General features: G+C 38.3%; 55 protein-coding genes and 1 other annotated feature (2 of these 56 running past the window's edge). Of the genes, 3 read left to right on the forward strand and 52 right to left on the reverse strand.

The window, feature by feature from the left end:
* The 9 genes from glyS to rpsU all read right to left on the reverse strand — a co-directional run.
* On the reverse strand, positions 1 to 1,345 hold the 5' portion of the coding sequence (glyS, locus tag PI20285_RS04380; protein ID WP_057772118.1) for a glycine--tRNA ligase subunit beta. Its footprint begins 734 nt before the window's first position; 1,345 of the gene's 2,079 nt are visible here — the first part of the coding sequence; it begins with the start codon at positions 1,343 to 1,345; the stop codon falls past the left edge of the window.
* Positions 1,345 to 2,253 carry a glycine--tRNA ligase subunit alpha gene (glyQ, locus tag PI20285_RS04385; RefSeq protein ID WP_057772117.1) on the reverse strand — a complete coding sequence of 303 codons (909 nt, stop codon included), beginning with the start codon at positions 2,251 to 2,253 and terminating at the stop codon, positions 1,345 to 1,347. Before glyQ ends, glyS begins: the two co-directional genes overlap by 1 nt.
* A gap of 293 nt (positions 2,254 to 2,546) precedes the next feature.
* The gene (gene recO, locus PI20285_RS04390; protein ID WP_057772115.1) at positions 2,547 to 3,305 is read right to left on the reverse strand and encodes a DNA repair protein RecO; all 759 of its coding nucleotides are present in this window, start codon (positions 3,303 to 3,305) and stop codon (positions 2,547 to 2,549) included.
* Positions 3,306 to 3,317: 12 nt separating this feature from the next.
* Entirely contained in the window at positions 3,318 to 4,226 is a 909-nt protein-coding gene (era, locus tag PI20285_RS04395) for a GTPase Era (RefSeq protein WP_057772112.1), read from the reverse strand.
* Positions 4,227 to 4,241: 15 nt separating this feature from the next.
* The gene (locus PI20285_RS04400) at positions 4,242 to 4,640 is read right to left on the reverse strand and encodes a diacylglycerol kinase family protein (RefSeq protein ID WP_057772110.1); all 399 of its coding nucleotides are present in this window, start codon (positions 4,638 to 4,640) and stop codon (positions 4,242 to 4,244) included.
* Entirely contained in the window at positions 4,624 to 5,100 is a 477-nt protein-coding gene (ybeY, locus tag PI20285_RS04405) for an rRNA maturation RNase YbeY (protein ID WP_057772108.1), read from the reverse strand. The genes PI20285_RS04400 and ybeY overlap by 17 nt, the downstream gene beginning before the upstream one ends.
* A gap of 13 nt (positions 5,101 to 5,113) precedes the next feature.
* Complete coding sequence (locus tag PI20285_RS04410) at positions 5,114 to 6,082, reverse strand: PhoH family protein (RefSeq protein ID WP_057772107.1); 969 nt, start codon at positions 6,080 to 6,082, stop codon at positions 5,114 to 5,116.
* A gap of 58 nt (positions 6,083 to 6,140) precedes the next feature.
* The gene (locus PI20285_RS04415) at positions 6,141 to 6,584 is read right to left on the reverse strand and encodes a GatB/YqeY domain-containing protein (protein WP_057772104.1); all 444 of its coding nucleotides are present in this window, start codon (positions 6,582 to 6,584) and stop codon (positions 6,141 to 6,143) included.
* 72 nt (positions 6,585 to 6,656) lie between these two features.
* On the reverse strand, positions 6,657 to 6,842 hold the full coding sequence (rpsU, locus tag PI20285_RS04420; protein WP_056985993.1) for a 30S ribosomal protein S21: 186 nt from the start codon (positions 6,840 to 6,842) through the stop codon (positions 6,657 to 6,659).
* Positions 6,843 to 7,046: 204 nt separating this feature from the next.
* Here rpsU and PI20285_RS04425 point away from each other — a divergent pair, with 204 nt between their 5' ends.
* On the forward strand, positions 7,047 to 7,859 hold the full coding sequence (locus PI20285_RS04425) for a pyruvate, water dikinase regulatory protein (RefSeq protein WP_057772102.1): 813 nt from the start codon (positions 7,047 to 7,049) through the stop codon (positions 7,857 to 7,859).
* Between the two features lie 70 nt (positions 7,860 to 7,929).
* Here PI20285_RS04425 and PI20285_RS04430 read toward each other — a convergent pair whose 3' ends face one another.
* The 7 genes from PI20285_RS04430 to hisS form a co-directional block, all read right to left on the reverse strand.
* Complete coding sequence (locus PI20285_RS04430) at positions 7,930 to 8,850, reverse strand: deoxyribonuclease IV (RefSeq protein WP_057772100.1); 921 nt, start codon at positions 8,848 to 8,850, stop codon at positions 7,930 to 7,932.
* A gap of 12 nt (positions 8,851 to 8,862) precedes the next feature.
* The gene (locus PI20285_RS04435; protein WP_057772099.1) at positions 8,863 to 10,059 is read right to left on the reverse strand and encodes a CDP-glycerol glycerophosphotransferase family protein; all 1,197 of its coding nucleotides are present in this window, start codon (positions 10,057 to 10,059) and stop codon (positions 8,863 to 8,865) included.
* Between the two features lies 1 nt (position 10,060).
* Positions 10,061 to 11,131 carry a CDP-glycerol glycerophosphotransferase family protein gene (locus tag PI20285_RS04440; protein WP_158694972.1) on the reverse strand — a complete coding sequence of 357 codons (1,071 nt, stop codon included), beginning with the start codon at positions 11,129 to 11,131 and terminating at the stop codon, positions 10,061 to 10,063.
* A 98-nt stretch (positions 11,132 to 11,229) separates the two neighbouring features.
* On the reverse strand, positions 11,230 to 12,108 hold the full coding sequence (locus PI20285_RS04445; protein WP_057772094.1) for a YitT family protein: 879 nt from the start codon (positions 12,106 to 12,108) through the stop codon (positions 11,230 to 11,232).
* Positions 12,109 to 12,117: 9 nt separating this feature from the next.
* Complete coding sequence (gene msrA, locus PI20285_RS04450; RefSeq protein WP_057772092.1) at positions 12,118 to 12,648, reverse strand: peptide-methionine (S)-S-oxide reductase MsrA; 531 nt, start codon at positions 12,646 to 12,648, stop codon at positions 12,118 to 12,120.
* Between the two features lie 147 nt (positions 12,649 to 12,795).
* Complete coding sequence (aspS, locus tag PI20285_RS04455) at positions 12,796 to 14,586, reverse strand: aspartate--tRNA ligase (protein ID WP_057772091.1); 1,791 nt, start codon at positions 14,584 to 14,586, stop codon at positions 12,796 to 12,798.
* A 12-nt stretch (positions 14,587 to 14,598) separates the two neighbouring features.
* Positions 14,599 to 15,891: a histidine--tRNA ligase gene (gene hisS, locus PI20285_RS04460; RefSeq protein WP_057772089.1), complete on the reverse strand. Its 1,293-nt coding sequence runs from the start codon at positions 15,889 to 15,891 to the stop codon at positions 14,599 to 14,601.
* A gap of 61 nt (positions 15,892 to 15,952) precedes the next feature.
* Positions 15,953 to 16,133: a binding site (T-box leader), on the reverse strand.
* Between the two features lie 124 nt (positions 16,134 to 16,257).
* Between hisS and PI20285_RS04465 the strand changes: the two genes are divergently transcribed.
* Entirely contained in the window at positions 16,258 to 17,124 is an 867-nt protein-coding gene (locus PI20285_RS04465) for an N-acetylmuramoyl-L-alanine amidase family protein (protein WP_057772088.1), read from the forward strand.
* Here PI20285_RS04465 and PI20285_RS04470 read toward each other — a convergent pair.
* The 34 genes from PI20285_RS04470 to PI20285_RS04635 form a co-directional block, all read right to left on the reverse strand.
* Complete coding sequence (locus PI20285_RS04470; RefSeq protein ID WP_057772086.1) at positions 17,111 to 17,740, reverse strand: HAD hydrolase-like protein; 630 nt, start codon at positions 17,738 to 17,740, stop codon at positions 17,111 to 17,113. The genes PI20285_RS04465 and PI20285_RS04470 overlap by 14 nt on opposite strands.
* 12 nt (positions 17,741 to 17,752) lie before the next feature.
* Positions 17,753 to 18,205, reverse strand: coding sequence for a D-aminoacyl-tRNA deacylase (gene dtd, locus PI20285_RS04475; protein ID WP_057772084.1), 453 nt, complete (start codon positions 18,203 to 18,205; stop codon positions 17,753 to 17,755).
* A 104-nt stretch (positions 18,206 to 18,309) separates the two neighbouring features.
* On the reverse strand, positions 18,310 to 20,544 hold the full coding sequence (locus PI20285_RS04480; RefSeq protein WP_057772082.1) for a RelA/SpoT family protein: 2,235 nt from the start codon (positions 20,542 to 20,544) through the stop codon (positions 18,310 to 18,312).
* 98 nt (positions 20,545 to 20,642) lie between these two features.
* The gene (locus PI20285_RS04485; protein WP_057772080.1) at positions 20,643 to 20,969 is read right to left on the reverse strand and encodes a hypothetical protein; all 327 of its coding nucleotides are present in this window, start codon (positions 20,967 to 20,969) and stop codon (positions 20,643 to 20,645) included.
* A 43-nt stretch (positions 20,970 to 21,012) separates the two neighbouring features.
* Positions 21,013 to 21,756: a 16S rRNA (uracil(1498)-N(3))-methyltransferase gene (locus tag PI20285_RS04490; RefSeq protein ID WP_057772072.1), complete on the reverse strand. Its 744-nt coding sequence runs from the start codon at positions 21,754 to 21,756 to the stop codon at positions 21,013 to 21,015.
* Positions 21,757 to 21,816: 60 nt separating this feature from the next.
* Complete coding sequence (prmA, locus tag PI20285_RS04495; RefSeq protein WP_057772070.1) at positions 21,817 to 22,761, reverse strand: 50S ribosomal protein L11 methyltransferase; 945 nt, start codon at positions 22,759 to 22,761, stop codon at positions 21,817 to 21,819.
* Positions 22,762 to 22,773: 12 nt separating this feature from the next.
* Positions 22,774 to 23,442: a DNA-3-methyladenine glycosylase gene (locus PI20285_RS04500; RefSeq protein WP_231908595.1), complete on the reverse strand. Its 669-nt coding sequence runs from the start codon at positions 23,440 to 23,442 to the stop codon at positions 22,774 to 22,776.
* Positions 23,443 to 23,579: 137 nt separating this feature from the next.
* Positions 23,580 to 24,908: a uracil-xanthine permease family protein gene (locus PI20285_RS04505; RefSeq protein ID WP_057772068.1), complete on the reverse strand. Its 1,329-nt coding sequence runs from the start codon at positions 24,906 to 24,908 to the stop codon at positions 23,580 to 23,582.
* Positions 24,909 to 25,161: 253 nt separating this feature from the next.
* Positions 25,162 to 25,467 carry a hypothetical protein gene (locus PI20285_RS04510; RefSeq protein ID WP_057772066.1) on the reverse strand — a complete coding sequence of 102 codons (306 nt, stop codon included), beginning with the start codon at positions 25,465 to 25,467 and terminating at the stop codon, positions 25,162 to 25,164.
* A gap of 195 nt (positions 25,468 to 25,662) precedes the next feature.
* Entirely contained in the window at positions 25,663 to 27,504 is a 1,842-nt protein-coding gene (gene lepA / locus PI20285_RS04515) for a translation elongation factor 4 (protein ID WP_057772208.1), read from the reverse strand.
* A 148-nt stretch (positions 27,505 to 27,652) separates the two neighbouring features.
* Complete coding sequence (gene dnaJ / locus PI20285_RS04520) at positions 27,653 to 28,798, reverse strand: molecular chaperone DnaJ (protein WP_057772064.1); 1,146 nt, start codon at positions 28,796 to 28,798, stop codon at positions 27,653 to 27,655.
* Between the two features lie 107 nt (positions 28,799 to 28,905).
* A complete protein-coding gene (gene dnaK, locus PI20285_RS04525) occupies positions 28,906 to 30,765 on the reverse strand; it encodes a molecular chaperone DnaK (RefSeq protein WP_057772062.1) in 1,860 nt (619 codons plus the stop codon).
* 26 nt (positions 30,766 to 30,791) lie between these two features.
* A complete protein-coding gene (gene grpE, locus PI20285_RS04530; protein WP_057772060.1) occupies positions 30,792 to 31,388 on the reverse strand; it encodes a nucleotide exchange factor GrpE in 597 nt (198 codons plus the stop codon).
* A 14-nt stretch (positions 31,389 to 31,402) separates the two neighbouring features.
* Positions 31,403 to 32,452 carry a heat-inducible transcriptional repressor HrcA gene (gene hrcA, locus PI20285_RS04535; protein ID WP_057772058.1) on the reverse strand — a complete coding sequence of 350 codons (1,050 nt, stop codon included), beginning with the start codon at positions 32,450 to 32,452 and terminating at the stop codon, positions 31,403 to 31,405.
* A gap of 97 nt (positions 32,453 to 32,549) precedes the next feature.
* Entirely contained in the window at positions 32,550 to 33,497 is a 948-nt protein-coding gene (ribF, locus tag PI20285_RS04540) for a riboflavin biosynthesis protein RibF (RefSeq protein ID WP_057772056.1), read from the reverse strand.
* Positions 33,498 to 33,507: 10 nt separating this feature from the next.
* Entirely contained in the window at positions 33,508 to 34,425 is a 918-nt protein-coding gene (truB, locus tag PI20285_RS04545; RefSeq protein ID WP_057772054.1) for a tRNA pseudouridine(55) synthase TruB, read from the reverse strand.
* A 110-nt stretch (positions 34,426 to 34,535) separates the two neighbouring features.
* Positions 34,536 to 34,889 carry a 30S ribosome-binding factor RbfA gene (rbfA, locus tag PI20285_RS04550; RefSeq protein WP_057772053.1) on the reverse strand — a complete coding sequence of 118 codons (354 nt, stop codon included), beginning with the start codon at positions 34,887 to 34,889 and terminating at the stop codon, positions 34,536 to 34,538.
* Between the two features lie 10 nt (positions 34,890 to 34,899).
* Positions 34,900 to 37,524, reverse strand: a complete 2,625-nt coding sequence (infB, locus tag PI20285_RS04555; RefSeq protein ID WP_057772051.1) for a translation initiation factor IF-2 — start codon at positions 37,522 to 37,524, stop codon at positions 34,900 to 34,902.
* A 4-nt stretch (positions 37,525 to 37,528) separates the two neighbouring features.
* Positions 37,529 to 37,843: a L7Ae/L30e/S12e/Gadd45 family ribosomal protein gene (locus tag PI20285_RS04560; RefSeq protein ID WP_057772049.1), complete on the reverse strand. Its 315-nt coding sequence runs from the start codon at positions 37,841 to 37,843 to the stop codon at positions 37,529 to 37,531.
* Positions 37,836 to 38,132: an RNase P modulator RnpM gene (rnpM, locus tag PI20285_RS04565; RefSeq protein WP_057772048.1), complete on the reverse strand. Its 297-nt coding sequence runs from the start codon at positions 38,130 to 38,132 to the stop codon at positions 37,836 to 37,838. The genes PI20285_RS04560 and rnpM overlap by 8 nt, the downstream gene beginning before the upstream one ends.
* Positions 38,133 to 38,159: 27 nt before the next feature.
* Positions 38,160 to 39,254, reverse strand: coding sequence for a transcription termination factor NusA (gene nusA / locus PI20285_RS04570; RefSeq protein ID WP_057772046.1), 1,095 nt, complete (start codon positions 39,252 to 39,254; stop codon positions 38,160 to 38,162).
* Positions 39,255 to 39,269: 15 nt separating this feature from the next.
* Positions 39,270 to 39,743 (reverse strand): ribosome maturation factor RimP, encoded by a 474-nt coding sequence (gene rimP, locus PI20285_RS04575; protein ID WP_057772044.1) that lies wholly within the window; start codon positions 39,741 to 39,743, stop codon positions 39,270 to 39,272.
* A gap of 123 nt (positions 39,744 to 39,866) precedes the next feature.
* Positions 39,867 to 44,195, reverse strand: coding sequence for a PolC-type DNA polymerase III (locus PI20285_RS04580; RefSeq protein ID WP_057772041.1), 4,329 nt, complete (start codon positions 44,193 to 44,195; stop codon positions 39,867 to 39,869).
* 143 nt (positions 44,196 to 44,338) lie between these two features.
* The gene (locus PI20285_RS04585) at positions 44,339 to 46,054 is read right to left on the reverse strand and encodes a proline--tRNA ligase (RefSeq protein ID WP_057772039.1); all 1,716 of its coding nucleotides are present in this window, start codon (positions 46,052 to 46,054) and stop codon (positions 44,339 to 44,341) included.
* A 21-nt stretch (positions 46,055 to 46,075) separates the two neighbouring features.
* Positions 46,076 to 47,344 (reverse strand): RIP metalloprotease RseP, encoded by a 1,269-nt coding sequence (gene rseP, locus PI20285_RS04590; RefSeq protein WP_057772037.1) that lies wholly within the window; start codon positions 47,342 to 47,344, stop codon positions 46,076 to 46,078.
* A gap of 17 nt (positions 47,345 to 47,361) precedes the next feature.
* Positions 47,362 to 48,147, reverse strand: a complete 786-nt coding sequence (locus PI20285_RS04595; RefSeq protein ID WP_057772035.1) for a phosphatidate cytidylyltransferase — start codon at positions 48,145 to 48,147, stop codon at positions 47,362 to 47,364.
* A 13-nt stretch (positions 48,148 to 48,160) separates the two neighbouring features.
* Positions 48,161 to 48,955, reverse strand: coding sequence for an undecaprenyl pyrophosphate synthase (locus PI20285_RS04600; protein ID WP_082623217.1), 795 nt, complete (start codon positions 48,953 to 48,955; stop codon positions 48,161 to 48,163).
* A 166-nt stretch (positions 48,956 to 49,121) separates the two neighbouring features.
* Positions 49,122 to 49,685 carry a ribosome recycling factor gene (gene frr / locus PI20285_RS04605; protein ID WP_057772033.1) on the reverse strand — a complete coding sequence of 188 codons (564 nt, stop codon included), beginning with the start codon at positions 49,683 to 49,685 and terminating at the stop codon, positions 49,122 to 49,124.
* 1 nt (position 49,686) lies between these two features.
* Positions 49,687 to 50,409: a UMP kinase gene (pyrH, locus tag PI20285_RS04610; protein ID WP_057772032.1), complete on the reverse strand. Its 723-nt coding sequence runs from the start codon at positions 50,407 to 50,409 to the stop codon at positions 49,687 to 49,689.
* 326 nt (positions 50,410 to 50,735) lie between these two features.
* The gene (gene tsf / locus PI20285_RS04615) at positions 50,736 to 51,614 is read right to left on the reverse strand and encodes a translation elongation factor Ts (protein WP_057772030.1); all 879 of its coding nucleotides are present in this window, start codon (positions 51,612 to 51,614) and stop codon (positions 50,736 to 50,738) included.
* Positions 51,615 to 51,710: 96 nt separating this feature from the next.
* A complete protein-coding gene (gene rpsB, locus PI20285_RS04620) occupies positions 51,711 to 52,532 on the reverse strand; it encodes a 30S ribosomal protein S2 (RefSeq protein WP_057772028.1) in 822 nt (273 codons plus the stop codon).
* A gap of 246 nt (positions 52,533 to 52,778) precedes the next feature.
* On the reverse strand, positions 52,779 to 53,774 hold the full coding sequence (locus tag PI20285_RS04625; RefSeq protein WP_057772026.1) for a D-2-hydroxyacid dehydrogenase: 996 nt from the start codon (positions 53,772 to 53,774) through the stop codon (positions 52,779 to 52,781).
* 67 nt (positions 53,775 to 53,841) lie between these two features.
* Positions 53,842 to 54,129, reverse strand: coding sequence for a GIY-YIG nuclease family protein (locus PI20285_RS04630; protein ID WP_057772024.1), 288 nt, complete (start codon positions 54,127 to 54,129; stop codon positions 53,842 to 53,844).
* Positions 54,110 to 54,871, reverse strand: a complete 762-nt coding sequence (locus tag PI20285_RS04635) for a tRNA1(Val) (adenine(37)-N6)-methyltransferase (RefSeq protein WP_057772022.1) — start codon at positions 54,869 to 54,871, stop codon at positions 54,110 to 54,112. The genes PI20285_RS04630 and PI20285_RS04635 overlap by 20 nt, the downstream gene beginning before the upstream one ends.
* An 83-nt stretch (positions 54,872 to 54,954) precedes the next feature.
* On the opposite strand from PI20285_RS04635, the gene PI20285_RS04640 reads away from it, so the two are divergent.
* On the forward strand, positions 54,955 to 55,578 hold the full coding sequence (locus tag PI20285_RS04640; protein WP_057772021.1) for a lysophospholipid acyltransferase family protein: 624 nt from the start codon (positions 54,955 to 54,957) through the stop codon (positions 55,576 to 55,578).
* Between the two features lie 35 nt (positions 55,579 to 55,613).
* Here PI20285_RS04640 and PI20285_RS04645 read toward each other — a convergent pair whose 3' ends face one another.
* On the reverse strand, positions 55,614 to 57,410 hold the full coding sequence (locus PI20285_RS04645) for an ABC transporter ATP-binding protein (protein ID WP_057772019.1): 1,797 nt from the start codon (positions 57,408 to 57,410) through the stop codon (positions 55,614 to 55,616).
* Positions 57,400 to 57,671, reverse strand: the final stretch of a protein-coding gene (locus PI20285_RS04650; RefSeq protein WP_057772017.1) for an ABC transporter ATP-binding protein. It continues 1,492 nt past the right edge of the window; the window shows 272 of its 1,764 coding nt (coding positions 1,493-1,764); its start codon lies off the right edge, out of view — the gene reads right to left on this strand; it ends in the stop codon at positions 57,400 to 57,402. Before PI20285_RS04650 ends, PI20285_RS04645 begins: the two co-directional genes overlap by 11 nt.

Raw genomic sequence — 57,671 nt, forward strand, 5'->3', positions numbered from 1 at the left:
CACCTACTTTTGTTTTTGGAAGAGCACCATCTGCACTAATCGGCATATAATGTTCACGAATTGCAGTTGCGACTGCTGGACTTTCTTTGGCTAATAAAGCATATTTTTCGCCCATTACACCCTGTAACTCAGGAAACTCGCCAACCATTCCCGTAACAAGATCAAATTTATAAATCTGGCTAGCTCGTTTGAGATCAATTAAGGCTTGTGAATCTAAGCCGACAAACTTACCTAATTCTTGTGCAATCACTTGAACTCGTTCCATTTTTTCATACATTGACCCGATTTTATCGTGGAAACTAACATTTTTCAGCTTTTCGACGTAATAGTCAATGTCGTGCTTCTGATCTTCATGGTAGAAAAAGGCTGCATCTTCCAAACGTGCTGTTAAAACCTTTTCATTACCTTTTACCACATTGTCTAAATGTTCCCGATTCCCATTACGAACCGAAATAAAGTTTGGTAATAGTTTACCAGCTTGATCACGAACGTAGAAGAAACGTTGGTGATCGCGCATTGATGTAATCAGAACTTCTTCTGGAATTTCCAAGTATTTCTCATCAAAATGACCAGCAAATGCAGTTGGCCATTCAACCAAGTTATTAACCTCTTCTAACAGGTCTTTATCTAATTGAATATCCCAATTTTGATCCGTTGCAATCTTTTGGATTTGTTCGGTGATCAACTGTTTACGTTTTTGAGCGTCAACAATCACAAAGGCTGCATTTAATTGAGTTTCATAGTCCGTTGCGTTAGCAATGGTGACTGGTTTTCCTAAAAAGCGGTGCCCTTGAGAAACGTTTCCTGCTTGAACATCCAAAATATTAATGGGAATTACTTGATCATCTAATAGTGATACAATCCAACGAATTGGGCGGATATATTTAAAACTAAAATTAGCCCATTTCATCATTGTTGGGAAATTCATCTTTTCAATGACTGCCTTTAAATTAGGTAGCACATCCGCGATTGCCCGGCCCGTTGTTTTTTTGGTCACATAGACATACTCAGTACCTTTAAGCTCTTTAAAAGTAATATCATCTGTAGTGGCGCCCTGACCGCGAGTGAATCCAATTGCAGCCTTAGACCAATTACCATTTTCATCCAAAGCGATCTTTTTAGCTGGACCTTTAACCTCTTTTTCAATATCTTCTTGACGATCTGCCAAGCCTTCAACCAAGACAGTCAAACGGCGAGGGGTAGAAAAAGTTGTTATCGTTTCAAAAGAAACCCGGTTTTCAGTCAAAAAATCATTAACACGTTTTTTTAGTTGGTCAATACTTGGAGTAACCACGTGAGCTGGAATTTCTTCCAAACCAATTTCTAGTAAATAGGAATGTGCCATTATTTTGTAACCTCCTTTTTACGGTCTTCATCTTTTAATAGTGGAAAACCAAGTTCTTCACGTTCCTGAACAAAGGCTTTGGCAACTGATTTAGCCATATTTCGAATTCGCGCCAAATACCCTGCTCGTTCTGTCACAGAAACTGCTCCACGAGCATCTAACAAATTAAAAGTGTGGCTACACTTCAAAATATAATCGTAAGCAGGATGAACTAACCCATTTTTAATTTGTGCTTTAGCTTCTTTTTCATAATCATCAAAAAGGTGCAACAACATTTCTTGATTGCTCTCTTCAAAAGAGTATTTAGAATTTTCATATTCAGGTTCTTTGAAAATTTCACCATACTTGACACCGTGGCCCCATTCTAGATCAAAAACGGAGTCCACGTTTTGAATATATGAAGCTAGTCGTTCTAGTCCATATGTGACTTCACTAGTGACAGGTGAAACTTCCAAGCCCCCAACCTGCTGGAAATAGGTAAATTGAGTGATTTCCATTCCATCAAGCCAGACTTCCCAACCAACACCGGCACAGCCCATAGAAGGATTTTCCCAGTTATCTTCAACAAAACGAATGTCATGTTCTAAAGGCTCAATTCCTAAGGCCTTCAAACTGCCTAAATAAAGTTCTTGGATGTTTTCTGGGGAGGGTTTCATTACAACTTGAAATTGGTGATGTTGATAAAGACGATTAGGATTCTCTCCATAGCGACCATCAGCGGGACGACGTGAAGGCTCTACATAAGCAGCGTTCCATGGTTCGGGTCCAATTGCCCGTAGGAATGTATAAGGGCTCATAGTCCCTGCTCCTTTTTCCGTATCGTACGCTTCCATCAACATACAGCCCTGTTCGGACCAGTAGTGCTGCAAGGTCAAAATTATGTCTTGTACAGCTAACTTATTAACCATTGTGTGTCTTCCTTTCAAAAATAGATAATTTAAGTTTGTTTATGAACACAAAAAAACCTACGTAGACAAATATCTACGTAGGGACGAATTACTCGCGGTTCCACCCTACTTCTGGTTAAACAACCAGCAGCTTAATTTGTAAACTCCGAAACGCCAATTTCTAAATAAATTACCTAGTCTCATCAACCCTAAGCTTTCTAAAAAAATATTTAAAAATTCTTTTCATCACAGTTCAGTATTAAATTCTCTTTTATAGTAGTTTAAATAGGCACTAAAGTCAATATCTAAAGTACTCAATTCCATGAAGGCATTGTATCAATAAAGTGTTTACTTTTTAGTTTTAAGCCCACTTCATCTTCATAGATCGTATCAATAATTGTTTTTAATCTAATTTTGGTTTCTGTATGCACCTGAATAGATTGAACATTTTGTAAATTCACCGAACTTAATTGCTGCAAATAATAGATAGTTCGGCGATCAAGATGTGAACGGTTGGGGTCCAGATGCCAATGGTCCTGGCACAAGACACCACCGGAAGATTCTGAATAGTCAAGGGGAAGATCGTTTCGATGACAGACGATACATTGTTGCCATTCTTGTTGAACACCAAAAGTGGGTAGCAATTGCAGTTCAAAAATATGAGCGATAATTTGAGGATCAAACCCCGCATTAATCTTTTCCAAGGCTGCTGAAGCCATATCGAACCATATTAGTATTGGCACACTATCATCAAAGGCGGAGTCAATTAAATTTAAAATATACGTAATATATGCATTACGTTCAATATCTTCATTAATTTTTTCGAACTGGGTCAGAGATTTTTCTGCATTTAGATAACATAATCCCTTTTCTCGGATTAAGCCGACGTACACGCCTTTAGTAAACGGTAAAATAGCAGCAGCAAGCTTAAAGCCTCTTTTTCGCGCGCCCCGAATATAAAACATTTTCTTTCCAAACTGACGCGTAAAGATTTTAACTAATTGATCACGCTCACGATAATCTTTACGAAACATGATAATCCCGTCAAATTGCGCAGTTGTTTGTGTTGCCATAGTAATTACCTATTAATTATCTTTCCGATAGCCATAAGACTGTAACAGTGATTGTTTATCACGCCAACCTTCAGAAACTTTCACCCACAACTCAAGATAAACTTGGTCACCAAGGAGTCGTTCAATGTCTTCTCTTGCCAGCGTTCCAATTTTTTTCAACATTTGGCCGCCATGCCCAATAACAATTCCCTTTTGAGTAGGACGGTCGACGATAATTGTGGCCTGCACATGAATCTTACGCTTATCTTGACGTTTCAAAGAATCAATAACAACGGCTACAGAATGTGGAACCTCCTGTCTCGTTAACATTAAGACTTTTTCACGAATTAATTCAGCGACAATGAAGCGTTCCGGATGATCTGTCACCTGATCCTCTGGGTAGTACTGAGGTCCCTCAGGAAGCTGCTTTGACAAAGTATCCATCAATTCAGAAACATTATTTCCTTGGGTAGCAGAAATTGGAACAACTTCTTTCCAATCTAGGGCATCTTTATACGTATCCATAATTTCAAGCATTTTATTAGGATTGATTAAATCAATCTTATTAATGATTAAATAAACGGGTTTATTAACCTGTTTTAAATGTTCAATAATAAAGTTATCACCAGCACCTCGTTCTTCATTGGCAGCAACCATAAACATGATCGCATCAACTTCATTTAAAGTTGATAAAGACGACTGTACCATGTAATCACCAAGTTTATTATGTGCTTTATGAATTCCTGGTGTATCAATGAAAATAATTTGTTCTTCATCAGTTGTATAAATACCGCGAATCTTGTTTCTAGTGGTTTGGGGAACGTTACTCATGATGGCAATTTTTTGTCCGATTACATAGTTCATAAATGTTGATTTTCCAACATTGGGGCGGCCGACAATGGCCACGAAGCCTGAACGAAATTTACTACTTGAATTTTCCAAGTTAATTCTCCTATTCTAATGGATAATGAGATTCCAAATCTTGGGTATAAAAATGCACAGTCCGATTACCGCTGAAAAAATGGCGCAAATCAAGACACCGCCTGCTGCCATGTCTTTTATGTGTTTTCCTAGTTCACTATAGGTTTTTCCAGTAATTAAATCTACTAAATTTTCAGAAATTGTATTAAAAGTCTCCGTAACTAACATACCACCAATACAAGCTAAAACCCAATACCACTCAAAAATAGAAATTTGGAGCACTATGGCTAGTAAAATTACTAAGATTGCTAATCCGCCATGAACGCGCATATTTTTTTCTTGTTTAAAGATACGCGCAACACCATGGCTGGCATGTGCTAAGGATTGTATGAAAGTATGATTTTTTTCAGTTTGTCTTTTATCTTTTAAGGCCATAAGCGTTTAAAATTTCTTTCTGAAGAGGAAACATCACTTTTTGATCTTGGGGTTCCATATGGTCATAGCCGTTTAAATGTAAAAAGCCATGAACACAAAGAAATCCTAATTCCCGTTGATAAGAATGGCCTAAATACTCAGCCTGTTCCTTTACCTTATCCACCGAAACCATCAAATCACCAATATTAGGTGCAATCTCTTCTGCTAACTCCTCATCCATAATGATTGGATCTGAATCTTCATCATCTTCAATTGCAAAGCTAATCACATCGGTCGCACGATCAACTTGCCGATAAGTTTTATTGATTTCATGAATTTCATCATTATGCATCAAAGTTACGGACATTTCTGTATTTTCTGCTAATTTGAGGTAATCACCAGCAAAATTTAAAACATTTTGAACAAGTTCAATATTAGCTTTTGGTTCTTCATTTGTGTGATCATAAATTTGAATGTCCATAATCTACTCCAACTTAATTTGATTTATGCCCTTCATAGGCATTTATGATTTCCGCTACAACCGGGTGGCGAACCACATCTTCCGCACTGAAATTAACAAAGCCCACATGACGAAGATCTTGTAAAATGCGTTGAGCTTCTACAAGTCCACTACGAACCCCGTGTGGTAAATCAATTTGTGTCTTATCCCCATTTACAATCATTTTGGACCCAAATCCCAAACGAGTCAAAAACATCTTCATTTGCGCACTGGTTGTATTTTGAGCTTCATCTAAAATCACAAAAGCACTATCCAAAGTTCGTCCCCGCATATATGCCAAAGGAGCAATCTCAATGACACCACGATCCATTAAACGTGTTGTATGTTCTGCTCCAATAATTTGATACAAAGCATCATAAATAGGTCGTAAGTAAGGGTCAACTTTTTCTTTTAAATCTCCCGGTAGAAACCCAAGGCTCTCCCCCGCTTCTACAGCAGGTCGAGTTAAAATTAGCTTGTCTACTTCACCGCGTTTTAAAGAAGCAATTGCCATAACAACTGCTAAGTAGGTCTTCCCTGTTCCGGCAGGACCAATTCCAAAGGTAACATCATTTCGTTTAACCGAGTCTACATATTGGCGCTGACCGTAATTTTTGACGCGGACTGCTTTGCCTTTATTATCCTTTATAAGTGTTTCTTTATACAAGTCCTGAAAATAATTCAAGGTACCCTTATCCGCCATTTTCATCGCACTCACAACATCTGCGGTGTTAAGCTGAATACCTTGCTGGACTAGAGATAAAAGGCTCTTAAAAACGTTGATTGTTCGATCAACAGCCTCTGATTCACCGGTGACCGTAATTTTTTCTCCAAATGGATGAATGGAAACACTCATTCCTTCTTCAAGGATTTGTACGAATCGATCTTGATTGCCTAGAAGTGATAGCTCATCACTTTGTTTAGACAACAAAAATTCTTTTTCAATTGTTTTTTGTTCAGCCAAGTCGCATTGTCTCCTTCTCAACTACATGCTTTCGCAAAATATTTTTTATTTTAAGTTATTAACTAAGTTGACTTTTAACTGCTTGATTTACCAATTTTCCGTCCGCTATTCCTTTAACCTTTGGCATAACGGCACCCATTACCTTACCAAAATCAGAGCTGCTGGTTGCACCAACTGCCGAAACTGTATCAGCAACAATTTTTTCGATTTCGTCTTTGGATAGTTGCTTAGGTAAATATTTTTCAACGATTTTAATCTCGGCTTCAGTTGATTGAACTAAATCGTCACGATTACCTTTTGCAAACTCTTCTACAGATTCTTTTCGTTGTTTATATTCACGACCAATGACAGCCTGGGCTTCTTCATCACTAAGCTCATGGTTAACTTTAACTTTTTCGTTCATTAAGGCAGCCTTAAGCATTCGTATAACGCTCAATGTCTCTTTATCACGAGCTTTCATGGCTGTTTTCATATCATCCGTAATTGTATCTACTAAACTCATAAGTATTCTCCTTGTTGAAATTTTATTTTTTGTACAAAAAAAGCTCCTGATATTCTCAGGAGCGTTAAAAATTTAGAAGTGCTTCTTGTTTTTGCGTTTTCTAGCAGCTTCTGATTTTAACTTCTTTTTAACACTTGGCTTTTCGTAGAATTCCCGTTTGCGATATTCTTGTAAAGTACCTGATTTAGAAACTGTACGTTTAAAGCGGCGAAGAGCGTCATCAAGTGACTCGTTTTTACGAACGACTGTTTTTGCCATTTTGAATCCCTCCCTCCGAGCTCTAAAGTAACAGACGAATCTAACTAATGTAAATCCGTTGTTCTTTATTATTATACATAACATAGATTTTCCCGTCAATACATCAATCACAGTTTTCTTAAATTCATTTTAAAATGCATAAAACCGTTTTCATTCCTTATTTCCTATGGTAAACTTACCCTAAAAGGATGAGGGTGATTGATTATGTCTACAAAAATATTTGTAATTTCCGATTCAGTAGGTGAAACTGCTGAGTCTGTCGCCAAGGCTGCATCTGCTCAGTTTCCTAGTGAAGACTTTGAATTTGATCGTTATCCATTTACACAAACAGAGTCTTTACTTGACGGTATTTTAAAGCGTGCCAAACATCAAGGAGCTATTGTTTTCTCTACTTTCGTCAATCCAGCATTAAATCAATTTGCTAAATCAAAATGTGAACAGGCCAAGATTTACTATTATGATGTTTTAACCCCTGCTATTTCGTTGTTTAAGCAACAAACAGGTGTTGAAGCAGCTAATGAGCCAGGGACTGTCCATAATTTAACAGAGGGCTATTTTGACAAGATTGCGGCCATGGAATTTGCAGTCACTTATGATGATGGCAAAGATCCAACCGGTTTCTTAAAAGCTGATATTGTGCTTCTAGGAGTTTCAAGAACATCTAAAACTCCCCTTTCGCTCTATCTCGCAAACAAGGGATTGAAGGTAGCTAATTTACCACTCGTACCTCAGGCGTCCATTCCAGATGAAATTTGGAAGGTTGATCCTAAAAAGGTCTTTGGTTTAACCACGACGGCAGATGTTTTAAATGATATTCGACGTCAGCGAATGATTTCCTACGGTTTAAATCCTGAGTCATCTTATTCAAATACTGAAGGCATTAAACGAGAATTAGGATACGCCGATGACGTTTTCAAAAAAATCGGCTGTTTAGTGATTAATACAGCAAACAAATCTATTGAAGAAACAGCAACTTTAATTATGGAAAGCCTAGAAGTTGATGTGAGCGACGAATAAATAATTTAATTAAAAAAGAAGCACTAGTGAGATTGACCCAAAACTGGTCACTTTCACTAGTGCTTTTTATTTATTTTAAAAAGGTATCAACTGATTTTTGAGAAAGAATGTCTGACACCAGGTTTGGATTAAAAACTTGATGCTCTAACATCGCAATTTCGTATCCATACGGGGCATATTTTACCTTTGCGTTTGATGGATCTTTAACCCATGGTGTTTCCATGATTTTGGGAATATTCGTTAGTTGCGGATGATGGGCAATGGTGTTCAAAGCATTAAAGCCGATTGTCCCTAATCCGATGTTTTCGTGACGATCTTTGTGACTACCCTGCTCATTTTTAGAATCATTTAAATGAATGACCTTTAAATAGGCCAAACCAATTTTTTGGTCAAACTCTTCAAGTACCCCATCAAAATCTTCACGGATGGCGTATCCCGCATCATTTGTATGGCAAGTATCTAAACAAACAGAAATTTTACTTTGAAGTTTAACTTGGTGGACAATTGAGCCAATTTCTTCAAATGTCTTTCCGACCTCGGTTCCCTTACCAGCCATTGTTTCAATGGCAATGTTAACTTGCTGAGTTTCGGATAAGATTTCGTTTAACCCTTTCACAATTTGAGCAATCGCTAAATCAGGGCCAGCGCCAACATGGGCACCTGGATGTAAAACAATATTGCTCGCACCCAAGGCGTCTGCACGTTTAATTTCTTCTTTCAAAAAATTTACACCAAACTCAAAACTTTCTGGTTTTTTGGTATTTCCCAAATTCACAATGTATGGGGCATGAATGATTAAATCTGAAATCTGATGATCGGCCATAAGTTGCTGGCCTTTTGGAATATTAAGCTCAGAAATGGGCTTGCGTCGGGTGTTTTGAGGAGCTCCTGTATAAATCATGAAGATGTTAGCACGATAACTAACCGCGGTTTCAACAGATCCGAGAAACATTTTTGGCGCTTTCATACTAACGTGAGATCCTAATAACATTTTATTTACCTCCTAAATTCCAATCGCTTCAATAACCTGTTTTGCAGCATTCCCATGTTCCCAAGTCAAAAAATTTTCTTCGAAGTCATTAATTTGTTCTTGATAATTTGGAAAACTTTTATTTTCTGAAAAAATTCTTAGTTGTGAATACAGTTCTGATCTTTTTGTCACGATGGGACCTGGACACTGACGTAAATAATCAAAGTAGAAGCCGCGGAGCTCGCCTGCATAATGTTTTAAGTCATATGGGAAAAACAATATGGGCCGTTTCAAATTAGCAAAATCAAACATTACAGAAGAATAATCTGTAATCAACAAATCACTAATTAGATATAACTGACTAATGTCGGTTTCTGCCAAAATTTTGACACGATCTTCAAATCCCCGTATATCAATGTGATCCTTCACCAAGTAATGAGGACGAATGATTAACATTGTATGCGATGGCACAGCTTCAAAAAATTCTTTTAAATCAAAAGGTAAGTTAAACCGATAGCGACCTTTATAGATAAAATTATCATCTCGCCAAGTTGGTGCATAAAGAACAACTTGTGCAACCTTCTCACCAACAAGGCGTTTCTTAAGACTATTTATTTCTGTTTGTTTTGTTGTAAATAAGACATCATTTCTGGGATATCCAGACCGAATAAATTTATTTTTAAACCCAAAAGCCCGTTTGAAAATTGTTTCAGAATAAGCGTTAGGTGCAATCAAATAATTCCACCGGGCCGCTTCTTTTTTGAAATCCTGATGATATTTTTCTGTAGAGGTTCCCGGAATTTCAACATTTTTAATGTCCAAGCCCAATTTTTTAAGCGGCGTTCCGTGCCATGTTTGAACATAAACAGTCTGGGCGTTTTTGTGCCACCATAATGGCAATCGCGAATTAAAAATCCAGTAATTGGCTCTTGCCATGACCAAAATCCATTTTAGTGACCAACGCTTAAGTAATTGCACATCAGGATTATCTTTTTGAACTTGAGAAAAACAGTTCCCCTTTATGCCAAAAAATAAATTTGAAGCAAGTTCGGGATGAAGAATTTTAATTTCTTTATAAATAGCAGCTGGATTATCATTTACGGACTGGCCATTGAAGCTTTCAAAAATAATCAAATTCTTTTTAATCGGTAACCGAATCAGCAATTCATTAATGACTATCAAAATATAACGACTCAAAAGTTTTATGGGTTGGGTAATGAAATGACGCATTTTAAAGGTCGCTCCGTTTCAACAAAAAATTTATTGTTCGTTTTGTAGCAGCACCATCGTTGAATTGATTCCAGTCATAATTTAATTTCTCAATCATGGCTTGATTATTGTCCGATTTGGCCAAAAAATCCGTTAATTGATTGACATCCTTGATTACAATAGACTGAAATTCCGTTGAAAAATCTGATCGTAAGCCAACAGTTTTGGAAAACTCGAGTTGGTCGAACGTAAAAAGACCAATTTTTCGAGCATTTTTCAGCAAGGTATAATCAAATAAAATCGAAGAATAGTCTGTAATCAACGTTTCAACTACGGTTAATAGTTCATCAGTGGTAATCTTTGCATCAATGGAGGTTATAAAAGGCATTCGTTCTTCCCATGACTTTTCCATGGCTTGCAAATGTGGATGTAACCGTAAAATTAAAATTGTATTTTTCGGTAGCTGCAGATTCTTAAAATCAGGTGCAAACGCAAATTGACTATCTTTCCGGTATGTAGGTGCATATAAAATTAAATGTTTATTTTTTAATTCAGGATAGTTTTCAAAAAAAGTTGCTTGTACTTTATGAATCCATTTCTCGTTTAAGAATTTATCCGAACGTGGATATCCAAGTCGGCGAATCTGTTCCCCATTCAAACGATAATTCAGTTGAAATGTATCCGCCATCTTTTCTGAGCCAACCACAATATCATCCATAGCGTTATAAACGCGTTGAAAACGGATTTGATCAGACGCGGTTCGTTGACTTGTCATTGGATCATTAAAACCGAATTCCTTAATGGCGCCATTTGCATGCCATATTTGTGAAATTCTTATATTTTTGGTTTTAGACAAAGACCCCAAAAAAGGAAAATAATTATCAATAACAATCAATTTACTGCGCATCAACCAGGGGATTACTTTTAAAAATAATTGCGGACCGTTATCAAGAACAGAAAATCGAATGTTAGCCACATTTTTCAGTGGGACAATGCTTTGGCTTACTTCTTTTTGATAATAAACATGAAGCGTTCTTGGATTCACTTGTTTTGCGAGTTGACGGACAAAATCTTGATTATTCCCAAAACTCATTAGATAGCTAATTTGTGATTTTTTTTGCCATATAAAGAGTAATGAACAGAGTCGAACAAGAAATGTATAAATTATTTTCATGTTTCTTTCCTCTTTGTTTAAAGTGAAGGTTCGTAAAAATGCCCCAGAATAGTGACACTTCCTGAGATACTTACAAACGCCTTTGGATCCGATTCTTTCATTGCCATCTCCAGATCACTCATTTCGTACCGAGAAATTATGGTGAACAAAATCGTTTTTTGATTATGATTGTAGGCACCCTCAGCACCGTGAACAATGGTAATCCCCCGCCGCATATGGTTCTGAACGCTATCAATCACACTCTTAGGACGATCAGTCACGATCATTACCTGCATTTTTTGTTGTCGCGTATAGGTCATGTCCATAATCTTGGCATTTACAATTAACCCAATTGCAGAATAAAACGCAAATGGCCAACCGTAGATAAAACCAGCTGCACAAACAATCATGGCATTAAAAACAATATTGATTGTGCCAATACTCTTACCTGTCCGCTTGCGAATGACCATTCCTAAAATATCTAACCCACCAGTGGAAAGCCCATTTTTTAAGGCTAATCCGGTTCCGTAACCATTTACAGCACCTCCAAAAATAGCGCAAATAATGGGATCCGTTGTTAAGGTCATGGGATGCAAAACTTTGATCATGATACTAGCCAAACCAACAGAAAGAATGGTAAATAATGTAAATCGATGACCAATTTGACGCCAAGCTAGAAAGAACAGAGGTACATTTAGCACAAAAAGCATTAGGGCGGTTGATAAGTTAAATGATAGATAACGACCACTTAATGTTGAAACCAGTTGTGCAAATCCAGTAATTCCTGAGGCGTAAATTTTACCCGGAGTCCAAAAGAAATTCATCGCAATAGAGACCAAAATAGCGTAAATAAAAGCAGTTCCAGCTAAAGTTGAATACTGATGACGTTTGGCAATCTTTTTAAACTGTTTATCCATGAAAGGTAATTAATTCTCCTTTTCCCAATTTGCTTTTTTAAATGCTTCTCGCCCACCAGCTTCTTGTTGCTTATAAGCATCAGGATTTTTTTGGTAAAAGTCCTGATGAGCTTCTTCCGCTGGATAAAATGGAACGACATCTTCAATTGTAGTCACAATTGGTTTATCAAATTGTTCTCGATTTTGTAAATCTTTTTTAGATTGTTCAGCAATTTTACGTTGTTTGGGACTATTCACAAAAATGACCGGGCGATAATTATCTCCGCGATCTTGAAACTGCCCCATTGCATCTGTAGGATCCGTTTGCTGCCAATAAATTTGAACCAGTTTTTGATAAGACATCACTTTTGGATCAAAAGAAATTTTAACAGCCTCTGTGTGTCCGGTTTGGTGAGATTTTACTTCTTCATAAGTAGGATTGACGGTATGTCCACCTGTGTAACCTGAAACTACCTTACTGATGCCTGGTAAAGAGTCAAATGGCTGAACCATGCACCAAAAACAACCACCTGCAAATATTGCGGTTTCTTCTTCACTCATAATAGCCATCTCCATTTTAAATTTAATAAGAAATTGTTTCTTTTAGCTTATATCGTATCATAATCGCCAAGCTATTTCTGTTGTTTTGGCTTTAAACCTAAAATCAGCCGGTAACGTCCTCCATTACGCGGCTGATAATCATTTTAATTATTTATTTTGATCATTTTCGTTAACAGAAAATAAATGTAATTCTTGTAACTGTTTTTCGGCAACTGGACGAGGAGCTGATGTCATTGGTTCAATGGCTTTGGAATTCTTTGGAAAGGCGATAACATCACGAATATTATCACGGTCAGCCAATAAGCGGGCAAAACGATCTAAGCCGATTGCTAAACCGCCATGAGGTGGGAAACCAGTATCCAAAGCTTCTAATAAGTAACCAAAACTTTGTTCCGCACGTTCTTTAGTAAATCCAAGGGCTTCCAACATTTTTTCTTGAAGATCGCGTTGGTGAATACGAATTGAGCCACCACCTAATTCCAAACCATTTAAAATAATATCATAGCTTTGGGCGTGGGCCTTATGGGCATCTTCATCGTCATTCATCAAATAATGCACGTCTTCTTCGTTTGGCATAGTGAAAGGATGATGAGCTGGTACCCAACGTTTATCCCCTTCATCGTATTCAAACAGTGGCCAATCTACAACCCAAACATAGGCAAACTTATTCTTGGGAATCATGTTCTGTTCCTTGGCAATTGCTACTCGCAAGTATGACAAAGTATCTGCTACAACTTTTGTCCGGTCAGCGACAAACAGGAGTAAGTCGCCTACTTTAGCCTCAGTGGCAGTCAAAATTTGATCCCGAATAGCATCATCTTTGAAAAACTTCGCAATTGGGCCAGAAAAGCTATCATCTGTAACTTTAAGCCAGGCTAAACCTTTAGCACCAAAACGTTCGATGTATTCTGTATACTTATCGATTGCTTTACGAGAATAGAGGTCTGCTCCACCCGGAACTGCAATTGCTTTAACTTGGCCACCTTTTTCGACAGCACCAGAAAATACTTTAAATTCAGAATCTTTCATAATATCTGAAAGATCTTTCAATTCCATTCCAAAGCGTAAATCAGGTTGGTCAGTTCCAAAACGGGCCATTGACTCATTCCAAGTAATCCGATCAAATGGAAGTTTGACATCGATGTCTAAAGTATCCTTCATAACTTTAGCAATTAAGCCTTCAGTTAAGTCCTGAATTTCTTCAGCATCTAAGAAACTCGTTTCCATATCAATCTGGGTAAATTCGGGTTGACGATCACCACGAAGATCTTCGTCACGGAAACAGCGGGCAATTTGATAGTAGCGGTCAAAACCAGCTCCCATCAGTAACTGCTTAAATAGTTGAGGAGATTGAGGTAACGCATAAAAATGACCAGCATATAATCGTGAAGGAACTAAGTAATCGCGGGCTCCTTCTGGAGTAGATTTTGTTAAATCTGGGGTTTCAATGTCAACGAAGCCTTCTGAATCAAAATAACTATGAACGGCCTGTGTGATGCGGTTACGGATCATTAATCCACGTTGCATTTCGGGACGGCGTAAGTCTAAATAACGATATTTTAGGCGTAATTCATCAGAGACATTGATGTTATCTTGAATGTAAAAAGGTGGTGTTTTAGCCTTGTTTAAAATCTTGGCTTCATATACCTCAACTTCAACCTCGCCAGTCTTCATTTTGGGATTAATTTCTTTTTCAGAACGTGGGACAACTTTACCATTAATCTCAATAACATACTCGCTTCGTAATTGATCTGCAACGGCCAGGGCTGATTCAGAAAATTCCTTACTAAAAACCAACTGGACGATGCCTTCCCGGTCCCGCAAATCAATAAAAATCAAATTTCCTAGATCCCGACGTTTCTGGACCCAGCCTTTCAAAACAATTTTTTGATCTAAATACTGCTTATTAACCAATCCGGCATATGTTGTTCGTTTCATTTTATGATCTCCCTACTTTTCTAAAAACTTACCAAATAATTCTGGAAAGTTCTTGTAAACATCTTCTAATTTAACTTGTTGTTCCTCACCTGTTGCCATCACTTTTAAGTTAACGACTTTGTTTGTTAATTCATCATTTCCAATGGTAATGACAATTTTGGTATTTAGACGATCAGCCGTTTTAAACTGGGCTTTGGGTTTTCGATCTAAATAATCCTGATCAGCACTAAAGCCATTGCTGCGAATCTTTTCGACAATTTTTAAAGTTTCAGCTTTTGTTTCGTCACCAATGCCAACAACGTATACATCTAAAGGATTAATTGCTGGTAATGGAGCATTTTGAGCCTGCATAAGTAACAACAAACGTTCAACGCCCAATCCAAACCCAATTCCTGGTGTCTCAGGGCCACCAAGCTCTTCAACGAGGCCATTATAACGGCCACCAGCACAAACGGTCACATCGCCTTTTCCAAGAGCCTTATCGTTAGCCATGATTTCAAAGATTGTGTGATTATAATAATCCAAGCCGCGAACCATGGATGCGTCAACGGTATAATCAATATTCAAAGCTTTTAAAAGATTTTTAACGGTTTCGAAATGGCTCGCAGATTCAGGTGATAGATAATCCAAAATTGAAGGCGCATCTGCCACAAGTTTTTGATCATCCTTATCTTTACTATCAAGTACACGCAAAGGATTTTTGTGTAAGCGGACCTTAGAATCGTCACTTAACTCGTCAAAATGTGGTTCTAAATAAGCAATCAAAGCGGCACGATAAGCTTCGCGGGTAGTCTGGTCACCTAACGTATTAATAACTAGTTTCAAATTATGAATGCCAAGTTTTTTGAGAAGTTGCATTCCCATTGAAATAACTTCAACATCTAAATTAGGACTTTCACTTCCAAATGCTTCAACTCCAATTTGGTGAAATTCACGTAACCGCCCTGATTGTGGACGTTCGTAACGGAACATTGGACCCGTGTAATAGAGTTTAACTGGTTTGATGTGTTCTGGCCCATAAAGTTTGTTTTCAACAAATGCACGTACAACCCCGGCAGTGCCTTCTGGACGTAGGGTAATGTGGCGATCCCCTTTGTCACGGAAATCATACATCTCTTTAGTCACAATATCAGATGTATCTCCAGCACTTCTTGAAAACACTTCAAAGTTTTCAAAAATTGGGGTGCGAATTTCGTGGAATCGATAGTTATCAAATAATTTCTTTGCGGTAGTTTCGATGTAGCTCCATGCCACAGCTTCATCAGGTAAGATGTCCGCTGTACCTTTTGGACGTTGATATTTCATGTTAAATTCCTCCTAGATATGTAAATCCGATCTGAAAACAATAAAAAACGCCCTTGTTATTTACAAGGGCGCGCGGCGCGGTACCACCTTAATTATTTACTCATTATAGTTAACGTTTTGCAACGGAATCTAAAATTAGATTCACCTCGAAAGTGTCTTCGAATGATTCCTTTACCCAATCGCAGCAACCTTGGGCTCTCTGAAAAGGAAAAACACCTACTATTCTTTGTCTTTGGTTTTAATATTAAACTACCATTAAAATTACTAAACTATCTTTGTCCTGTCAAGGGTTCTTCCAGAAATATCCCTTTTTGTGGGCTAGCTGGTATATAATAATGAGAAGAATTTCATTTAGGAGAGGAACCTATGTACACAAATATTCGTACCTCAGTTAAAAACAATCGACTTCAAATTTTACTCATTTTAGTTTTTCTCATTGCAACAATTACTTTTACACACGCGCTTTTTTCTAGTAAGACCGTACGTGTAGGCTTAGATAATGTTGCAGTACGCAATGGGCCATCGTTATCCTATTCGCAAATGGGCACCTTAAACTCTGGTAAACGCGTAACTGTTTTAAAAAAGAAAAACGGGTGGCTGCGTGTTCGTTATAATGACCAGAAACTTGGCTGGATTCCTAGTTGGCTTACGAATCGGAAATTTGGTTTCAAACAGGCAACTAAGCTATCTGAAGCGACCATTGTCCTTGATCCCGGCCATGGCGGCAATGATTCCGGTGCTTTAGGTATTAACCAAAAAAATGAAGAAAAAACCTACACTCTAAAAACCGCAAAGGTGGTAAAAAAATCCTTAGAAGACCAAGGTGCTCGCGTTTTCCTAACTCGATCTACTGATACTTATGTCGGATTAGCGGCAAGAGCAAATTTGTCTAATGAAAAGAAAGCAGATGCGTTCATTAGTTTTCATTACGATTCAGCACCTGAAAATGATTCAGGCTCTGGCGATACCACTTATTATTATCATAAAAAAACATCATTGAAACTGGCCGAGATGGTAAACACTCAACTCAAAACTAAAATTAGTTTAAATAATCGTGGCGTCCAATTTGGTGATTTCGAAGTTACACGGGACAATACCCAACCTGCCCTACTTATTGAAGGTGGCTATATCAATACCGCCAAAGATTTTAAACAAATTAGAACGGAAACTTATCGCAAACAAGTGGCTTCTGCAGTGACAAGTGGTTTAACAAATTTCTTTAGTGAGAAATAATAAGAGGCAATAATTCAGCTAAATTTTTTATCCTTTTCTCTGGCTGACTAGTAACCTGAATTAAATGATCAGGATCAAATAAAATTCCCTTTATATCAGCATTGTGGGCTGCCAAAATATCAAGATTGCGATCACCAATCATGATGGCAGTCTTTTTTTCTGTCTGAAACTTTTTGATCAAGAAATTTAAGGAAGCAGGATCTGGTTTTCTTGGGAACTTATCCGTGCCAGTAACTCCCCCACTAAAAAGTGAGTCAAACCCATGGTGCTGCATTAACCCTTTTGCCTGAATATCTCGATGTGTTAATAAAAAATTACGGCCATTTTTTTGAATATTTTTTTGACAAACTTCATAGGCCTGATCAAAAGGTTGTGCTTCCTCTAATAGCTGAGCTTCGTTGGTCCGGTAGGTACTTTCTAAAGTTGTGTAATTTAAATTATAGGTCGATGCCAAACTTTTTAAAGTTTCCCCCAATGAGCCCTGACGCATTTGCCAATATAGGTCGTGTGCCTTCTGGTCAGTGATCCCGTTGACTTCTAATGCTTGTTTAAGACTTTTAACCATGATCGGATACGTATCAAATAGTGTGCCGTCAAAATCCCAGAATAAATCCATCGTTAACCTCCTTTATTTCTGTAACTGATCAGTATCAAAAATAATTGTCACCGGTCCATCGTTACATAGTTCAACTTGCATATCAGCGCCAAACTCACCTGTGCCAACTTTTAAGCCAGTTTCCGAAAGCTTTTTGTTAAAGGTTTGGTACAAATCTGCAGCTTTTTGTGGGTCCCCTGCCTCAGTGAAACTCGGCCGGTTGCCATGTCTAGTATTTGCATAAAGTGTGAATTGGGAAACAGAAAGAATCTGACCTTCCACCTGTTTGATATTTAAATTCATTTTCTGATTTTGATCTTCAAAAACTCGTAAATTAATTATTTTATGAACTAGATAATCAAGTTCTTGTTCCGTATCTTGATTCTCAAAACCAACCAGCAATAAATAGCCTTGGCCAATTTTTCCCACTACCTTGTGTTCAATGGAAACCTGCGCCTGTTTAACCCGCTGTAAAACAACTTTCATTTTTCATTTCTCCATCCATGCCTAATTTTTATCAAAAAAGCCCGAAAACCAAAGTTGTTCGATCTCATCAAAGTCGAATTCCATTTGAATTTCAGGTTTTATTTTTAATGCGATGGCCGTTCCACAACATAAACGTCCTTCACTATTTTTAAATTATCCATAATATGATTCAAATGATCCAAGTTTCGAACCCCCACAGTTAAACTGATCGTAACCATCCGATTATGATCAACTTTTCCGTTTACAGAATTCAAATAACGGGTTGTGTTATTCACTTTTTTCAAAATGTCGTTCAACATTCCGTTACGATTATACCCTTGGACTTCCAAGTCTGCCGCATAATTATTATGTGAATCATTGGGGTCTGCCCATTCCACTCCGATTAGCCGTTCGTCGTGTTCTTCAGCGTTGACGACATTGGGACAATCTTCTCGATGGACTGAAACACCACGGCCTTTTGTAATATACCCTACAATCGGGTCACCTGGAACAGGATTACAACAATGACTTAACCGAACTAGAAGGTTATCTGCCCCTTCAATAATAATTCCGCTGGATGAACTTTTCTTTTTGCGTTCTTGTTCTGTTTCATTTTCATTAGAAATTGTTTGATGATCTTCAAGCAGTTCTTTTTCTTCTCGTCGCTTTCGATCCTCTTCTTGCTTAGCACGGACGTCATCAGTTAGTCGGTTGGCAACTCCTGTAGGTGCTAAATCACCAAACCCAATCGCTGCATACATATCATTGACTGACGTATAGTGTAACTTATTCGCTACTTTTTCCAGCTTAGCGGGCTCCAAAATCTCCACTGGATCAAAACCAGTCTGACGCAATTGATGTTCAATAATTTCATGGCCTTTATCAACATTTTCAGACCGATCTTCTTGACGGAAGAATTGTTTAATTTTATTTCTAGCCCGCCTAGTAGATACTAAGTTAATCCAATCACGGCTCGGACCGGCAGAATTTGTAGAAGTTAAAATGTCAACAATATCTCCATTTTTGATCTTGTAATCCAATGGAACAATTTTGCCATTTACTTTAGCTCCCGTGGTATGATTACCCACTTCGGTATGAATAGTGTAGGCCATATCAAGTGGGCCGGAACCCTTTGCAAGTTCAAATACATCACCTTTAGGCGTAAACGCATAAACTCGATCACCGAATAGATCCCCTTTAACAGAATCCATAAAATCAGCCGCATCTTTGCTTTCATCCTGAAGTTCAACGATTTCTTTAAACCAGTTTAGCTTGTTGCCTGTTTCACTTGCCGCAACCTTGTCGGTCTTTCCTTCTTTATAAGCCCAGTGAGCCGCAACACCATATTCAGCAACCCGATGCATCTCTTCAGTTCGAATCTGAACTTCTAGGGGTTTACCTTCTGGGCCAACGACTGTCGTATGCAAAGACTGATACATATTGGCTTTAGGCATGGCAATATAATCTTTGAATCGACCTGGCATTGGTTTCCACCGGGTATGAATAGCTCCCAAAACGGCATAGCAGTCCTTGATAGACTTGGTGATCACCCGAATAGCCAACAAATCATAAATCTGGCTAAACTGTTTGTGTTGATCAACCATCTTCCGATAAATCGAATAAATATGTTTTGGTCGTCCGTAGATATCTACTTCTGTAACCTTTAAATCATCCAAAGCCTTTTGGATATCACTAATCGCCAAGGCAATATATTCTTCCCGTTGGTCACGCCGTGAATTCATCAAATGAGCAATTCGGTAATATTGCTGAGGATTTAAATAGCGGAGGGAAATATCTTCCAATTCCCACTTAATCGTACTAATACCTAAACGGTCTGCAAGGGGTGCATAAATTTCCAATGTTTCATTGGCAATTCGCCGTTGTTTATCAGGTCGTAAATGTTCCAAAGTGCGCATGTTGTGCAAGCGATCCGCTAGTTTGACAATGATTACGCGAATATCTTTTGACATGGCAAGCAACAACTTCCGGTGATTTTCTGCTAGCTGTTCCTGATTAGACTTATAACGGATTTTGCTGATTTTGGAGACGCCGTCTACAATAACCGCAACATCATGACCGAAAAGCTCTTCAATATCGCCAAGCGTAATTAATGTATCTTCAACGGTATCATGAAGAAACCCAGCACAAATTGTGGCCGGATCCATTTTTAAATCTGCTAAAATACCGGCAACTTGAATGGGATGCATAATGTAAGGTTCCCCAGATTGCCGATATTGATCCTTATGAACGTAAGTCGAAAAGTCGCAAGCTTTTTGGACAAAGGCCACATGATCTGCATTCATGTATTTACGACACATATTTAAAACATCTTGGGCGGAAAGTACGGGTTCTTGTGACATAATTTAGCCTCCTTTGACTCTACAATTTAGAAGAACATAAAATGCTCTGATTGTGCATGATAACTTGATTTATATAATAATTAACGAAATAATCCTGCTTAGCTTGTTAACCCGTAAGCAATATAACTTGTGCTTAAATAAATGATTACAAAATAATACCCATACTTCGGTAAGAAGAAATAAGCACCAATTAGAAAGAAGATTGGAAATAACCACAAAAGTAACCAGTGTGCTCGGTTAGCCTTAATCAAAGAACCTAAAATGATGGCCGCCAACGTATTAATAATCATGAGAAACCAAAGACCAACAAACACATGCGAAGCACTCGTAATATGTAAAATAAAAGGTAACAAAACCCCAAGCACTATAGCTGAAACCCAGTATCGCCACTTTATCTGGACAAAAAAGCCTAATGTTTTATTCAAATTAATTCCTCCAGTAGAGACTCTCAAAGTATATTGCCTAATTCTACCTCATTTCGGTGAAAACGGAAATAGCTGTTAAGAAATATAATGGGGCCGTTTCAGCTCTCAAAATACGAGGACCTAACCCGACGCTAATAAAAGCAGCATCGGTCAATTTTTTAATCTCTTGGGTGGATAGACCACCTTCTGGGCCAAAAAGCGCGAGCACCTCATCATTTGCCTGCATTTGAGCAATTTGATGATGCAACTGCGTATGTTCCCCTTGTTTTGCAGATTCTTCATACGCAACAATTTTAAACTTACCAGGCCACTGCATAAGTTCTCGTAAACTGCCACAATAAGAGATTGTAGGGATATAAGCACGGTGTGATTGCTCAGCGGCTCCAACGGCAATTTTTTGTAAACGATCAATCTTACGGGCGATTTTTGCTGCTGGCCATTTGACAACTGAAAATTCTGTTGGCAAAAATATAAAATGACGAGCACCCATCTCAGTTCCCTTTTGGACAATCTTTTCGCTTTTTTCACCTTTTGATAAGCCACATGCAATAGTAACTTCTATTGGCATTTCAACAGCATGTTCAAGTTGTTTAACTGGCAAAATCTCTGCTGATTTTTCATCAATACTTTTAATTTTTCCAAGAAAGACTTGATGATTAGCAGCTACAAATTCGGCCTGCTCATTCTCCTTGGCACGCATTACTCGAACCAAGTGGTGAAAAGTATCTCCCGTTACAGAAAAAACTTCTTGTAGTTGAATTGGTTGGTCTGTAAAATATCGTTGCATTTAATTTCGCCTCTAATTTTATTGGTAGTTTTTTAAATGTTTATCCTATCATTTTTAGTGCTAATCTGTGGGTATTTGTGCAACTACTGCTCGCCAATCTTTCATTTGGAGAATTTCAATTATTTTAAATTTTTGGTCCTGTAGTGCCGAAAGAACGGTTGGTAGTTTTTCTTTTATAATCCCTGAAGTAATGAAGATTCCATTAGGTTTCAGACAAGCCTTCGCCTGCGGAACTAGAGGGACAATAATCTCGGCCAAAATATTGGCCACGACAATATCAGCTTGGGCTTGAATACCTGCCAATAAATCATTTGTTCCCAGTTGAACATTTTTCACATCCGGATTCAACTTTAAATTTTCTACTGCTGAATTAACGGCAACCTGATCAAGGTCATAAGCTTTAATTTCACTTGCTCCCATTTTGCTCGCAGCAATACTTAAAACTCCTGAACCTGTTCCCACGTCAATTACCTTTTCACCACCGCGTAGATACATCTCTAGAGCCTGCAAACATAACTGGGTAGTCGGGTGGGTTCCTGTTCCAAATGCCATTCCAGGATCTAACTTTAAGATTTTTTCTTCAGGAGAAGTTTTTTGATAGCTTTCCCAACTGGGCACCACCGTCAAATAGCGAGTTACTCTAACTGGATGATAATATTTCTCCCATTCGGTTTGCCATTCGGTTTCTTCTAGTGGCTTTTGAATAACTTTCCCAGATCCAGGATTTAGACCAAATTTTTTTAAAGCTAATACTTGAGATTCAATTTTAGAGACTAATGCTTTAATATCGCTTGAAGACACATAATAGCCGGTGACCAAGGCCCCATTTTCAATGTGGGGAATATCTTCTAAGTCTAAAATTTCACCGAACTTGCCAGCTCGTAAATTTTTGTAATCATCTGCATCTTCAATTTTAACGCCATCAGATCCAGCATCTTCAAGAATAACACTAACAGCATCCACAGCTTCATTTGTGGTTTGTACGCTTAATTCAGTCCATTTCATTTTCAAAACTCCTTATTTATTCACATTTTTCCAGCCTAGTTGTTTGTAGTCTACATCACGTTTGGGCATTCGTGAAACATATGGATTACCTTTCACGAAATAGCGCAAAGGTTCATTTGTCCATTTTCCTTTATTAGGCACGCCAATTCTGCCACTTTGTCCAATAGCTGTTGGAACTAAAAAATCGTTTAAATCTAACCACAGAGATCCTGTATTTAACAAAGTTCCCTTTAGTGATTTAGGGATTCCGAAAGCTTGCATCAGTTTTCCAGGACCACTCGTTAATTCATAAATAGGTTGAACTGGCCGATTTTTTTGAAAATTCACAAGTCCTTCAACCGGTTGCACCGCTCTAATTAAAACTCCTTGCGGGTCATTTTCACCTTGGGTAATCAGATTAAGGAGTAATTGGGTCCGCATCTGATAAATGTAAATTGTTCCTGCCTCGTGATATAAAGGTTCATTTTTAGGTGTGCGATGACTTTGAAAAGCGTGTGCTGCTTGATCCATTGGTCCGATATATGCTTCATCTTCAACAATATAAGCACTCATTAACCCTGTTGAGTTTTGAAAAACGAGGCGTTTTCCCAACAAATCTTGAGCAATTTCAGAAGTTGGTCTCCCTGATAAAAAAATTTGTGCTTCATCAAAACTAGTTTGCATCTTAATCATCCAATTCATCTGTTAAGTTATTGCTTCCTTTATTTTACAGCTTTGAATTCAGATAAAGCAAAAAGAATTTGAATCAAGGCACCATTCAAATTCTTTCCAGATTAATATGATTAATTCAATTTTTAACTGTAAATAATTTAGTTGAGCTATTTCTTTGCTTGGGTTCTTTTTTCATAGAATTCCCGCTCACTAGCTGCCTTTTGAGGAAGAACTAGATTTAATCCAATTCCTAAAACAGTTGCAACTGCTAAACCAGAAAACCGGTATTGCCCAAGTTTTAAATAAGCATTTCCAATTCCGATAACCAGAATTGCGGATGCAATCATCAAATTTCGTTTGATGTTAAAATCAATTTTTTCATCAATTAGCACTCGTAACCCGTTTGAAGCAATGGTTCCGAACAACAAGAAACTTATACCACCAATTACCGGGGATGGAATGCTTTGAATTAAAGCACTTAATTTCCCAATGAAACTAAAGATAATCGCAAATACGCCTGCTCCGGCCAAAACGTACACACTGTGCACTTTCGTGATGGCTAATACACCGATATTTTCACCATAACTAGTTACTGGAGGTCCACCTACAAGGCCGGCAATAATTGAAGCTGTCCCATCACCAGCTAAGGTATGATTCAATCCAGGGTCAACAAAGAAATTCCGCTTAGTTAGCTTGTTTAGTACCATAATATGTCCCGTATGTTCGGTCATCGTGACAAAGGCGATTGGCGCCAAACTTAAAACTGCGCCCCAATAAAAATGAAAGTGATAAGTTAAAAATGGTACTTGAAATTTAGGAAGTGAGAACCAGGCTGCTGAAGCTACTCCACTAAAATCAACAATTCCCATTAAGGCCGCCACTACATAACCTACAACTATTCCAAGGAGAATTGGGATAAGACTAATAAAGCCCTTCAAATACATGTTAAATCCGATCGTAACCAATAAAGTTATCAGAGCAACGACAAAGTAGCGCCAGTCATACGTTGTTTTCCCAGATGCTAAGGTCCGCATGGTGGCATCTGTTGCCGCAGTTCCTGCCAAAGAAAGCCCAATAACCATCACAATTGGCCCCACAACAATGGGCGGAAGAATTTTATTTATCCAATCAGATCCTACAACGCTGACCATCAAGGCAACAATTAAGTAAACTAAACCGACGGCAACCGTTCCTTGTGCGATTCCAGGATATCCGGTCGTTTTCATCAAAGCGACCATTGGCACGATAAAAGAAAAACTTGATCCCATATATGCCGGAATCTTTCCTTTAGTAATTAATATGTAAATTAAAGTCCCAACTCCGGAACTGAATAAGGCAATTCCAGGATTCAAACCTACTAAAATTGGGACTAACACGGTTGAGCCAAACATTGCGAACATATGTTGAATAGACAGACCTATCCAATGACCTAAAGTTGGCCGATCATGAATGTCTAAGACGACATCATCATTATGAAATTCTTTTTCTTTTGCCATGTAAAACCCTCCTATAATATTAAAACCCCTCTGAGCTATGGGCACACTCAAAGGGGTTTAGAATAAGCGGATTGATTTAACTTTATTCTAGACTACCTTTGAAGTCTCACAGGACATCTTTAAAGGATTTGCTAAAGTTAAGATACACTTAATTTTAGAAAACGTCAAATTTAACGATAGAGAAAAGATTGATTTGTGACGAAAACAGCTAACTAGTTTGTTTTTCCAAACCAGTTAGCTGTTCATTTAACTATTATTTTGTTGTAACTTTTTTCGAAGCTACGCCGTTTCGTTTAGCCGTTGATTGCTCTTTAACATCAACGTGCTTTTTCAAATACTTGATCAACTCAGATTCACGTTTAAAGATACGGGGATGCTGCTGTTTATGCAGCCTTAAATCGATCTCCCTAATCTTAATTCGCCCAGTCCAAGTATGTGTATACTTGATAATTAAACGGTTATTCAATTCTTCTTTTCCAAATTTAAACACATAAACATTTTCAGGGGTCATTAATGGTCTGAAATAACGTTTTTCATATTTATATTTATTGGAGTTCATGAACTGTTTCGTTCGCTTTAAAATAATAACACCTCCAAAAAATTGTTCAAAGCGCCTTAATCACGTTCTTGTTAATCATTATATTAAGCTATTATTAGCAAAAAGTAAACCAATTTGATGAGTTTATCTCGCTAACTTTTTCACTAGTATGATATTCATATCCTAATGTTAACGATTTGTAAATGCTAATAGATTTTACTTATTATCATTTTGTTCAGTATCAGTCTGTAAAACTGCCATGAAAGCTTCTTGTGGGATTTCTACTGTTCCAACTGATTTCATCCGTTTTTTTCCACGTTTTTGTTTGTCTAGAAGTTTAGCTCTTCGATCAGGATCACCAGTATGAATCTTGGAGGTCACATCTTTTCGATATGCTTTAATGTTAGTCCGAGAAATTATCTTAACTCCAATTGCAGCCTGGATAGGAATCTCAAAATTCTGTCGGGGAATAATTTTCTTCAGCCGACCCGTAATTTCAATTGCCCGCTGTTTAGCAAAATCACGATGGGCAATAAAACTAAGCGCATCAACTTTTTTACTATTCAAAAGAATATCGATTTTAACCAAATCGCTTGGCCGATAGTCTTCCAATTCGTAATCTAGCGATGCATACCCGTGAGTACCAGATTTAAGTTTATCAAAAAAGTCAAAAATAATTTCAGATAACGGTAGATAGTAAACCACATTTACCCGATAGGTATCTAAATAGTCCATCGTATCAAAAACTCCGCGTCGATGTTGGCACAGTTCCATAACTGCTCCCACATAGTCATTAGGCACCATAATTGAGGCCTTAACGAATGGTTCTTTAACATCTTTGATATTTGCAGCATCTGGCATGTCAGATGGATTTTCCACTACTTTTTCTCCACCATCTGTTAACTCTACATGGTACGTTACGGAAGGCGCGGTAGTAATGAGATCTAAATTAAATTCTCGTTCCAAACGTTCCTGAATCACGTCCATGTGTAATAGACCGAGAAATCCACATCGGAAACCAAACCCTAATGCCTGTGATGATTCAGGCTCAAATTCAAGTGCCGCATCATTTAATTGTAGTTTTTCCAAAGCCTCCCGTAAATCGTTGAACTTCGCATTGTCAGTAGGATACAACCCAGCGTATACCATGGGACTCATTTCGCGATAACCATGCAAGGCATCTTTGGCAGGTGATTTACTACTTGTTACCGTATCACCAACTCGTGTATCTTTGATATCTTTGATGCTAGCCGTCAAATAACCCACGTCACCAGACATTAAATAGTCTCGTTTGATAGGTTTAGGTGAGTTAACGCCCACTTCAGTCACTTCGTACTCAGTACCACCATTCATCAATCGAATATGATCTCCAGGCTTAACCATACCATCAAACAGACGGACACTTAAAACAACGCCTCGATAATCATCATATTTAGAATCGAAGATCAAAGCCTTTAATGGTGCATTTAAATCACCATCTGGAGCAGGAACTTTGGCCACAATCTGCTCTAAAAGCTCCGAAATTCCAATTCCCTTTTTTGCGCTCGCTAAAACGGCATCAGAAGCATCAAGTCCAATCACGTCTTCAATTTCTTGACGTACCCGTTCTGGATCTGCAGATGGTAGATCAATTTTATTAATTACAGGGACAATTTCAAGATTATCATCTAAAGCTAAATAGACGTTGGCAAGTGTTTGGGCTTCCACGCCTTGAGCAGCATCCACAACTAAAACTGCTCCTTCACAGGCAGCTAAACTTCTTGAAACTTCATACGAAAAATCAACGTGTCCAGGAGTATCAATTAAATGAAAGATGTATACTTCCCCATTCTTAGCTGTATAGTGAAGTTCTACCGCGTTTAATTTAATTGTGATTCCACGTTCACGTTCAAGATCCATTGAATCTAATAATTGATCTTGCATGTCTCGCTTAGCCACAGTATCTGTTAATTCCAAAATTCGATCAGCCAAAGTTGATTTACCATGATCAATATGGGCAACGATCGAAAAATTTCTAATATGCCGCTGACGATCTTTTAAGTCTTTGTATTCTGGCATTTTATTCCTACTTTCATCTAACTTCATTCATCCTATTATAGCAACGTTTTATGACAATCTCAATTATTGGATTTCTGAAGCCAAACGGTTCACCCAAAATTATATAAACAAAAACACGTCTCACATTAGGAGTCGTGTTTTGAATTTACTATTTAAATTTATCGAAAAAACCTGCTTTACCGCTGCCTGAAACTGTTTCTCCGCTAGCCTTTGCGAATGACCGCATAGCTTCTCGTTGTTCGTGATTCAAGCTCTTAGGGGTTGTGACATTCACAGTAACTTGTTGGTCACCGTTGCCATTGCCACGTAAGCGTGGTGCTCCTTTGCCTCTCAGACGGAAAGTTGTTCCGGTCTGGGTACCAGCAGGAACCTTCATCTTAACATCGCCGTGAACCGTCTTAACGGTAATTTCATCACCAAGAGCAGCCTGTACAAAGGTTATCGGTTGGTCTAAATAAATTTCCGCTCCATCTCGTTTGAAGACTTTACTTGGAGATACTCGGAAAATTATAAATAAATCACCATATCCGCCTTGATTAGTGCCAGCTTCTCCTTGTCCTTGAAGACGCATTTGTTGTCCATCTTCAACACCTGCTGGAACAGTAACTTTAACTTCATGACGTTCGTTTACATGACCCGAACCGGCACAAGTAGGACATTTCTCTTTAATTTCTTTTCCAGTTCCGTGACAAACATCACAGACCTGTTGAGAAACCATTCGACCCAATGGGGTGTTTTGCGTAACTTGAATGTAACCAGCCCCATGACACTTCGAACAAGTCTCAGGGGTAGTTCCTGGTTTAGCTCCGGAACCGTTACACGTCCCACACGTTGCTTCACGATTGTACTTGATGGTTGTTTTTTTACCAAACACACCCTCTTCAAAAGTCAGATCCATTTGATACTGCAGATCTTCTCCTTGTTGAGGCTGGTTAGGTTGAGCACTACGGGTTCGACCGCCTCCGCCACCAAAGAATTGGCTAAAGATATCATCGAAACCGCCACTGTTACCACCGCCAAAGCCACCGAAGTCAGAGGAATTAAAGCCGCCTCCGCCCCCAAATCCGGCGTTTGCATCAGCAGAGCCGTATTGATCATAGCGAGCACGCTTTTGTTCATCATTTAAAACTTCATAAGCTTCATTAACGTCCTTAAACTTTTGCTCTGCGCCAGGTGCCTTATTTAAATCAGGATGGTATTTTTTTGACAGCTTACGGTATGCCTTTTTAATTTCATCGGCAGATGCGTCTTTGGATACTCCCAGGATTTCATAGTAATCTTTATTCTCCGCCATTATGAACCTCCATTTTTATCAATAAACTTAGAATATCATAGACTATATGCAATAAAAAGCCAAAGTCTGTTTTGACTTTGACTTTTTATTAACTATCAAGTAATTAATTACTTGTTTTTGTCTTTGTCAGGATCTACTTCTTCAAAGTCGCCATCAACGGTTCCTTTATCATCTTTTTTATCAGATGCTGCAGAATCATCTTTACCGCCCTTAGCTTTCTCCTGTTCTTGAGCTTGTTGATAGAGTTTAACTGAAAGATCTTGAACAATCTTATTCAAGTCATCTTTCTTAGTCTTCATATCCTCAACGTTATTATCTTTTTGTGCTTTCTTCAAAGCATCTTCAGCATCCTTAGCTTTTTGAATTTCTTCTTTGGATACTTTGCCATCAAGCTCTTTAAGCGTCTTGTCAGTTGTAAAGATTAATTGTTCAACTTCGTTTTTAAGATCAACTTCCTCTTTACGTTTCTCATCAGCATCGGCGTTTTCTTTAGCTTCTTTCATCATCCGATCAATTTCTTCGTCTGAAAGACCCGAAGAACTCTTAATTGTAATCTTCTGATTCTTACCAGTTCCCTTATCGGTTGCGGAAACATTAACAATTCCGTTTTTATCGATATCGAATTTAACTTCGATTTGGGGAACGCCACGAGGTGCCGGTGGAATGTCCGTTAATTGGAATCTTCCAAGTGTTTTGTCATCGGCAGCCATTGGTCGTTCGCCTTGAAGGACGTGAATATCAACAGCTGGTTGACTATCAGCAGCAGTGGAGAATACTTGTGATTTACTTGTTGGAATGGTTGTATTGCGGTCAATCAACTTAGTGAAGACCCCACCCATTGTTTCAATTCCTAATGAAAGTGGTGTGACATCAAGCAAAACGACGTCTTTAACATCACCAGTCAAAACACCACCTTGGACTGCAGCACCAATGGCAACAGCTTCATCAGGGTTAATTGAATGGTTAGGTTCTTTGCCTGTCCAATTCTTAACAGCTTCTTGAACTGCAGGGATTCGAGTTGACCCACCATTAAGGATAACCTCATCAATTTCACTGGTTGAAAGGCCAGCATCACGTAACGCATTATCTACAGGTGTCTTAGTGCGTGCAACAAGGTCTGATGTCATTTGATCAAATTGTGCACGTGTTAAGGTCTTTTCCAAATGTAAAGGACCATTAGCCCCAGCAGAGATAAATGGTAAGCTAATTTGAGCTTCATTTACGCCAGAAAGATCTTTCTTAGCTTTTTCAGCTGCATCCTTCAAACGTTGTAAGGCCATCTTATCTTGAGAAAGGTCAACACCATTGTCCTTCTTGAACTCAGCAACAAGCCAATCGATGATCTTTTGGTCAAAATCATCACCACCAAGATGAGTATCACCATTAGTAGAAAGAACTTGGAAAACACCATCGCCTAATTCAAGAATCGAAACATCAAAAGTTCCTCCACCAAGATCATAAACTAAGACTTTTTCATCTTTATCTTGTTTGTCTAGGCCATAAGCTAACGCGGAAGCTGTTGGTTCGTTAATAATTCGTTCAACATCTAATCCAGCAATCTTACCAGCATCTTTAGTAGCTTGACGTTGAGAATCGTCAAAGTATGCAGGAACGGTAATAACAGCTTTTTCAACTGTGTCACCAAGATAGTCTTCTGCATAATGTTTTAAATATTCAAGAATCATTGCTGAAATTTCTTGAGGTGTGTATGATTTACCGTTTGCTGAAACGGTGTAGCCACTTTCGCCAATATGACGTTTGATGGAAACAATTGTATCAGGATTTGTAATTGCTTGTCGTTTTGCAACTTCCCCAACTTGTGTTTCACCATTCTTAAATGCAACCACTGAAGGTGTAGTACGGTTACCTTCTGGGTTTGTAATAATCTTTGGCTTGTCGCCTTCGAGCACTGCAACTGCAGAATTTGTGGTTCCTAAATCAATTCCAATAATTTTATTGCTTGCCATTTTTATTATCCCTCTTTATATATTTTTTATTGTGCCACGACAACCATTGCTGGTCGTAAAACACGGTCTTTTAACATATAACCTTTTTGTAAAACACTAACAATCTGGTCTGCTTCTTTACCATCTTCAACAGGCACTGTTTGGACTGCTTGATGAATTTGAGGATCAAAGGATTGGCCCTCAGCCTCAATCTCAGTTACGTTATTGTCTTTAAGCGCCTTACTCATATGATCATACACCATCTGGATTCCCTTTTTGAGCTGAACACCGCTCTCATCTGAAACCTCAATGGATAAAGCTCGTTCCAAGTTATCAATAACCGGAAGAATATCTTTGGCTAAATGTTGACCATCATATTTAACTAGGTTAGCCTGCTCTTTTTCGTTGCGCTTTTGAATATTAGCAATTTCAGCCTTAGCACGAATATATTGATCAGTTATAGCATCAACCTTACCAGTTAATTCACTAATCTGCGTTTGTAACTCTTCAATTTGTTTATTTGACTTGCCATGCTTTTTAGCTTTTTTTTCTGATTTAGTTGTTGTTTCTTTGGCTGGTTTAGACTTTTCGTTCGTCTCCTCTGCCGTTTTTTCAGTTTCTTCAACTTTTTTATCTTCAGACACTACATTCACACCTCTCAAATATCATCAATATCGTGGTAATAATCTATTAATCGCTGCGCTAATTCTGTTCGAAACGCACCAACCAATCCAATCATTCTAGAATATGGCATACTAGTCGGGCCTAAGATCGCAATGACACCCTTACCATGCTGATCAACGTCATATGTGGCTGTAATCAGACTATAATTTTTCAACAAATTATTGGTAATTTCATTGCCAATTTGAACCTGGATATTCTGATCAAGTGATCCGCCTAATACATCAGCGAGATCTGTTGACCGTCCCATCAATGAATATAACGACCGAAGCGAACTTACATCAGGCTGCTTTGAAAAATCTAAAAGGTTCAAACGGCCACCAACAAAGAAACGTTCTGTAGCCGATTTCTTCAAAACATCTTCAAAGATATCTAAGAATCCATCTGGAGTTTCTATATATTTTCCGATTTGCATCGGAATATCTGTTTCCAGTCGTTTGAATACCTCACCTAATGTTAATCCCACTAGCTGATCATTAATAATTCGAATTACAGATTCTAACGCCTCTGGGTTAACGCTGCTAGGAACCTTAAACGTGCGATTTTGAACATCACCATTATCAGTAACCAAGATCGCCATCACCCGATGATTCCCAAGCGGAACTAATCGAAAGCCTTCAAGCTTAGCATCCTTAAGCTCCGGTTTCACTGTGAAAGCAGTATAACTAGTCAATTTAGAAAGCATATCTGCAGATTCAGCTACGATATCATCAATCTCTTGAAACTGTTGATTGAATGAAGAACGAATGCGACGTAAATCACTTGATTGAACCTTATCAGGCTTCAACAAATTATCCACATAATAACGGTACCCCTTAATTGAAGGCACCCGTCCAGAAGAAGAATGTGTCTTTTTAAGCAAACCTTTTTCTTCTAATGTTGCCATTTCGTTTCGAATCGTTGCCGAACTAACGTGGATCGGTAATTGACTAACCAATGCTTTTGAGCCAACCGGTTGCCCATCGTCCGTGTATATTTGAACGATTGCTTTTAAAATCAGTAACTCTCTATCTGTCAGCAAAACCATCACCTCTTTTAGCACTTAGTACATTGGAGTGCTAAGACACTATTAAAGATACCAAATGTTTTTCTAAAAGTCAACAATAGTCAAACATTTTTTTGCATTATATAGTCAAATTCGCAAAATACTGCCGAATATTCTTTTCGTCTGCCTTTAATTGATCGATTAATCCCTCTGCACCGTCAAATTTAATTTCACCACGAACATAGTGATACCAATCAACCCGAACCATTTCTCCATAAATCTCCTGGTCAAAATCAAAAATATTAATTTCTAACGTGATTGGACGATGTTCACCAAAAGTAACGTTGCGCCCAACCGATGCCATGCCTAAATACCATTTAGATCCGATTTTGATTCGGACGGCGTAAATCCCGATCCCAGGAATCCTAGCTTTAGGATCGGATAAGATATTAGCAGTTGGAAACCCTAATGTGCGACCACGAGCTTCGCCATGAACCACTAAGCCACTAGTTTGGTAGATGTACCCAAGAAATAGGTTGGCGTGATCTACATCACCTTGTTTTAAATCTGTTCTGATTCGCGTTGAGCTCACTTTTTCACCGTCTAAGAGAAATTCTGGAACAGTCACAATTTCAAATCTGTTTTTAGCATACGTTGATAAATGCGCCATATCGGCAATTTTGCGGGGGCCATAAGTATAATCAAAGCCGGCCACAATCACCTGAGCGCAAAGGTCAACCATATACTGGTCGACAAAATCCTGAGGGGTCAAATTGGCCAGCTTAGATGTAAAACTCACCACATATAGTAAATCTACCCCAAATTTCTGCATTAATTCGGCCTTTCGCTTAACCGAGCTTAAATACAGTGTGCCGTCTAACTCTGGCTTTGGAAACACAACAGACGGGTGGTGATCAAACGTCATAGCTGCAAGAGGTAACTTCCGTTGATCAGCTACTTTTCGAGCCTGTTTCAATACAGCTTGATGTCCTAGATGCACACCACCGAAAAATCCCATTGCCATAACGACTTTATCATCCGTAATTTGGTTAACGTCATACGGATGATGTAAATAAATGATTTTCATACAAATTCTCCTATTCCGTTAGCAGCATAGTTAATGGCCGATATGCTGCCCTTTCTTGATCATATTGATATAAAGCCTGAACTCGATCTGCATGCGTTAAGACAAGCACTGGTTCCGCATCTTTTGGTTGATCAAAATTGCTACGTTTTAAAACTGCCCCATTTTGAACTCTGGTCCATAAGTCTTCATTTAATGCAAAGTGGGGATATTTTTCCAAAGCATGATCTAGCGGTGTTAACAAAGTTTCAATAGTTCCATTTTCAACCGCTTCTTCTAGTTTTGAGAAAGTAATCGTATCTTCAATTTGAAAACCCCCACTTTGAGTTCTCGTTAATTGAGACATAACGGCTGGAACACCAAGTTTTCTCCCCAAATCGACTGCTAGGGTCCGTACATAAGTTCCTTTGCTGCATTGGACTTTAAAATTAATAGTTTGAGTTCCTTTTTGAGGGTCAAATTTGGGATCACCGATCCGCTCAAAGGATTTAATCGTTACTTTTCTTGCCGGCCTGTCTATTTCGATGCCTTCCCGAGCATATTCGTATAATTTTTTTCCGTTAATCTTTATAGCCGAATACATGGGAGGAATTTGCGTTATCTCGCCGGTCAAACTGAACATTGCCTCATCAATTTCACCATCTAAAAAAGCTTGGGTTATTGTTTGTTGTTCGACGATATCCCCATCAAGATCCTCGGTAGTCGTGGAAAATCCCAATGTGACGGATCCCTCATAAACTTTTCCTGAAGCCATCAAATAAGGGACAACCTTAGTGGCTTTCCCCACGCAAATTGGTAAAACACCATCTACATTAGGATCTAGAGTCCCACTGTGTCCAACTTTTTTTTGGTGTAAGATACCACGAATTTTGGATACACAATCAAAACTTGTCATACCACGTGGTTTGTACAAAGGAACAATTCCATTCATGTAAATGCCTCCTATTTTTCCTGTTAAATTATATCATAGATGGATAAATGACGATAAAAAAAGAATGGTCATTAAAATTCTGACCATTCTTTTGCGTAATAAATAGAAAACTATTCTTTTGTATTAAGTTTATTGATCAATTGATCGATTCGGCTACCATATTGAACAGATGCATCACGTTCAAAAATTAACTCTGGTGTTTTATAAATCGATAACCGGGACCCAAGCTCACTACGGATTAAGCCTTTTGCTTTTTCAAGCCCTTGGGCAACTTTTTGTCCATCAGAAGCCTTATCTGACAAAATACTGTAGTAAACGGTGGCCTGTTGCAAATCTCCAGTGACATTTACACCCGTAATTGTGATTCCCTGAACACGAGGATCACGAACTCGTTTACGCATAATATCACTAATTTCTTTTTCTATCTCTTGCCCAAGGCGATCGGAACGATACATTCTTGCCATTTGGAACCTCCTATTCTACAGGAACTTCTTTCATGATATAGGCCTCAATCACATCGTCAACTTTGATATCGTTATAGCCATCAATTGTAAGACCTAACTCAAATCCCTGTTTAACCTGTTTAGCATCATCTTTGAAACGTTTCAGACTGGCTAATTTACCTTCATAAATAACGACCCCATCACGAACCAAACGAACGCCGCTATCTTTTTGAATGAAGCCTTCTGTAACATAACCACCCACAACGGTTCCAACATGAGAAACTTTATAGATCTGACGAACTTCAACCTGACCTGTGACCTGTTCAACATAGGTTGGTTCAAGCATTCCCTTCATTGCTGATTCAACTTCATCAATAGCGTTATAAATAACTCGATGTAAACGAATATCAACACTCGAAGAATCTGCAAGCTGTTTAGCTTGGTTTGTTGGGCGCACATTGAAACCAATAATAATGGCATCACTGGCTTCGGCTAAAGCAACATCACTTTCGTTAATGGCACCAACGGCAGTATGAATGATGTTAACTCGAACACCTTTAACGTCAATTTTCTTCAAACTACCAGAAAGGGCTTCAACAGAACCTTGAACGTCAGCTTTAATGATGATGTTGACTTCCTTCATTTCTCCTTCTTTAAGAGAATCGAATAAGTTATCTAAGGTAACATGGTTGTCTGCACGACGCTCTTCCATCAATGCTTCTTTAGCACGTTCCTCACCAGCTGCACGAGCAGATTTTTCATCGTCAAACACCACAAATCGATCCCCAGCTTCTGGTACATCACTTAACCCAGTGATTTCAACTGGAGTTGATGGCGTAGCTTCTTTAACCCGACGACCTAATTCGTTGGTCATGGTACGAATTCTACCAAATGTATTTCCAACGACAATTGGATCACCAATCCGCACGGTTCCTTGTTGCACAAGAACGGTAGCAATGGATCCCTTACCAGGATCTAGGCTAGCTTCAATAACTGAACCAGCACCATTTTGATCTGGGTTGGCCTTTAGTTCCATAACTTCAGATTGGAGAATGACCATATCAAGTAATTCATCAATATTTTTACCAAACTTCGCAGAAATCTCTACAAAGATGGTATCACCACCCCAATCTTCAGAAACCAAACCATATTCTGTTAACTGTTCCATAACATGTTTAGGATTAGCACCTGGTTTATCAATTTTATTAACCGCCACGATAATTGGTACATTTGCAGCCTTAGCATGATTAATTGCTTCGATTGTCTGTGGCATAACACCATCATCAGCAGCAACTACCAAAATTGTAATATCAGTAATATCAGCACCACGTGCCCGCATTTCAGTAAACGCAGCATGTCCTGGAGTATCTAAGAAAGTAATTAATTTACCATCATGTTTTAGTTGATAAGCACCAATTGCTTGGGTAATTCCACCAGCTTCACCAGCAGTAATGTGACTGTGACGAAGATTATCTAATAAAGTTGTTTTCCCATGATCAACGTGTCCCATGATTGTAACAACTGGTGGTCGGCTAACAAGATGGTCAGTATTTGTTTCTTCTTCTTCAAACATCTTATCAATATCTGAAACGTTGACCTCTTGTTTTTCCTCAGCCTTAATTCCGTAATCATCTGCTAGAATTTCAATAATATCTTTATCTAACGTTTGATTTTGGTTCACCATAACACCAAGCATAAATAATTTTTTGATAATTTCTGCTGGTTCACGATGAATTTTTTTAGCGATTTCTGCAACGTTAGTGCCATCATTGTACTCAAATACACTTGGTAATGGCTTATCCTTACGGACTGGCGCTGGTTTGTTGTTCACTTCACGCAAACGGCCATTCTTCTTAACTTTTTTAGTATATCGATTTCGATTATTGAAACGATTACGGCCGCCAAAGCTAGAACCACGATTATTTCTTGAGTTAGAAGAGCCTTGACTGTTACTATTGCCGGTCGAACGGTTCGAATTTGAACTAGTGCGATTTGAATTAGAACTAGGCTTATTGTAGTTCGAATTTGAACGCGTCGAATTCGTTGTTCTGTTCGAACTAGTATTTGAGTGGTTCGTGTTTGAGCTTGATCGATTTGAACTGGTATTTGATCGATTAGAGTTCGATGTCCGATTACCACTATTGCTTGTCGAAGTAGATTGATTTGGACGACTATTCTGTGAACTACGATTCTGCGTATTTTGTGAATTGCTTCTCGTCTGATTTTGTCCAGAATGTTGTTGAGGACGGGCTGTATTGCCACTCTTGTTTTGTGAATGGTTAACATTTGTCGTCCCATTTGCTGCAGGGCGATTATGTGATTGAGCCTGATCATGACGAACTGGTTTGGCAGTCTGAGATGTGTGTGCTTGTGCTGGTTGTTGATGCGAGCCAGCTTTATTATCTTTATTGTCAGATCGTTCTACAACTGTTTTTCCAGTTTTGGCTGATCTGTACATGGTTGGTTTTTTGGCAGTTGTACCTTCTTGTTTACTGTTATTTTTCACAAATGAAGAGCGAATTTTACGTTCTTCGCCTTCATCCAGTGTGGACATGTGGTTTTTAACATCAAATCCATCTTCTTTAGCCTTAGAGATGATGTCCTTACTGGAAACATTAATTTCCTTAGCTATTTCATATATGCGTTTTTTCCCCATATCTTCACGCTCCTTCTTCAATATTTAATTTTAATAGTGCTTTGGCAAATCCATGATCTTCGATTGCCACCACTGTTCTGGCTTGACCAATTGCCTGGCTAATTTCAATGCGATCCATAAATGAAATTAAGGGGATTTCATATGTGGTGCATTTATCAGAAATTTTCTTTTGCGTTGCAGCCCCTAAGTCTGTACTAGCAACCACGATTTTAGCTTTTTGGCTTCGAATTGATTGTAACACTTGTTGTTCACCTGAAATCAACTTTCCCGCTCTTCGTGCTAAACCAAGCAGGTTAGAAAAGCGTTCTTGATCATTCATCTTTAAAAAGTTCTTTCCGGGCTTGTTGATGATCAACATAAGCAATCAATTCATCATAAAAATCATCTTCTACCTTGATTTTAAAAGCTTTATCAAAAGTTCGTTCTGCCTTAGCACGTTCGGCAATTTTGACGTCTAAACCAATGTAAGCACCACGACCAGGCTTTTTCCCAGTTGGATCCAAAGAAACTTCATCTTCCTTGTTTTTTACAACCCGAACAAGCTCCTTTTTTGGAAACATTTCACCCGTTACAATATCCTTGCGTAGCGGAATTTTTCTTTTTTTCATAACTAATGGGCCTCCAATTAAATCTGCTTACTCAGCGTCTGATTCTGAATCTGTAGTATCCTCTTCATCTGGTTCTTCAACCAAATCACTGGCGTCAGTCTCTGATTTAATATCAATTTTATAACCAGTTAATTTGGCAGCTAAACGAGCATTTTGGCCGCGTTTACCGATTGCTAAGGATAACTGATAATCTGGAACGATCACCATGCATGCACGCTCATTTTCTTCATCAAACAAAACATCCAAAACTTCAGCGGGGTTTAATGCGTTTGAGATGTATTTTGCAGCGTCATCTTCCCATTCAACAATGTCCATATTCTCGCCGTTTAGCTCATTAACGATGGTTTGGACTCGCTGTCCACGAGGACCAACACAAGTACCTACCGCATCAATATCAGGGTCGTTAGATCGAACAGCAACTTTGGCACGATCACCAGCTTCACGTGCTACCGAAACAATTTCGACAGTTCCATCAAAGATTTCTGGAACTTCTTGCTCGAATAATCGTTTCAATAGATCTGGAGTGCTCCGACTGACAAAAACCTGAGCACCTTTACCACTATTTTCAACCTTTGTCACATAAACCTTAATATGATCATGTGGTTCATAACGTTCGGTTGGGATCTGGTCTGCCTTAGACATTACAGCCTCAACACCGTTTAGATCTACATAGACAAAGCGATTATCTCGTCGAGCGACTTCGCCAGTCACAATTTCGTTTTCATACTCACTATACTTATTATAAACGATTTCGCGTTCAGCTTCACGAACCCGCTGTAAAATGACTTGTTTAGCTGTTTGGGCAGCAATCCGGCCAAAGTTTTTAGGGGTCACTTCAAACTTAATGTGATCTTCAAGTTCATAATCTTTATTGATCGCCAAAGCATCAGTTAAACTTACTTGTTGTTGACTATCTTCAACATCTTCAACGACTTCTTTAACTGCGTACACGTGGATATCGCCTTTTTTTTCATCAAAGTCTACTTCCACATTTTGAGCCTGGTCATAATTCCGTTTGTAAGCAGAAACTAATGCAGCCTCCAAAGCCTCAATAACGACTTCTTTTTTAATCCCCTTTTCCTCTTCCAAAGTATTAAGGGCACTAACCATTTCTTTGCTCATTTTAGATTCTCCTTTTTAGAATTTGATAGCGAAACGGGCAAACCCAATTTGTTTCACATCAAATTGTTTGCTGATTTTTCTAGTTTTAGCCATATACGTCAGCGTTAAATCAGTACCGGAATAGTCATCAAGTGTTCCTTCAAAAACTTTTTGACCATCAACTGGCGCATATAAAGAAATATGAATGTACTGGCCAACTGCTCGTTGCCAGTCATCAGAGGTCTTAATTGGCCGTTCAGCGCCTGGAGAAGAAACCTCTAAGAAATAAGCCTCCGGAAACGGATCGGGATCCAAACTATCTAATTTTTCACTAATTTGATCGCTAGCCTCAGCGCAATCTTCAATTGTAACGCCACCCGGTTTATCAATATAAACGCGAAGATACCAGCTTTTTCCTTCCTTCACAAACTCAATATCCACCAAATCAAAATGATGTGATTCGATGAGGGGCTTCACTTCTTTTTGTACAGTTTCTACAACACTTGCCAAACTCAAACCTCCAATAAATTTCAAATATTCTCAAGAAAAAGAGTGAGCATTATCTGCTCACTCACTTGCTACACTTAGATTCAATAATAATTATAACATATCCCTTGACACCGTTCAAATTAGCTACATGTCGAACAAAGATAATTGATTTTCATCAGGCAAATCAGCTAAAACACCATTCTCTGTCATAAAGTCAATTAACGTCTTCGAAACTTTACCACGTTTGGAAAGGTCTTCTTTTGAAAGAAACGGCTTATCTTCACGAGCTGCAACAATTTGTTTAGCAACGTTTAAGCCTAAACCTGGAACAGCGTTAAAAGGTGCTAATAAAGAGTTACCATCGATTAACCATTGGGAAGCATCAGATTTATTGACATCAACCATCTTAAACGTGAATCCACGTTCGATCATCTCATTGGCTAATTCCAACACCGTCAAAAGATTTTTTTCTTTTGTCGAAGCATCCATTCCTTTATCATTGATATCTTTCATTGCTTTTTTAACCGCGTCCTTGCCATGTGACATAGAAACTAAGTCAAAATCATCAGCACGAACACTAAAGTATGCACTGTAATAAAGAATTGGGAAATAGACCTTGAAATAGGCAATTCTAAGTGCCATTAACACATAGGCTGAAGCATGCGCTCGTGGAAACATATATTTAATCTTTCCACAAGAATCAATGTACCATTCTGGCACGTTTGAGTTACGCATTTTATCTTCGTCACCATCAGGAATTCCTCGTCCATGACGAACACTTTCCATAATTTGAAAAGAAGTTTGTGAATCCATTCCGTAATGAATTAAATCGGTCATAATATTATCACGACAACCAATGACATCTTTCAGGGTTACAGTCCCCGCTTTAATTAATTCTTCTGCATTGCCCAACCAAACATCCGTCCCATGGGATAAACCAGAAATTTGGAGCAATTCAGCATAAGTTGTGGGATGGGTTTCCTCCAACATGCCCCGCACAAATCTCGTCCCAAATTCAGGCACACCAAAGGTTCCTGTTTTTGATTGAATTTGTTCGGCTGTAACTCCCAGAATTTCTGGACCAGTAAATAATTTCATTACTCCAGGATCATCAGTTGGAATTGTTTTTGGATCAATCCCAGAAAGATCTTGTAAAGCACGAATCATGGTCGGATCATCATGTCCCAAAATATCCATCTTCAAAATGTTGTCATGAATTGAATGGAAGTCAAAATGAGTTGTTTCCCAAGCTGCCGACTGATCATCAGCAGGATACTGGATGGGTGTGAAATCATAAATATCCATATAGTCTGGCACGATTAGAATTCCGGCAGGATGTTGCCCGGTTGTTCGTTTAACACCAGTGGCACCGCTCGAAAGTCGATCAATTTCAGCGTTTCGGAAGGTTTGTTCGGTATCACGCTCGTATGCCTTAACATACCCATAAGCCGTTTTATCAGCCACCGTTCCAATTGTTCCAGCTCTAAAAACGTTCTTCTTTCCAAATAAAACCTGCATATAATTATGGGCAATTGGTTGATAATCGCCTGAGAAATTCAAATCAATATCAGGAACTTTGTCTCCCTTAAAACCTAAGAATGTTTCAAAGGGAATATCCTGGCCGTCACCAACTAAAGGTGTTTGGCAATTTGGGCAAACTTCATCAGGTAAATCAAATCCAGAACCATATTCTCCTTTGGTATAAAACTTGGTGTATTGGCAATTTGGACAGCGATAATGCGGTGGTAATGGATTTACTTCAGTAATTCCAGACATTGTCGCTACCAAACTTGAGCCGACGGACCCTCGTGAACCAACTAAATACCCATCTTTATTACTTTTATGAACAAGTCGTTGGGCAATTAAATAAATAACAGAAAAACCATTTCCGATAATACTTTTTAATTCTTTATCCAAACGCTCTTTAACCAACTGTGGTAACGGGTCTCCGTATAACTCATGCGCTTTATCCATAGTAAGCTTTTCGATTTGATCTTCAGCCCCGGGCATTTTAGGCGTATAAAGCTTATCTTTGACAGGTTTCACATCAGTCACCATATCAACAATTTTGCCCGGGTTTGTGACGACAAGCTCTTCTGCCTTTTCTTTCCCTAAGAACGCAAATTCGTCTAACATTTCATTAGTCGTTCGAAAATGCACATCAGGTAATTTAGACCGATTGAGCGGATTGGCCCCGCCTTGAGAATTGATCAAAATTTTTCGATAAATATAGTCTTCTGGATTTAGGTAATGAACATCGCCTGTTGCGACAACAGGTTTTTTCAATTCTTTTCCAAGATCAACGATGTTAGAGATAATTTCTTCTAGATGCCGATTATCTTGGATCAATCCTTGCTCAATTTCTGGCTGGTAAACCGGTTTTGCCATTACTTCTAAATAATCGTAAAACTTCGCCTTTTGTTTGGCTTCTTCTTTACCTTTTTGCATCATGGCTGTAAAGACTTCACCGGTACTGCATGCCGACCCAACTAAAATACCATCTCGCAGCCGTTCCAACTCAGACTTAGGTATTCTTGGCACGCGATAATAATATTTTACATTGGAAAGCGAAACTAATCGAAACAGATTTTTTAATCCGGCCTGGGTTTGCGCAATCAAAACTGCATGCGCTGGACGTGCATGTTTATACGCGTCATTTTCAGTCATATGTTCATTCAACTGGCTATGATAATTAATATGATAGCGATCTTCTGCATCTTTTAGGAAAAGATGACACAAGTGACCGGTTGATTCCGCATCATAAATCGCACGATGATGATGTTCTAGGCTGACGCCGAATTTTTTAGCAAGTGTATTTAAACGATAACTTTTAAGGGTTGGATACAAGAAACGCGCCAACGTCAATGTATCAATAATTGGATTAGTGATGGGTGGCATATCATAACGTGCATAGCCAGTATCCATAAAACCAATATCAAATGTAACGTTATGGCCAACGATAATGGCATCTTTATAAAAATCCCGAAACAGAGAAAAAACTTCTTTCTCGGATTTAGATCCATGAACCATTTGGTCTGTAATACTTGTTAAATTAGTTGTGACATCAGATAAATGAAAACCGGGATCAATAAATTCTTCAAATTGATCAATCACATTTCCATCCTGCATTTTAACGGCAGAAAGTTCAATTACCTTATCATAAATTGCAGAAAGCCCCGTCGTTTCAGTATCAAATACCACATAGGTTGCACCTTTTAACGCCACTTTTTTATCGTTATAACCAATTGGCACCCCATCATCAACCAGGTTAGCTTCTACACCATATAAAATTTTGACATTATTTTTCTTACCCGCAGCATATGCATCCGGAAAAGCCTGTAGGCCAGAGTGATCCGTCACTGCAATCGCCTTTTGTCCCCACTTAGCCGCCTGCTTCACAAAATCCGTAATATTATTTGTCGCATCCATTTGACTCATATTAGTATGTAAATGCAGCTCTGCACGTTTCTTATCTGCAGGAGCTGTATCTTGTCGTGTGGGATGACTTACTTCCATTACATCATAAGCGTTCAGCGTAAGATCTCTCATGAAAGTATCTTCTTGAATACTCCCACGTACTTTTACCCAAAGCCCTTTTTGAATGGTAGAAAACAATTGTTCTTCGGATTCATTCTTTGAGAATTTTTTAACGGTGATCGAAGAACTGTAATCGGTAACTTTAAAAATCAGTAATTGTCTTTTTGACCGCAACGTTCTAACTTCTGCATCAAAAATATATCCTTCAACAACAACTGAACGTTCTTCTTGTGTAATCTGTTCCAAACGTGTGACTTCGGCATCTGGATTAATTTGTTTACCAATCCGTACAGGCCCGCCATCAGGAATCCCGTTAGCTGCCTTTTTTTGCCGTTTTTCAGTCTGTTTTAGAATCGCCTGCGAAGCTTTTTGAGCTAATGCGGCATCACTTTTTTCCTTTTTCGCCTTTAATTCCTTAATCATGCTTTGTGAATCTGAATCATCAACAATTGTATGAATCGAAAATTCAGGAAACCCATATTGTTTATAAGTACTTTCGATTGGTCCTAGCGCCGTCGAAGTCAAAAAACCTTGAACAACTTCGTTTTGTGCCGCAAAGATTACCCGTCCGTCGTTCATATATGGTAAGTTATGGCCACACAATTCTTGCGTAAGCGGCGAAGAAATATGACTGTTCTTAACAATCCAATCCCAATAATTTGCAATTAGATGACTATCCAATTTTGAACTTTGAGTTTCAATTTCAAACGAGACAGTAGCAATTGAGCTAAAAGCTACTTGTAAATGATTGTAAAACTCTTGGAAAATTGGGAATGGCAAACATTCTTTAAACCGAAACGAAAAAGCCCACGTTTTTGATTTTTTATGCACAACAACTTTTTTGATTTCAGCCTCAGCAAAACTTGGCTCATTTGGTTGAGGATAGTCAATTTGTTCGAGAAGTTTTTGAAATTGCTCACTAGTATTTAAACTCAAAATTTAATTCCTTCCCTTTTTAGAAAACTACACAAATTATTTTTAAATTCATGAATATAACGACAAATTGAGATTCAAGTCAACCCATCATCAATCTGCCGTTATTTTTAATTTATTATGAAGTTAACGATCACTTAAAAATATTATTTATCGCTTTTTAAGAGAATCCCAACCGAATTTTGTAATTCCTCAATTTTGACTTCAAGAGTTTCACCGGTCTCACGTAATTTAACTTCTACGATACCTTCTGAGGATTTTTTACCCACTGTAATTCGGACCGGAATCCCAATTAAATCTGAATCAGCAAACTTAACACCAGCTCGCTCCTTACGATCATCAACAAGCACTTCATAACCGGCTGCAGTCATTGTTTGAGCGATTTGATTAGCCATCTCCATTTGTTCTTTATTTTTACCATTCACAGGAATTACATGTACGTCAAATGGCGCAATGTTACGTGGCCAAACTAACCCATGATCATCTGCCTTTTGTTCAGCAATTGCGGATAATAAACGACTAACGCCGATTCCGTAACAACCCATGATGACTGGCTTAGCACGGCCGTTTTCATCTAAAATAGTAGCTCCAAGGGAATCAGAATAACGTGTGCCTATTTTGAAAATGTGACCAATTTCGATTCCTTTAGTAAATTGTAATTTTCCTTTACCATCTGGAGCCAGTTCGCCTTCTTGAGCAGTCCGAAAATCACCAAATTGAGTTACTTTCAAATCCCGATCCAAATTCACGTTTTTATAGTGATAACCATTTTGGTTAGCACCGACGATTGAATTGCTCATCATCTTGACATAAAGATCAGCAAGAATTGTAATCTTGTCGGAATCAATTCCAACTGGCCCTAATGAACCAAAATTAGCATTTAAATATTGTTCCGCTTGATCGTCTGTCGCAGCTACTAATTCATCCGCTTTGAGGAAGTTTTTAACCTTAACTTCATTAACCTGATCATCACCACGCACTAAAACCATAACAGGCTTGTCGTCCGCAATAAACAAAAGGGTCTTAATTAGTTTGTTTGTTTCAACATGGAGAAAATCTGCAACTTCATCGATCGTTTTGGCATTTGGTGTCTCCACTTTTTCAAGATCTTTTGGTGTCTCAGGCGCAGCCTTTGACTCAATATATTTACTGCTTGCCATCTCAAGATTTGCGGCATAGTCGCTTTCTTCAGAGTAAGCAATAGTGTCTTCCCCTACAGGCGCAATTGCAGAGAATTCTTTTGAATCATTACCACCCATTGCACCAGCATCACCCACAATTTCACGATAGTTCAAACCGCAAGCGTCAAAAATATTTTGGTAAGCTTTTTCCATATCACGGAAAGTTTGGTCCAAACTGTCTGTTTCAGCATGGAAAGAGTAAGCATCCTTCATCAAAAATTCCCGTCCACGGAGCAATCCGTAGCGAGGCCGATCCTCATCTCGATATTTCATTTGAATTTGATACAACGTCAAAGGTAACCGTTTATACGATTTCACCTCATCACGAATAAGGGTTGTAAAGGTTTCCTCATGCGTAGGGCCAAGAATAAAATCGCGATCGTGACGATTTTTAAATTTGAATAATTCTGGACCATATGTTTCAAGACGGCCAGATTTTTCCCATAATTCCGCTGGAAGAACCGCTGGTACCAGCATTTCCACAGCATCGATTTTTTCCATTTCAGTCCGAATAATTTTTTTAATTTTCTCGATTGTCCGGAAAGCAAGTGGTAAATATGCGTACATTCCGGCTGATACCTGTCGAATATATCCAGCACGAAGCATCATTTGATGGCTTTTTGCCTCGGCGTCATTTGGTACCTCTTTCAAAGTAGGAATTAATATTTTTGATTGTTTCATGTTTTCCTCCGTAAATAAATATTATTTTAAGAAATAGCGTTGAATGTCATTCCAAGTTACAAGAATCATTAAAAGCATCAGGAGTCCAAACCCAATCAGAGTGATGATTCCTTCCGTCTCTGGTTTTAGTGGTTTTCGTCTGATCCCTTCGATGAAATTAAGCAAAATTTTACCACCATCCAACGCGGGAATTGGGATTAAATTAACAATCCCTAAGTTCAGTGATAAATAAGCTAACATTGTTAACACAGAAGTAAAACCTAATTTAGCTGCAGCAGAAGTTTGCGCATAAATAGCGACTGGACCTCCAAAATCATTCACACTTACTCCATGTGTAATCATATGACCTAGGAGTGCGAAAATCATGGTCGTTAACTTCCAGGTTTCCGTAAATCCATAAGCAATTCTGGCAGTGATACTTTTGGTCATGGTACTTTCAATCCCGATTTGTCCGGTCTTTGTTCCATTTTGCTTAACCGATTTGGGCGTAATCTGCAGAGTGATTTTCTTAGAATTTCGTTTGATGGTCATTTTAGTTTTTTTACCAGGACGGCTAGAAACAGCATCCTGTAAATCTGACCAATCTTTTGTGCTTTTATCATTCACGGAAATAATCCGATCCTGCGATTTTAAACCGGCTTTAGCAGCAACGGAATCCTGAATAACAGTAATCTGATTAGAATTAGTAGGAACCTGTCCTTGCAAAATACCAACAAGCGCAAACACCACAATCGCCAGAATAAAATTATTCATCGGCCCTGCAAAATTAGTCAAAATTCGTTGCCATAATTTGGCTGACTGAAATTGAACATCTTTTGGGGCAATTCTTACCTTTGTGCCATCAGCTTCAATAATTGACGCGTCATGATCAACTTCATAACGTTTGAGGGTCTCCTCATCGCCATTTTCATAGCCTTCAATCCAAAGCTCCTTTTCTAAATCACTTTCGGTTATTTCAACTGGAATACCATTGAGAAGCGTTGTGTCATGACTTGTGTTGATTGTTTCAACTTTGCCATTATCACCAGTGATTAAACTGACTGGCATTCCAGGTTTTAATTCTTCATCTGCATCTTCCAGTCCCGCCATACGGACATAACCACCTACCGGCAAAATTCGAATTGTATACGTTGTTGCGTTTTTAGAATATGCATAAATTTTAGGTCCCATTCCGATTGAAAATTCACGGACTAAGATCCCAGATTTTTTAGCAAAATAAAAATGACCAAATTCATGAACAATAACCAGAATTCCAAATACAATTATGAATGTAATAATCGTCTGTATCAATGGCAAACCTCACTTAATTAGATTAATCCAAAAAGATGGACAATAGGTAAAACTAACAACATACTGTCAAACCGGTCAAAAATACCACCATGACCGGGAAGGATATTTCCAGAATCTTTTACTGAGAAGTATCGTTTCAGAGCCGATTCAATTAAATCACCGAATTGACCTGTGATTGAAAAGATTAATGTCAACAAGATCATCACAATGAAATTATATTGGGTTGGGAAAAAGGCCAAGAAAATTGTCCCAATGACCGTGGCAACGATTGTACCACCAATGGAACCTTCCCAAGTTTTGTTGGGACTAATTGCAGGTGCTAACTTATGCTTTCCAAACCGTTTGCCAAGCATATATGCGCCACTATCTGTAGACCAAATCACAAACAGAATGTATAGCAGCATTGAAAGCCCCACACCTCTTGCAGCAATGAAATAATTAAATCCAAATCCTATGTACGCGACTGCAAGAGTGATTGCACCAGCGTCATCGAAAGAAAAGCGATTACGACTGAATACAGTTCTAATCAGAAGCCCAAGGACGCACAAAAAGAAAATAAAAGTTTGATCAATTTGGGGTGGCAACCAACCAAACCAGGATAGTGGTGCAATGAGTGAAAAGACACCAATATCTGCAATAATTGCTTCCGGCGAAACCAAAAGTAACTTTTTCATCATCAAGACTTCGTTCACAGCGATCAGTCCAAGCACAATTCCGGCAATATCAATTAACCATTTTCCATAGACAATCACTGGAATGAAGATAATCAATGCAATAACAGCTGTTGTAACTCGTTGTTTCATAATTCAAACTCCCTTATTTTAGGCCGCCAAAACGACGGTTTCTTTGTTGGTATTGGTAAATACAATCTTTAAGTGTCTGATCAGAAAAATCTGGCCAAAGGACATCCGTAAACACTAATTCACTATAGGCAATTTGCCAAAGCAAAAAATTAGATATCCGTTCTTCCCCACTTGTGCGAATTAATAAATCCGGATCCGCATTGGGTTTCAGCGAAGCAGTCATTAAGTTTTCGTCAATCGTTTCATCGGTGATCTCATCCGAATTCAGTTTATGATCTGAAACTTGCTGTGCAATTTTTCTGACCGCCGTTACTAACTCTGCACGTCCACCATAATTCAACGCGAAGTTTAAAACCATGCCAGTGCATTGTGCAGTGTTGGCAATTGCATTTTTTACAGCCTTCTGAGTGTAATCAGGCAATTGATCAATATACCCCATCACATTAACCCGTACATTAGCTTTGATAAGATCTGGCACAAATGTATCAAAAAAATCACCCGGCAGGCGCATTAAAAAGTTTACTTCACTTGAGGGACGTTTCCAATTTTCCGTTGAAAAAGCATATAAAGTTAAGACTTTAACACCTAAATTGTTAGCACTCATTGTGATTTTTTTTACAGTGTTCATTCCTTCACGATGACCAGCAACTCTTGGTAAATGTCGCTTCTGGGCCCATCTTCCGTTGCCATCCATAATAATAGCAACGTGTTCAGGAATGTGCTCATTCAGCTGCTTGGCTGTATCTAACTCTGTACGATTAGTTTTATCAGATTTTGAAAACACATTATCACTCCAATTTATATACATACATAAACTCTATTTTAGCAGAAAACTCGTAAAGTTGATATTCTAGTAAATAAAAATTCGCAATAAAATATAAGTATCGTGCAAATCATCGCTTACTTGAATAAAAAAAACGTAAACAGCACTGATTATCAGGCTCTTTGCGTTTTAAATATATTCACGAACATTTTTATTCAGATAAAATCTCTTTTTCCTTGCTAGCCACAATTTCATCAATTGATTTGATAGCCTTATCTGTAACTTTTTGAGTTTGTGTTTCTAAATCATGAAGTTCATCTTCAGTATAAGTGTTGGCCTTTTCGCCCTTCTTAAGCTCATCCATGGCATCGCGACGAACATTTCGAACAGCTACTTTCGCACGTTCTCCTTCAGCTTTTACATCTTTCGCTAATTCTTTTCGACGTTCCTCTGTAAGTTGAGGAATAACTAACCGAATAGCACTCCCATCATTAGAAGGGTTGATACCCAAATCAGAAATCATAATGGCTTGTTCCAAATTTTTCAAAGCCGTTTTATCGTATGGGGTGACCATAATAACACGAGCTTCTGGAATTGTGATCGATGCCATTTGATTGATTGGTGTAGGTGATCCATAGTAATCAACCATAATTCGATCTAATAAGCTGGCGTTTGCCCGACCCGCACGAATATTTCCTAGCTCATGTCCCAGTGACTGTTCTGCTTTTTCCATTCGATCCTGTGCTTTTTTTATAATTGTATTTTCAGCTGCCATTTTATTTTCCCCTCACTGTAGTTCCGATGTTTTGCCCTTCAACAACTTTTTTAATATTACCCGGTTGATTCAAATTGAAAACGACGAGTGGAATATTATTTTCCATAGACAATGAGCTCGCCGTTGTATCCATAACCTTCAAGCCCTTGTCAATAATATCCAAATGCGTTAATTCTTCATACTTAACTGCCGAGGAATCGATATTAGGATCAGCCGAATAAATTCCATCAACACCGTTTTTAGCCATCAAGATTGCATCTGCATCAATTTCGGCACCACGTAAAGCGGCTGTTGTATCTGTCGAAAAGTATGGACTGCCTGTTCCAGCTGCAAAAATCACAATTCTGTTTTTCTCAAGATGCCGAACAGCTTTACGACGAATGTAAGGTTCTGCAATCTGACGCATTTCAATCGCTGTTTGAACGCGTGTTGGAACCCCTATTGATTCAAGGCTGTCTTGCAAAGCTAGAGCATTCATAACTGTCGCCAACATACCAATATAATCAGCCTGGACACGCTGCATGCCCATTTGCTCACCAGTTTCGCCACGCCACATGTTACCACCACCACAAACAATGGCAATTTGAACACCCATATCATGCACTTCTTTTAATTCCTCAGCTACTGTTTTGATAACAGGCGGATTAATTCCTGATCCTTTATCTCCTGCAAGTGCTTCACCGCTAAGCTTCATGATTACCCGTTTATATTTAACTTTTGTCATGGTGTTTCCTCCTCGAATTATAATGAACAGTGTTTCATAGATCTTCATTTTTATTACGGGTGACCATTTTTCCAGCAACATTGAACCGGCTAGTCAAATTGGTTTTCCTCGTACTTCTTCCGTTCTAGTTTATCATAAAATAGGGGTGAAGAGCCATCTATCCAGTAATTAAACGAATAAGAATTCATAAAAAGAATGGATGTTTAATTACTTCATAAACTTTAGACATAATTTTCCAGTAACCAAAATTATGTTTAATTTTATACCTATTTTGATAAAAAAAGTGCACCGTCTACACGATGCACCTCAATTTTGAAAATATTAAATTAGTCACCGATTTCCTTTTTTACTTCTTCAGCAAAATCGACTGTTTTCTTTTCAATACCTTCGCCAACTTCATAGCGGATAAATGTTTTCACTTTTCCACCTTTTGAAGCAACATATTTTGCAACAGTTTGGTCAGGATCCTTAACAAAGTCTTGATCATCTAAACTAATTTCAGCTAAGAATTTATTAAGACGACCTTCAACCATCTTAGCGATAATCTTTGCAGGTTTGCCTTCTTCTTCAGCTTCTTTAGATAAAACTTCACGTTCGTGATCCAAAACCTCTGAAGGAACTTGATCACGATTGACGTATTTAGGATTAATAGCAGCTACATGCATAGCAATATCTTTAGCTGTATCATCATCGGCGCCTTCTAAAACTACTAACGTAGCAATCTTGCCGCCCATGTGTAAATATGCACCAAAATGCTCATCATCAGTCTTCTTGATCGTATCAAAACGACGAAGGGTAATTTTTTCGCCAGTCGTTTGGGTTGTTTCGATAATGTCATCGTTGACAGTTCCCTTAGTAGTTTTGAGAGCCAAGGCTTCTTCAACTGTTTTAGGGGCACTCAATGCCAACTGTGCGGTAACGCCCTTTACTAAATCGATAAATTGATCATTAGAAGCAACAAAGTCAGTTTCTGAATTAACTTCAGCAATTGCGGCCTGATCGTCATGAATTTCAACGTCTGCTAAGCCTTCAGCAGCCACACGACTACTTTTCTTTTCAGCCTTTGCAATACCTTTTTCACGAAGAAAGTCGATTGCCTTATCCATGTCACCATCGGTTGCAACTAATGCCTTTTTTGCATCCATCATACCAACGCCGATTTTATCACGTAATTCCTTAACTTGTGATGCAGAAATACTTGCCATAATTATGTCCTCCTTAAAAAATTCAGAATTTCATTAAAAAGGCCATCTCAATCTCAGGCCAAAAAGGTCGAGACTTACGACAGCCTAAAACAAAAACTATTTTGCAGAATCTGCTCCGCCTTCAACAGTTTTCTTGAGACTTTCAAGAGAATCTGCAGAAACTTCGCTAGAAGCAGCACTTTCTTTAGCAGGTGCTGCGCTTTCAGCTGCTGATTGGTCAGCAACATCTTGGTCTTCGCCTTGACGTCCTTCGATAACAGCATCAGCCATTTTTGAAGTAATCAAACGAACGGCACGAATAGCATCATCATTTGATGGAATAATAACATCAATTTGGTCAGGATCTGTATTCGTATCAACCATAGCAATAATTGGAATGTTCAACTTACGAGCTTCTTTTACCGCGATTTGTTCCTTACGAGGATCAACGATAAACATAGCATCTGGAAGATGTGGCATATCTTCAATACCACCTAAGAACTTCTCCAACTTGTCTTTTTGTTTGTTAAGAAGTGAAACTTCCTTCTTTGGCAAACGTTCGAAAGTACCGTCTTCATTCATCTTTTTAAGATCTTTAAGACGTTTGATACGTGTTTGGATTGTGTTCCAGTTAGTCAAAGTTCCACCTAACCAACGATGGTTAACATAAAACTGGCCTGCACGAGTTGCTTCTTCTTCAATTGCAGTTTGTGCTTGTTTCTTTGTTCCCACAAACAAAACAACACCATTATCAGCTGCAATATCTTTTACAAAATTGTAAGCAGAATCAATCATCTTGACTGTTTTTTGTAAGTCAATGATGTAAATACCGTTACGTTCTGTAAAAATGTATGGTTTCATTTTTGGATTCCAACGACGTGTTTGGTGACCAAAATGAACTCCAGATTCGAGCAATTGTTTCATAGAAATTACTGCCATAATAAAAATACCTCCAATAGTTTTTCCTTCCCAACTTTCAAGCGACTTGAGAACTCAATGAGCACTGGTCAAGTCATCCGATTGGGTGTGAATTTGGTTTAACACCAGCAATAAGTATACCGAAAATATTGTCACACTGCAAGTATTACTTTAGAAATTCTGTTTCTGTATAAATAATTGTTAAAAAATAACAAAAAAAGGATTTACACGACTGTGTAAATCCTCTTCATCTAATCGCTATCTAAATTAATCAAAGCTAACTTCATTATCAGCTTTGCCATTTTCGATAAAGCTCTTGTTATTATTTAATGAAATTTGAACCATGTTCTTAACAGCTTTGGTTGTATAGAAAGCTGCATGTGGTGTAATTAAAACGTTGTCACGAGCATAAAGATTGTTGAATGCATCATCATTAATCTTTTCACCCTTATGATCAACATCAAAAATTCCAACTTCATTTTCGTAAGTATCAAGTCCGGCACCAGCAACTTTTCCGTTGTCGAGAGCCCGAATCAATGCATCTGTATCGATGAGTGTGCCACGAGCATAATTGAGAATGTAGACGCCATCTTTCATCTTGCCAAAAGCATCGTCATTTAACATGTGATAGTTGTCCTTCAAAGCAGGCATATGCAAAGTAATTACGTCTGCTTGTTTGTAGATGTCGTCCAAACTATCTACGTAAATGCCTTCTTTTTCCAATTCAGGATTGCGGAAAACATCATAACCAATTACCTTGGCTCCAAAGCCCTTGAAAATATCCATTGCTGCACGACCGATACGACCAGTACCAACAACACCAACGGTTAATTCGTTAAGTTCTTGAGCAATATCTGGTGCCCAACGGAAATCGCCTTTAGCCATTTTGTTTTCAAAGCGTGGTAACCGGCGTAACAAAGCCATCAATGCAGTGACTGATAATTCGGCAATTGCACTTGGTGAATATGCAGGAACGTTAGAAACCTTAATATTGTATTTCTTAACGGATTCAACTGGAACGTTGTCAACGCCAACATTTCGTAAGGAGAATGCGTGGATTCCAAATTCATCCATCTTCTTAAAGATGCCGTCAGTATAAGGTTTTTGCTGATAAGCAACAACCCCGTCATAACCTTTAGCTAGGTCAATATTGTCTTCAGTCAAAAGTTCGGCAACAGCCTTAACCTCAACACTATTATCTTTAACCCATTCATCTAAATATGGTTTTTCATCATCACGAATACCATAAGCAATAATTTTCATTACAAAAATTCCTCCTTAACAAATGTGACTTTAGTATAACACTGAAAACAAAATCATGAAAAGACTTTCACATTTTTGGAAGTTGCACATCATGCAATTTCAAAAAGACAATTTTTGCTGCCCTAGTTTGATGCTTAAAGTGATATTCAGCACTTAACGCATCGTGTTTTTTTTCATAGCTTTCAGAATAAATCAGTCGTACAGGTCGCCTACTCTTGACACGTGTATATTTGGCACCTTTTCCTGCATTATGTGTAGCAACCCGTTGTGCCAAATCTACTGTAAAACCACCATATAACGTACCATCTGCGCAAAAAAGTACATAAAAGAAGAACTCACGCTTTTTCTCCACCATAAAGCAATCCCTTCACTTCTGTTGAGTATTCTTTCCCTTCATAAGTATACAATGGTTCCACAAATCGCATACCGCCTGCTCGACCATCTTTTATTGCTTCAATTAAAACCATATTAGCCTCTCCATTTTTCCGTGGATAAACTAGCCGAACTTTTTTTGGTGCTAACCGATATCTTGTCATGACTGACAAAATCTCTGAAAACCGTTCCGGTCGATGCACGAGGTATAATTTTCCGTTCATTTTTAGCAATCCAGAGGCCACTTCTAAAACTTGGTCCAGTGATGTTTTGATCTCATGCCGCGCTATTGCTAAATAGGGGTTCGGATTTTTTTTACTCGTTGTTTGGTCTTTGAAATATGGCGGATTGCAAAGCACATAATCAAACGAATCTTTTTCAAATTTATTAAACGTATTTGCTAAATCCAGGTTAACCATATGAACCTGGTTTTGCAGACCATTTAGTTGAATACTCCGTTGGCCCATATCAGCAAGCCTCTCTTGCAATTCAATTTGAAAGATTTGGCCCTTTGTTTTTTGACTGGCAAAAAGCCCAACAGCCCCATTTCCAGCACATAAATCCATAATTTTAATTTTTGAAGATATTTTTAGATTTGCAAAATCCGCTAAAAGAACAGCATCTAATGAAAAGGAAAAGACGTCTGGGCTTTGAATAATTTTAATATCTTGACTATAAAGTTGGTCAATTCTTTCATTATTATATATTTTTACAGATTCTTTCATTTTTCCCCTTCATCATCACTTGCAACAATCTCTTTTTTTGGTCATACTAAACTTATAAATTAGCATGATAGGAGAATCGTACAGTGCTTTATTCATTTTTAAGAATTTTAATCCGAATATTATTATACATTATCAATGGTCGTCCTCGTTACTTAAACCGAAAGAATCTTCCAAAAGGTTCGTACATCTTAGTTGGTCCTCACCGCACTTGGTTTGATCCAATTCTATTTGCATTAGCGGCTAGCCCTAAGAAGTTTTCGTTCATGGCTAAAGAAGAACTATTCAAGAATCCAATTATTCGTTGGATTTTGGTTAAATGTTACGCTTTTTCTGTAAATCGGAAAAATCCGGGTCCTTCTGCTATTAAAACACCAGTAAAAATTTTGCGTCAAGGAGAACTTTCAACCATTATTTTTCCCTCTGGTTCGCGTCATTCCCAACATTTAAAAGGAGGCGCTGTTGTCATCGCAAAAATGGCAAATGTGCCACTTATCCCAACTGTGTATCAGGGACCATTATCTTTTAAAGCACTTTTTTCTCGAAAAAAAATTACCGTTGCGTTTGGTGAACCGATTTTAATTGATCGTAAACAACGAATGGACGATGCTGGTAGAGATGCACTTGACCAGCAATTACAAAGCGCCTTTGATCATTTAGACAAAGAAGTTGACCCTAACTTCCATTATATCGATATTTCAAAAAAATAAAGCCGAAAACTAGCAATGCTAGTTTTCAGCTTTTTTTATGAAGGTACTGTCTTGGTATTTCCTTGTAACTGATACATGTCAAAGTACATGCCATGCTTAGCAAGTAATTCATCATGCGTTCCCCGTTCAATAATTCGTCCATGTTTCAACACTAAAATTTGATTAGCATCCTGAATTGTTGAAAGACGATGAGCAATCACAAGTGACGTTCGGCTCTGACTCATTTTTCTCAAACTGCCTTGGATCATGTCTTCTGTTTCAGTATCAATATGGGCAGTTGCTTCATCCAAGATTAAAACTTTCGGATCACCAACTACCGTACGGGCAAATGAGATTAATTGACGCTGACCACCAGAGTATTCCGCTCCTCGTTCAATCACTTTGTTATGGTATCCGTTTGGTAATTCTTCAATGAAATGATCTGCTTGAACAAATTGTGCAGCACGGCGAATATCATCATCGGTAATCTCGTCATTATACATACGAATATTAGAAGCAATGTCTCCATAGAATAAAAATGGTTCTTGTAAAACTAACCCAATCTTCTTGCGCAATTCTGCTGCCGGATACTCACGAATATCATGGCCATCAACCAAAATCTGTCCAGACTGAAATTCATAAAATCGCATTAATAAATTGATTGTGGAACTCTTGCCACTACCAGTCGATCCAACTAACGCAACTGTTTCTCCTGGATTAACCGTAAAATTAATGTCATTCAAAACATTATTTTTACCGTCATATGAAAAAGTAACGTGTTTAAATTCAATTTTTCCTTCTGTAATTTCAAGATTCGACTTTTCATTTTGCTTAGGCTGATAATTTTCATTATCAAAAATCCGCAAAATTCGGGTACTTGCTACAAGACCATCCTGAAAAGTCGATAGATAATCCATCATTGAAGACATTGGATTATAAAAGCTGTCAATATAACTTACAAACGCATAGATAACCCCCGCAGCTACTGGTTCCTTAAACGCATTAATTCCAAACAGTCCTAAGGCAATAACGACACCAAGGGCATACATTAAATTAATGATAGGATTTAGTAATAAAGAATTCATCCGAATCATCGAAAACCTAGCAAACAGATAATCATTATTGGTTTTTTCAAATTCCGTTTCAATCCTTTTCTCCTGCCGAAATTGTTGAATAACACCAATTCCAACTAATGATTCACTAATTTTTGTATTTAACTGACTCAAGTTTTCCCGCATTCTTCTGTATACCGTTGAACTATATTTTTGGTAGAACCAAATTATGAAAACCAAAAATGGCAGTAATACTAATGTTGCCCAGGTAATTTTGACATTGGTTGTAAACATCGCCACTAGGGCAGATGCCATTCCGAAAACTCCCACAATAAGAGTCAAAAATAAAGTCCAAAAGTCCTGCAAACTCATCGTATCGTTTGTAACCCTAGAAACAATTGAGCCTGCCGGCGTTGCATCAAAATAACTCATACCTAATTTATGCAACTTTCTAAATAGCAGGACACGCACTCTTTCTAATGTCCTTTCGGCTCCCATGGCGTACAAAAAGGTTTGACCAAACTGAAAAATAGCCTGCAAAATTGCGCCCATAAAATACAAGCCGGCAAACAAGAACATTATGGAAAGCGGCGTTGAACTATGAACCAAGAAATGATCCATATAGTATTGAATCAATCTTGGAAGCAAAATATTGATTACACTCACAATTCCTGCAAAGATAATGGCAACCACAAATTGTTTCCAAAAAGGTTTCGTAAACGGTAGCATCCGTTTAATTGTGTGAAATTGCTCTTTAACGGTCATAGTATGCGACCAAATTGATTCTTTTTTATTCTGCATCTAGTTCACCCTCCTTCGCAATTTTGGTTTCCATTTGCTGCCTATGGAACATATCTTGATACCAACCATCTTGTGCCAATAATTGTTCATGCGTTCCTCGCTGAATAATTTTGCCATCATCCAGGACCAGGATTTCATTTGCATTCATGACACTGCTCAATCGGTGAGCAGCAATAATGGTCGTTTTTCCTTTCCGTTCTTGGCGCAATTCCTGTAGAATCTCATGTTCTGTTTCACCATCAACTGCGGAGAGTGCATCAT

Source organism: Pediococcus inopinatus (genome assembly GCF_002982135.1).
Classification (GTDB): domain Bacteria; phylum Bacillota; class Bacilli; order Lactobacillales; family Lactobacillaceae; genus Pediococcus; species Pediococcus inopinatus.

Coding starts and splice junctions, on each gene's coding strand:
- glyQ (WP_057772117.1), bottom strand. CDS start 2,253: ATGGTTAATAAGTTAGCTGTACAAGACATAATTTTGACCTTGCAGCAC.
- recO (WP_057772115.1), bottom strand. CDS start 3,305: ATGGCAACACAAACAACTGCGCAATTTGACGGGATTATCATGTTTCGT.
- PI20285_RS04400 (WP_057772110.1), bottom strand. CDS start 4,640: ATGGCCTTAAAAGATAAAAGACAAACTGAAAAAAATCATACTTTCATA.
- ybeY (WP_057772108.1), bottom strand. CDS start 5,100: ATGGACATTCAAATTTATGATCACACAAATGAAGAACCAAAAGCTAAT.
- PI20285_RS04415 (WP_057772104.1), bottom strand. CDS start 6,584: ATGAGTTTAGTAGATACAATTACGGATGATATGAAAACAGCCATGAAA.
- rpsU (WP_056985993.1), bottom strand. CDS start 6,842: ATGGCAAAAACAGTCGTTCGTAAAAACGAGTCACTTGATGACGCTCTT.
- PI20285_RS04425 (WP_057772102.1), top strand. CDS start 7,047: ATGTCTACAAAAATATTTGTAATTTCCGATTCAGTAGGTGAAACTGCT.
- PI20285_RS04430 (WP_057772100.1), bottom strand. CDS start 8,850: ATGTTATTAGGATCTCACGTTAGTATGAAAGCGCCAAAAATGTTTCTC.
- PI20285_RS04435 (WP_057772099.1), bottom strand. CDS start 10,059: ATGCGTCATTTCATTACCCAACCCATAAAACTTTTGAGTCGTTATATT.
- PI20285_RS04440 (WP_158694972.1), bottom strand. CDS start 11,131: ATGAGTTTTGGGAATAATCAAGATTTTGTCCGTCAACTCGCAAAACAA.
- PI20285_RS04445 (WP_057772094.1), bottom strand. CDS start 12,108: ATGGATAAACAGTTTAAAAAGATTGCCAAACGTCATCAGTATTCAACT.
- msrA (WP_057772092.1), bottom strand. CDS start 12,648: ATGAGTGAAGAAGAAACCGCAATATTTGCAGGTGGTTGTTTTTGGTGC.
- aspS (WP_057772091.1), bottom strand. CDS start 14,586: ATGAAACGAACAACATATGCCGGATTGGTTAATAAGCAGTATTTAGAT.
- hisS (WP_057772089.1), bottom strand. CDS start 15,891: ATGAAATATCAACGTCCAAAAGGTACAGCGGACATCTTACCTGATGAA.
- PI20285_RS04465 (WP_057772088.1), top strand. CDS start 16,258: ATGTACACAAATATTCGTACCTCAGTTAAAAACAATCGACTTCAAATT.
- PI20285_RS04470 (WP_057772086.1), bottom strand. CDS start 17,740: ATGGATTTATTCTGGGATTTTGACGGCACACTATTTGATACGTATCCG.
- dtd (WP_057772084.1), bottom strand. CDS start 18,205: ATGAAAGTTGTTTTACAGCGGGTTAAACAGGCGCAGGTTTCCATTGAA.
- PI20285_RS04480 (WP_057772082.1), bottom strand. CDS start 20,544: ATGTCACAAGAACCCGTACTTTCCGCCCAAGATGTTTTAAATATGTGT.
- PI20285_RS04490 (WP_057772072.1), bottom strand. CDS start 21,756: ATGCAACGATATTTTACAGACCAACCAATTCAACTACAAGAAGTTTTT.
- prmA (WP_057772070.1), bottom strand. CDS start 22,761: ATGAAATGGACTGAATTAAGCGTACAAACCACAAATGAAGCTGTGGAT.
- PI20285_RS04500 (WP_231908595.1), bottom strand. CDS start 23,442: ATGAATTGGATGATTAAGATGCAAACTAGTTTTGATGAAGCACAAATT.
- PI20285_RS04505 (WP_057772068.1), bottom strand. CDS start 24,908: ATGGCAAAAGAAAAAGAATTTCATAATGATGATGTCGTCTTAGACATT.
- PI20285_RS04510 (WP_057772066.1), bottom strand. CDS start 25,467: ATGAACTCCAATAAATATAAATATGAAAAACGTTATTTCAGACCATTA.
- lepA (WP_057772208.1), bottom strand. CDS start 27,504: ATGCCAGAATACAAAGACTTAAAAGATCGTCAGCGGCATATTAGAAAT.
- dnaJ (WP_057772064.1), bottom strand. CDS start 28,798: ATGGCGGAGAATAAAGATTACTATGAAATCCTGGGAGTATCCAAAGAC.
- dnaK (WP_057772062.1), bottom strand. CDS start 30,765: ATGGCAAGCAATAAAATTATTGGAATTGATTTAGGAACCACAAATTCT.
- hrcA (WP_057772058.1), bottom strand. CDS start 32,452: ATGGTTTTGCTGACAGATAGAGAGTTACTGATTTTAAAAGCAATCGTT.
- ribF (WP_057772056.1), bottom strand. CDS start 33,497: ATGAAAATCATTTATTTACATCATCCGTATGACGTTAACCAAATTACG.
- truB (WP_057772054.1), bottom strand. CDS start 34,425: ATGAATGGAATTGTTCCTTTGTACAAACCACGTGGTATGACAAGTTTT.
- rbfA (WP_057772053.1), bottom strand. CDS start 34,889: ATGGCAAGAATGTATCGTTCCGATCGCCTTGGGCAAGAGATAGAAAAA.
- infB (WP_057772051.1), bottom strand. CDS start 37,524: ATGGGGAAAAAACGCATATATGAAATAGCTAAGGAAATTAATGTTTCC.
- PI20285_RS04560 (WP_057772049.1), bottom strand. CDS start 37,843: ATGAATGATCAAGAACGCTTTTCTAACCTGCTTGGTTTAGCACGAAGA.
- rnpM (WP_057772048.1), bottom strand. CDS start 38,132: ATGAAAAAAAGAAAAATTCCGCTACGCAAGGATATTGTAACGGGTGAA.
- nusA (WP_057772046.1), bottom strand. CDS start 39,254: ATGAGCAAAGAAATGGTTAGTGCCCTTAATACTTTGGAAGAGGAAAAG.
- PI20285_RS04585 (WP_057772039.1), bottom strand. CDS start 46,054: ATGAAACAATCAAAAATATTAATTCCTACTTTGAAAGAGGTACCAAAT.
- PI20285_RS04595 (WP_057772035.1), bottom strand. CDS start 48,147: ATGAAACAACGAGTTACAACAGCTGTTATTGCATTGATTATCTTCATT.
- PI20285_RS04600 (WP_082623217.1), bottom strand. CDS start 48,955: ATGTATATAAATTGGAGTGATAATGTGTTTTCAAAATCTGATAAAACT.
- frr (WP_057772033.1), bottom strand. CDS start 49,685: ATGGCAGCTGAAAATACAATTATAAAAAAAGCACAGGATCGAATGGAA.
- pyrH (WP_057772032.1), bottom strand. CDS start 50,409: ATGACAAAAGTTAAATATAAACGGGTAATCATGAAGCTTAGCGGTGAA.
- tsf (WP_057772030.1), bottom strand. CDS start 51,614: ATGGCAAGTATTTCTGCATCACAAGTTAAGGAATTACGTGATAAAATC.
- rpsB (WP_057772028.1), bottom strand. CDS start 52,532: ATGGCAGTAATTTCTATGAAACAATTGCTCGAATCTGGAGTTCATTTT.
- PI20285_RS04625 (WP_057772026.1), bottom strand. CDS start 53,774: ATGAAAATTATTGCTTATGGTATTCGTGATGATGAAAAACCATATTTA.
- PI20285_RS04630 (WP_057772024.1), bottom strand. CDS start 54,129: ATGGTGGAGAAAAAGCGTGAGTTCTTCTTTTATGTACTTTTTTGCGCA.
- PI20285_RS04635 (WP_057772022.1), bottom strand. CDS start 54,871: ATGAAAGAATCTGTAAAAATATATAATAATGAAAGAATTGACCAACTT.
- PI20285_RS04645 (WP_057772019.1), bottom strand. CDS start 57,410: ATGCAGAATAAAAAAGAATCAATTTGGTCGCATACTATGACCGTTAAA.